The sequence below is a fragment of the Shewanella sp. CAL98-MNA-CIBAN-0140 genome (assembly GCF_040309905.1).
Lineage (GTDB): Bacteria > Pseudomonadota > Gammaproteobacteria > Enterobacterales > Shewanellaceae > Shewanella > Shewanella psychromarinicola.
Map to the genome: position 1 here is coordinate 1 of NZ_JBEOPI010000016.1, position 57,671 is coordinate 57,671.

Sequence of the window (57,671 nt, forward strand, 5' to 3'; positions counted from 1 at the left end):
AACTTAAAACGTTATCGTCAGAAGAATGGGTGGCATTTTTAAGAAGTCGTGGCATTCTTAGGCGTCCATTCGTTAGACGAATATCGTCAGAAGAATGGGTGGCATTTTTAAGAAGTCGCGTCAACTTAAAACGTTATCGTCAGAAGAATGGGTGGCATTTTTAAGAAGTCGTGGCATTCTTAGGCGTCCATTCGTTAGATGAATGGGTGGCATTCAAGGGAGCCCACATAAGATATTGTGGCGTCAATTGCTAAAGCAGCCCTAAAAAATGCTCTAAAAAAGCATAAAAGGAAATAACAAACATGTCACACCAAGACCAGATCCTTAGCGCCAAAATGGCGGCTCCGTTCTGCATATTATTAATAGTAATATTACTGTTACAGGTGGTTGGTGTGTATGTCAGCAATAATTTTTTAGCGTCGGGAGGCTTTAAAGGTTATTGGGTGTTAAGCCGATTAGTCTTTCCTTTTGTTCTGGTTTTTTTGCTGGCGATACCGTTAAAACAACTGTATTTCTCTAAACCTACAATTAATCGTGAAAACCTGCTGCTTATGGCTGTCTTTTTTGGTCTTCTGCTTTGTTTATTTATTTATCTACAATTTTTTGCCGCAGATTATTTCTCTCACTATCGCCATGGACGTTCTTTAGAGGATCTCAGAGAAGCGGGTAAGTTTCAGCGTTTTCTCATTTTTACCGCATCGACCATCATAGGCTGGGAAGTCCTCCACCGAGGATTTTTATTGGGCGGTGGCCAATATTGTTTAACCAAGCATTACAAACTTAATCCAATGGCGGCAGCGATTATAATGACCATTATCGTGTGCATCTTCGAAGTATTATTCCACATAAAAAAACCTATCTACGAAGCCATCGGCATGATCATCGCCTCGCCTTTATTATCCTATTTAACCATTAAGACTCGCAGTTTATGGCCTGCGTTAACGTTTCATTTATTGATTGAGTTAGCATTTGGCTTTTCCGCGTTCTATTACTCGGTCAATTAATCACTGATTAATCACTCCATAAATAAAATAGCCGTAATAAACATGTCATATATGGACGCTGTCGATGAGTCAGGGCAATCGTCTACTCCTCGAAGGCTGTTGGCCTTAGTTTTCTATTCAATTGCTTCACTTTTATCATTGCTTTTGATGCGACTCATGTCCCCCTAAAAAATGGCTGATGGTGATTATTTGCTTGATTGTGGTGGCAGAAAGCAGTGTTTGCCATTATCGGGGGTTAGTATACTCACTGGCGCGGGGATGATGAGCCTTTTGCAACAAGGTGGCCGTTTTTACTCATATTCACATTGAGACCCACACTCGCCATGGATAGATCCGCAGTAGTGTCATTGTTACTGATGATGCTAGGAATTATTTAAACGTGACTTTTCCACCCACCATTTTAAAGGCTGGCGCGCCGCGGACTAAAGTCTCTCGGGCAAATACCTGGCCGCATTCAGGGCAAGTGCAGGGGACTTTGGTGTTGTTTTCGACAATACGCTCCTTGAAGCATTTGATTAAGGCGCCTTTACCTCCCTTGCGATACTTAAACAGCTGGGTTTTACACTTAGCGCAGAAGATGTCGACGGTTCGGGAAGGTCCTTTCTTATTCGGTTTTGCCATATTGTAGTTTACTTTAAGCTGTGTAAGTTCTTATGCCCATCGTAATAAAAACAGCGGGATTAGGCTAAAGTTAGCTATCATTTTTTAATGACAAGATCTGCTATTGGTTTGAACTGTGATCGACTGGATCGGATCTCGGTGTTAAATAAACGGTACCAATCCCCTCAGTTAATAAAGTGCGCGGGAGTTATAATTCCGAACCAGAAGGCCACTACACTGGTTACGGTTAAGGCTGGATTCAAGAAATAAGGGCAATATAGGCATATAGATACATATTGAGCCGAGGGGAAATAGCCGATGAGGTTTACATTGCGCGCTAACCATAATATACATTCGCGCCCTATAGCCGCTGAAGCTCGCGCGGTTTATATTGAACGTTCGACATGTAAATCTCAAATTATAGAGAGGTTTTACCTTTGAGTTTTTATGAAAACAATATTCTTCCACACATTATCAATTGCGCTTGTTCTTCCAGTGTCATAATGGAACTTAGGCAAAAAGTCGTTCCTTTAGCTTATGGCAATGTGTTAGAGGTTGGTATGGGGTCTGCTGTTAACATGACTTTATATAATCCTATGAAAGTAAACATGATATGGGGGCTTGAACCTTCTCTTGGAATGCGTAAAAAAGCGCTAAAAAATCTAGCTAAATCCCCTATTCAGGTTGAGTGGCTAAGTCTCCCCGGTGAACAAATTCCGCTTGATGATCATTGTGTTGACTCAGTCGTGTTAACGTACACGCTTTGCACTATTGCTGATTGGCGTGCCGCAATGAAGCAAATACACAGAGTATTAAAGCCCGATGGTAAAATTCTTTTCTGTGAGCATGGTCAAGCTCCTGATGACTCAATTAAAAAATGGCAAAATCGTTTAAATCGTTTATGGGGTAACGCCTTTGGTGGCTGTAATTTAAATAGGCCTATGATTGAAAATATACAAAGCAGCGGGTTCACTATCGATTGGTTTGAAAGTAATTATATAAAGGGAATGCCGAAGTTTGCATCTTATATTAGCTGTGGCGTAGCGACTAAAGTTACGAGTGAACCATTTTTCTATTTTGGCACTGTCGGTTAAGCGATCGATGGTAATGGACTGTGCCATGGGGTCGATTGCTTTGCGGGTCTTTTGATGCATCCCCATAACAGGCGAAAAACTAATAAGATTAAGATGCTGTAACCCGCGTAGCTGTGAATGGTCATCCACTCATCTTCGCCCTCGGTTAAATAGGCTAGAGTAAAAAAACCAACGTGTGACCAATGGAATATGCGGATCAACACATCCCAGACGTTAATGGTGTGCAAGTTATTTAATGGCATGATGTGACGCGCCTAATTGTGGTTTAGGAGTAGGTTACTTAACCCAAACTTAAACCTCGCTTAAATTTTCAATGGGTCACTTGGTTTGAGCTGCGGTGAAATGAGTTGTTCTAGTGGTGTGGCCGATTGGCCATTGGGAGAGGATTAGCAAAATGGGTTGCTTGGTTATGGGGAGGGCGTTGTGACAACCGCATCTGCAGGGCAATTTTATAAAGCTGATCTCGATCAATACATGATCTAGCACTTGCGCTTAGTCTAAGGCCATTAACGACTATAGGAGCGTAATGTGACCTCATCGATTCAACACAATTTTGGCAAGCAGTACCATGACAGCTTGCCACAACTAGGACATAGCCTTGCCCAGTTATTGCAATTTTTTGGGGCGAAGCGGCTCTATGGTGTGGGTGGCGATTTTGTCGCCAACCTTATTAATGCACTTGAGCCGAGCCTTACTGTGCTGCCCTCAAGTAATGAGATGCACGCAGGCTTTAGCGCATGTGCTCAAGCCGAGGTAGCAGGCCTTGGTGTCTGCCTTACAACATACACAGTCGGCAGCTTACCCTGTATTTCTGCCGCGGCCCTAGCCCGCACCGAAGGCTTACCTGTTATTTTTATATCCGGTGCTCCTGGGGAGAATGAAATCGCCCAGCATTCCTTGCACCATACTGTGCATCCTCATACCGCGTGGAATACGGATCTCAATGCTGCCCTCAATGCGTTTAAAGCCCTAGGTATTCGCGCAGAGCGACTACAAGGACAGCGTCATACTGGTCAGCCTAATATTGCCGCTGAGCAATGCTTAGCATTAATGACTCATGCTTATTTACATCGCCAACCTGTGTATATCGAGATCCCCAGGGATCTGGTGCAGCAACCGACCCAAGCCTTGTCTTTACCCCCAAGTCTGGATTCTCTCCAAGGACAACACCTTAATTTGAGCGGCGCTGAACTTATCGCCGCGAACATACTCGATAAGCTGAGCAAATCTAAGGCTCCCTTACTGTTTCTTGGGGAAAAGTTGCGCCTTAATCCCGATCTATTGGCAAGATTGGTCAAGCTATGTCATCAGTTACAACTACCCTATGCCGTCACTTGGTTTGCCAAGGGTATGGTCGATGAAAGTGATCCTCTCTGTCTTGGCTGCTATAACGGCGTATTCAGCCACACCCCAGGTAAAATCTACATTGAAACCATCGCCGATTATGTGTTGGAAATAGGCACAGCTATTTTTCCATCCGACACCAACAATGCCTTTGGCAGCCAGACTCATGCCATAGACAAGCACCAGAATAAGACGATGTTAAAGGGCACTGCTCACCGGGAGCAAGACATCATCGCCGTCGTCACCCTGCTAGAGTTGGGGCTGCAGCACAGGCTAGAAGCCACAACAAAACAACCTCAACTATCACCGCAGGCTGCGCCGCAAGATGCTGTTGCCGTTATGGGAGAAAACATTGAAGCCCAGCAGAGCCTAAGCTATGCCAATTTGGCAAAGGTGATCAATGTAGCTCAAGCCACTTTGCCTCAGCCCTATGTATTTATTCCTGAAATAGGCAATGCCTTCTTCGCCAGCTTCGAGCTTAATACCTTAAACACTGAACTTGGACGCAGTTTTTTGGCCAATCCTTGGTATGCCGCCATGGGCACAAGCCTTCCCTATGCCAGAGCGGTAGCCGATGAACTCGCTTACATTGGCAGTCAAGTGCCTATTTTGGTTATCACAGGTGATGGCGGGTTTAATTTTCAGGCTAATGAGTTGATTAATTTGCAGAAACAGCATGCCAATGTCACGATACTTTACATGCGAAACAATGTGTTTCATTTAGGCAAAGCAGGCAATGCGCCCATATATCACTGCAATGCAGAAGGTTTTGATCCTAAGTTGTTGATCCAAGCTTACGGCGGGCAGGGCCATTATTGTCAGACTCAGGCACAGCTGATACAGACCCTACAACAAACAGCCACAGGCGGGCTGCATTTGATCGAAATCCCCACATCCTTAGAAACTCAATGCCAGAGTGATATCAGCCGTAAACTGAATAGCTATATTGGTTTTAAAAATGGCGACCCTGTTGCTAGCGCCCAATGGCAGGCGCTTTGCGATCAGGCATAGTGGCAGTAAAATAGCGCCAGATGAGTGGGCGGCAGGGTGACTCTGATTAGGTACAAATAATTACTGTGCCTCTGCCGCTTTAATCGTTAATCGCTCTTGATTAGATAAACGGATTTGAATCCCATCAACGGTGGTAATCCGCTTGGCTTCAATATCTTTTTTACGTACTTTGTAGCTTGTGGTCATCGCTTCAATGGGTGATGTAATCGTCACTTCAACCACGGTGTTTTCGTCATACAGACTCCAACCCCAATAGCCAGTTGAGGCTAACATCGACACTGCAATCATAGCGTAAATAATCACCCGACTAAAAAATGGCGAGCTTTGTTCCTCTGCTATTGCAGCACTGCGACTCGCTTTACTGCCCCGGCCACTGCGTAAATATACAATAGCGCCAACGATTACTAATATCGTGACTAGAATTTGTGTCAGCACTTCGTTTCCCACCAATCATTAATTAACCATGATTATACTGTGTTTTGATTATTTTAACGTTATCCAGCACACATCAAGAGTGATCATGGTGCGATAACTAATTGCTAGAGAATCGTCACAGTATAAACGCTTATTTTTGCTTCAACTCCCGTTCCTTTCTCGCTGTTGGCGATGAGAAAAATGGTGGGTATTAAGCGACTATTATGTAAAAGGCAACCACAAAAGAGCAAGCGATCCATACCTGGAATTAACCTCTTTGAATGAATATGACTTTTCATTTTTATATTAAAACACCGTTGAGATAGAGTCAGCTAGATTAAAATAGTCGATCTAAAATAGCGCCATAAATATGTTTTTCAAATGGTCGTTTGCTGATGGGCAACAAATCAAAGTCTGTCTACCAAGATATTTTTCGCTATGTTATTGGTTAAATAGATGATCGGCCTTATAGCTGACGCTTAATGACCTTATCCGCTGCTATCGTCTGAAGAAAAAAGTCACTAACAAGGTGAACAAATATTAACATTATTTACCGATGCCATCCAAATGAGCGGCTAATGCTTGAGACATCACCTCGATCTTAAAAACCATCAATGTGACTTAACTCGTGTATTTTACAAATGTTAAATATTTGGCGATTAAATTAGCTAATCATCACATCAATGTCGTGCTGACTGATTAATAATCGCCTCACTTATTTAATTGACTGCGTTTAATGTATCACCATGACTGTAAAAGAAATTATTGATGAAGAAATCACGTATCCGTCAGATTATAAAATTCTTTCAACAACAGATCTAGACAGTATCATTACCCATGTTAATGATGACTTTGTTACTGTTTGTGGCTACCAAAAAGAAGAATTAATCAACAAGCCACATAATATTGTCCGCCATCCTGATATGCCTAAAGCCGCATTTGCTGACCTCTGGGATACTATTAAGCAAGGACAAAGCTGGATGGGGCTAGTGAAGAACCGTTGCAAAAATGGCAAATACTATTGGGTTAACGCCTATGTCACCCCCATTAAACGCAACGGTACTATTTGTGAATACCAGTCGGTTAGAACTCAACCTGAAGTTGAGCTCACTGAACGTGCTCAAGCCTGTTATGATGCGGTCAATGCTGGCAAAGCAGCCAAGCCAAAGTTTGGCGCCAGTATTATCACTAAACTGCTATTGGGCTGGTTGTTTTCAGTAGGGTTATTCATGTCCTTACCTTACGCCAGTGCTTTCTTCACTATGTTAACCTTTATTATCGCCATTATATGTTTTTGTCGACCGCTTTATGTTCTTAAACAGCGTTTTGATAACATACTTATTTTGAGTAAAAAAATACATGATAATCCACTCAATCAATTTGTTTACACGGGTTATACCGATGAGCTTTCTCACATAGAATTAAGCCTACGGATGCAAAAAGCAGAAATACTTGCCGTGGTCGGACGTATCAAAGACAGTGGTGAAGAACTCCAGCAAGGTTTAGAAGAGCATCAACAACAAAATCAAGCCAATCAGAGCCAGTTGGTTGAGCAATCACAAAATTTAGAACAAGTCGTTACAGCCATTGGGCAAATGAACGCTTCTGTTACTGACATTGCCCAAAACACCAGTAACTCAACGGCAGAAATCCATCAATTAGTGGAACAAATACAGGCAACTAAGGTGGCATTAGTTAACAGTAAAACCGCCACAACTGAAATTAATAGCTTACTCGAAGAGTCGCGTGTTGCTATTTCTACCCTGAATCAACAATGCCAAAGCGTGAATCAAGCCGTCGATGTGATAGAAAGTATTGCGCAGCAAACAAACTTACTGGCGCTTAATGCGGCCATTGAAGCCGCGCGCGCTGGAGAGACGGGCAGAGGATTTGCAGTGGTCGCCGATGAAGTGCGTAACTTGGCAAGCCGCTCAGCAACGTCTGCTCTTGAAATACACGCTATTATCAATACACTCAGTCACACGACTGCAGAGGCTGTAGCGCAAATGGATCAAAGTCATTTGTTAATAGACAAGAGCATTGACTCCAGTAACATGCTTGAGCAAAGCCTGATTTCTGTCAGTGAAGTGATGAACATTATCGAGGGTAATGGAGAGCAAATTTCAGTTGCTGCTGAAGAACAAGCCACTGTCGTTAATCAAATTTATAATAATGCGATGGCATTACAAGCTGGTATCAATCAATTCGAACAAAATTGCCATAATGCTGCAATACATAGCCAAGAAATTAGTGGTCAAGGTGTTCGCCAAACAGAGTTGGTGTCACAGTTTAATTAGACGTTTTGAGCGTCAATATTAATTCGATATAGATTGAGCATAATAATCCTACCTTATACATGGCCAACGCCGTTGGCTCTGCAATATTCCTTATGTCGTTGCATACCGCCGTGTGGCATTACAATTAGCCACCTAGGTTGAGCGATTTGCAATGACTTGGGGAATGTCGACCTACTTGGCATACATCTTTTTCAAGCTATCGCCGTTTGTTTTTATTGTATCTTTGTTGTTGCTTTGCTCGTTTTTTGAGCCGTAAATCTCATTGGGATTAACTCGCTTTATCGCGACACCGTAAGCGCGTGAACATGCTTTTGCAGTCGATTTCATCGTATAAAAATCACACTATCATACAATATTCATTAACTATATTGCCTGCTATGCTCAAGTGATATTGATATAAATAACCTCTGCTCGGGTTATAGAGATAAAATAAATTATCTATTTATCTGTCATATCAAGCTCATAATTTGTTCTGTTAACGAGGTGCAATGACACGTTAATAACGCGTCAATAGCGTGCTACTGCGAGTCAGTAAAATGCAGTGAACGAGAAAATAGCTGGTTGATAACCGTTTATTATCTTGAGTTGAGGTTAAATAAATGGGGTTTATGATGAAAGTATTGAATCGCTACAGTGCACTGCCTGCAATGGACGGTGATGGTGTTAACATCAATCGTATTGCCGATTTCGATAAGCTTCGTTTTGACCCCTATTTAATGATGGATGAAATAAAGTCTGATAACGAGCAATATTTTATTGGTGGTTTTCCGCCTCATCCTCATCGCGGCATAGAAACTTTTACCTATATCCGTACAGGTGGCTTTGAGCATCGCGATCAAATGGGCAATGTTAAGCATATACGTGCCGGTGACGTGCAGTGGATGAGTACTGGCAGTGGTGTGGTGCATTCTGAAATGCCATTAGCAGATACTAAAGAAGGGCTGCATGGGTTTCAAATTTGGCTCAATATGCCAGCAAAACATAAAATGCGTCCACCTATTTATCAAGATACCAGCAAGCAGGCTAATCCGTGTATAGATAACGAACACGGCGCAAATCTTGTTGCCTTGGCGGGAAGCTGGGGCTTTAATCATGACCCTCATGAGATTAGCTCAAGTATTCAAGGTTTAGCCGGTCATGGTGCTATTGCCGATTTAACCTTAGCTGAGTATGGCCATGGCACACTTAATCTTGCAGAATACCAAACGGTGTGTGCTTATGTGTATCAAGGTGAACTTAACTATGTTGATGCACAAGGTCTGCGAGAAACGGCTAGATCAGGGCAGTTGTTGGTATTAGATCCACATGACGTCAGTCATTTTCAAACTAAATCGACAGGTGCAGGATTATTGTTGCTTGCGGGAAAACCTATTAATGAAGAGATTGTTCATATGGGGCCGTTTGTGATGAATAGTCAAGCTGAGATAGAGCAAGCAGTACACGATTATCAGCAAGGTCGTTTTGAGCAAATTTTCTAGGATTGCGCTCAATATAAGCTGAGTTATCGGTAAATATTTGTCAGCGAACGGGCAATAAAATTGCTACAATAGCTGATATCTGGCTTAGGTTTGTTTTAACACCTTTGCTAACACCAATCTTATTTATTATCTGTTCCTTCTGGCAAGATAAATCGTTCGTAAATAGCGGTAAGCATTTTTCATATAACATCATTGTATATGCTAATTTTGTTCTGCTGTTTAATGATAGTTTTGCGCGTTATTGGCTCATTTATGTAATGGTATTGGTATATTTTTTTGCAGCTTTTGCCTGCTTTTTACCTTTCGATATCAGAGGATATTTGCCTTGAGTCAGTCTACAGAACAAGTCGTTAACACGGCTTTTGCATCACTTAAATTAAAACCTGAATTGCTTGAAAACCTCCAAACTATGGGTTTTGAATCGATGACTCAGATCCAAGCCGAAAGCTTACCGCCTATTTTGGCTGGTGAAGATGTCATTGGCCAAGCGATGACAGGTTCTGGTAAAACCGCAGCCTTTGGTTTAGGGCTACTCAATAAGCTGGATGTAAAACGTTTTCGCATTCAAACTATGGTGTTATGTCCAACGCGCGAATTAGCTGACCAAGTGGCGAAAGACATTCGTACCTTGGCCCGTGGTATTCATAACGTTAAAGTATTAACACTTTGTGGCGGCGTACCTATGGGACCGCAAGTTGGTTCATTAGAGCACGGTGCGCATATTATTGTCGGTACACCGGGTCGTATTGTTGATCATTTAGATCGCAACCGTTTAGATTTAAGTAACATGAACATGCTTATTTTAGATGAAGCAGATCGCATGTTAGAAATGGGCTTCCAACAGCACATTGACCAAATCATTGCTGCCGCACCTCGTGAGCGTCAAACGTTACTGTTTAGCGCCACGTTCCCTGATCAGATCCAAGCGATTGCCGATCAAATTCTGTATAAACCGGTAATGGTTAAAGTGGAAGCTAAGCACGATAACCTAACTATCGATCAACATTTTTATCGTATCGAAGATAACCAGGGCCGTCTTGAAGCATTGCGTTTATTGTTATTAGATAAGCAGCCTGAAAGCGCAGTAGTGTTTTGTAATACCAAGCGTGAAACCCAACAAGTAGCTGACTCATTACATGAATTTGGCTTTAGTGTATTAGCATTACATGGCGATTTAGAGCAGCGCGATCGCGATCAAATGTTATTGCAGTTTGCTAACCGTAGTGCGCGTATTTTAGTGGCCACCGACGTTGCGGCGCGTGGATTGGATATTGATGAGTTAGACGCAGTATTTAATTATCATATTGCTTACGATACTGAAGTGCATATTCACCGTATAGGCCGTACTGGCCGAGCTGGCAGTTCAGGGGCCGCATATACTTTGTTTGGTGAAGAAGACGGTTACAAAATGGCGATGATAGAAGAAGCCATGAATAAAGACGTAGTCAGTGAGCCTTTACCCGCAATGAGCGTACTCAACAAGCAGCCATTAGCGGCTGCGATGATCACCATTCAGATTGAGGGGGGTAAAAAGCAAAAAATCCGTCCAGGTGATATTGTTGGGGCATTAACGGGTGGCAATGGTTTAGATTTTAACGATATTGGTAAAATCAAAGTGACTGATTTTCGCGCTTACGTTGCAGTAAAAAGCAATGTGTCTAAACAAGCGATGAATATCATCAGTAAAGGTAAGTTAAAAGGCCGTAATTACCGCGCTTGGTTTATGTGACCAATTAATGTGTTATCGGTCAATTTATAGCCGATTGATGATGCCTGAATAATAAAAAACCGGTGAACAATGTTCACCGGTTTTTTTTATGCTTTATCGCTAGTGAGCTAGTGAGCTAGTTAGCTTTTTACTTTAGCATTGGCATAAGGATTACTGCTTGTCGATGTTACTGGTGCCGTACCACTTCGACGTGGTGGACGTGAACGTTGTGGTGGTTTATTACCATTGGCTCTAGCTTCTGCCTTAGGATCAGCAGGGTTAGCGTTATTGTCGTGGCCACGTGATTGCTGGCGTGAGTCAAACTTACGCGCTGGCTTATCACCTTGAGCACCATCATTAGCATGTTGCTGAGCATGTTTACTGCGGTTCGGGTTTGGCTTTCTCGCTTGAGTGCTTTTTGAGCTGCCACTTGATTTGAGGTTAGGTTCAGGAATTGTGAACGGTGCTTCAAAACCATCAAGCTGCTTACGCTCAATGACGCGGTTAGTTAAGCGCTCAATATCATGCAGTAATTTAACTTCTTCTAAGCCAACTAATGATACCGCTTGACCTGTTGAACCTGCTCGGCCTGTACGGCCAATACGATGTACATAATCTTCAGGTACATTGGGCAAGTCAAAGTTCACAACACATGGCAGTTGATCTATGTCGATACCGCGAGCGGCAATGTCGGTTGCGACCATCACTTGTACTGCGCCAGCTTTAAAATCAGCCAAAGCCTTTGTGCGTGCGGTTTGGCTTTTATTACCATGAATCGCTGCAGCTTTAATGTGGGCGGCATCTAAACTCTTGGCCAAACGGTTGGCGCCATGTTTGGTGCGCGAAAAGACCAATACTTGCTTCCAATCATTGGTTTTAATCAGTTCGATTAGTGCCATTGATTTTCGTGTTTTATCCAATGGGTACACACATTGTGTCACCGAGGCGGCGGTAGCGTTGCGAGGCGTTACTGAAATTTCTACCGGATTGTTAACCAAACCTTTAGCCAGTTCACGAATTTCATTCGAAAAAGTCGCTGAAAACATCAGGTTTTGACGCTTAGCAGGTAACATCGATAATACTTTTTTAATGTCACGAATAAAGCCCATGTCTAGCATGCGGTCTGCTTCATCTAACACGAGAATTTCTAATTTGCTGAAGCTAAGGGCTTTTTGCTGGCATAAGTCGAGTAAACGGCCAGGGGTGGCGACTAAAATGTCGACCCCATTTCTGAGCGCAGCTAATTGTGGCACGATAGACACACCACCAAATACCACGGCTGATTTTAACGGTAAGTTGACGCCATAAGTGGCGACGCTTTCTTGTACTTGTGCTGCAAGTTCACGTGTTGGTGTTAACACGAGCGCACGGACTTGACCACGTTGCGCGCGTTCACCTTTAGACAACAATTCTAAAATTGGCAGGGTAAAACCAGCTGTTTTTCCTGTCCCAGTTTGTGCCGCTGCCATTACATCTTGGCCCGCTAAAACGGCTGGAATTGCTTGTGCTTGAATTGGAGTGGGGGTGTCGTAACCTTGTTTTTCAACCGCTTTTAAAATAGCAGCATTCAGACCAAGTGAGGAAAAACTCATAGAAAAATCTCTTTGGGCAACGCATTGTTGCTTTGAATAAAAGGTAGCCAGTAACGGCGGCCGTGAAGCTTACCTGAAAACCGCTATAAGTGCTATCAAATCCCTTAGTGGGCGATGATGTATCCTCTTGGGTTGCAATCAATAATGGGCGATTTAATCGTTCAAATACAGAGGTTATTATCCCAAATACAGCGGTTGAATGAAATCGTGTTAATCTTAAGACTTGCAACAGTGCTAAACGTCGACTTATTACATACAATAAAACGATAAGCTGTTTTCTAATGCAATATTCAGCGACTTAGCAGGGTTTTACTAAGCTGATCTCGGGTTAATATATGGGGTAAGTAAGCTAAAATCAGAACATTTCAGCTAATTTATCGCTAATTTGCCATGTGTTTTGCTAATAAAGAGGATTGACGCTTCAACAGCGACTCAATTGCAAGTCAATTCAACGCAGTTAGCAGGGGAAGGGTTGTTTGATAACCGTTATTATCCCGAGCTGAGGTTACTTAACTTAGGAGTCTCTTACTGATGAAATTAATGGCACAAACACACATAGAGAAAATGGCGTATGAGCTGCGAGATCATGCTCATGCCGTGATCAAGAATGTGTTGTTAATGTCTAATATTTCAACCTTATCACTCCAACTCGCCATGCGTGAGCTAGCGCAACATAGTCGAGTCGCTTTGCATTTTCATCCCGATCAAATTGATAACCGTGGCCTCACCGTTGTTGATGGGTTATTGCGTGATGGTGTGTATAAAAGTCAGTTTGAAACTCATGTTTCTAATGGCCACTTATCGCCAGAATTAGGCGGGTCTCGCGACCATTGGGAAAACCAATTATTTGGTCACACTTATTCTGGTATTAAGCATCGGCCTAAATATGGTGCGTTAGATTTTGGTTTATGTCCGCTAGGCCCAGCGCCTCGCTTTGGCAGTTGTTATTTTGTCACCCATCCTCAAATATTGTCGCGATGTACCTTTAGTTACCTGGACTCTTATCGATTGCCCAAAGAAAAGGGCACCATAAAGTGTTTTGATGCGATTATAGCGGCATTATTAAGTGAAAGTTTTGAACGTCAATATGCGTTGGGCATTCCAGGGCTTAAACCGAGTAAGCTAATTGAACATTTTAGTCAGCATTTAACCGATGATATCAGCCGTCGCTTTGACGCTATGCCAAGCGCTAATTTAGATCATTATATTGAAGCCCAAATTCACGGTGATGTGATGCTGGAGGAAGATGTCGCCATATTAGTCGCGGATCCGTCATTTATCGGGAGCGCCATAGGGGATTCATTAATCGCCTTGTGTAACGAATACGAAATTGAATTGCATTGGCATAAAGGGCGTCAAATTAATGTGGCGCAAGTACCGGATGATTTTCGTGGTGCTGCCATGCCTATTTTGGCACAAAGTATTGCTGAAAATGAGTTGATCAATGCAGAAATTATTGGCCGTGCGGCATACCAATTACAAAAACAACCTACTTCTTGGAGTGAGCGGGGAGCACATTCTAAAAAACGACAAGACTTAAAGTTACTCTGGCACGTGTTGGTTAAATACGGCGAGAGTACCACTCAGTAAAGAGTGTTATCGATGCTAAACTGATATTAGCCTATCGCCTCCCTCTGTGTTCTGTTCATCAATTAGCTTGGTTATACGATTCATCATGATTATGCTGAGCAATGTGATATTGGCTTGGGATAAACCAGGCTATTTTCACAAGAGGTACTTTACTGAATGCGATATGTTTCGAGAAGATATTTAAGGTAATTGATATTGTTACTAAATTTAATTATTAAATCAGGCTTTATTAGCAAAATGTGAATCAGATATCATTTACACCGTTTTAAGTGTTAACTAGATGCCAGTACTGCGATACTGCGTGATAAAAGTGGTCATCAATAACTGCGCCGGAGCTTCATGGACAAGTCGTTAGAAAAGTCATTAGCAAAATGGCTTAAAAACCAACAATCTTCTTGTGGTATTTTCCTTAAATTATCTGCGTTATGTGGGGTGTTAAATGGCATTGCCATTGTAGGACAGGCCTATTTTATTGCCCAGATTTTGCAGGGTGTCATTATTGATAACCTCGTACCTGGCGCATTAAGCAATGAATTCTATGCACTTATTAGCTTGTTATTGATACGAGCCTTGTTAGCCCAAGTGCGTGAACGGCTTAGTTTTGAGGCGGGAAAACGTTTACGCGAAGATATACGTCAAGCTGTGCTTAATAAGTTAGTGGCACTGGGTCCGGTGTTTATTAAAGGTAAACCTGCTGGAGCATGGGCAACCTTAGTGTTTGAGCAGGTTGAAGATTTACATGACTTTTATGCTAAATACTTACCGCAGATGATGTTAGCGGGGTTTATTCCTTTGCTGATCTTAGCGTGTGTGTTTCCGCTTAATTGGGCTGCAGGGATCATTTTGTTGGCCACTGCGCCTTTAATTCCAATGTTTATGATTTTAGTTGGCATGGGTGCGGCAGATGCTAACCGTAAAAATATGCAGGCGTTGTCGCGTTTAAGCGGCCACTTTATGGATCGGCTAAAAGGACTGCAAACGTTAAAGCTGTTTAATCGCGGCGCCGCGGAGTTAGTCAATATTGAACAGGCTTCAGAAGACTTTCGCTCCCGCACTATGTCGGTATTACGTTTAGCCTTTCTCAGTTCAGCGGTATTAGAGTTCTTTGCCGCAGTGTCGATTGCGGTATTGGCGGTGTATTTTGGCTTTAGTTACTTAGGTCATCTCGACTTTGGTCATTATGGCGTGCAGGTGAGTTTGTTTACCGGTATGTTTGTGTTGATTTTAGCGCCAGAATTTTATCAACCGCTTCGCGACTTAGGCACCCATTATCACGCCAAAGCTCAAGCCATTGGCGCAGCAGAAGCGCTAGTTGAGCTGCTTGATTACCAAGTCAGCACAGTGGCTATCGATTCAATACCACAAAATAATACATTCTCTGCCGATAGCATAGGTATCCAAGCCATTGGGGTTGAAGTGTTTAGTTTAGATGGTCAGCGTTTAGTTGGGCCTGTTTCATTTACGTTACCCGCAGGTGAACACTGGGCCATTGTGGGTCCAAGTGGCGCGGGAAAAACCAGTTTGCTGAATGCATTATTGGGGTTTTTACCTTATCAGGGATCATTGCTGATTAATGGTCATGAATTATCGCACCTTAATGTGGCGCAATGGCGTCAGCATCTGGCTTGGTTAGGCCAAGATCCGCAATTATTCCATGGCACCGTGAGAGAAAATGTTGCTTTGGCCAACCCGCAATTAAACGATGAGCAGATTATGGCGTTGCTTGAACAGGCCAACATCAGTGAGTTTGTGTTACAGCATCCATTAGGGCTCGATTTAATCATCAGCGATCAAAGCGCGGGTGTGTCGGTAGGCCAAGCTCAGCGTTTTGCTTTGGCTCGTGCGTTGGCACAACCGGCGAAGTTATTTTTATTAGATGAACCAACAGCCAGTTTAGATGCCCAAAGTGAGCAGTCTGTGATGGCCACGTTGCAGCGCGCAATGCAGTCGACAACGGGATTAACCGTGACCCATAAATTAGATGATTTACACACGATGAATTGTGTCTTGGTCATGGACAAAGGAAGGGTCGTACAACAAGGCCATGTTAATGATTTACAACAGGTTGATGGGTTATTAGCACAAATGCGCAATCAACAACAGAATCAACAACAGGAGGTATGCTGATGTCACAATCCGTTGACGCGAAACCGCGCAGTATCATCCAGGTATTACGCCCTTTTGTTGCTTTGTTTCGCCGCCAGTGGCTGATGATGTTAGTGGGGCTCTTGCTCACATCGACGACATTACTGACGGGCATTGGCTTATTGTCATTATCGGGCTGGTTTTTATCTGCCAGTGCAGTAGCAGGCTTAGCGGTGGTTACCGCGCAGACGTTTAACTATTTCACCCCCGCCGGAGGTGTGCGATTTTTCTCCATCGCTCGTACTGCAAGCCGTTACGGTGAGCGGTTAGCAACCCATGAAGCGACCTTTAAATTATTGACGCAACTGCGTGTTTGGGCATGGAAGAAGTTACTGCCGTTAAGCGCGGCTAACTTGCAAGGTCTGCGAAGAGGTGACTTACTCAATCGTTTGGTTGCCGATATTGATACCTTAGATCATCTCTATTTACGCTTACTCACGCCAATGGCCGCATCTTTGATGATGATTGGTGTATTGTTGGCGTTTCTCGGTTGGTTTGATAACCATTTAGCCTTGAGTTTATGCACTCTGTTATTAGCCGCTTGGTTTATCTTACCGCTAGTATTTTATTACTTAGGTAAGGCGCCTGGGCAAGTATTAATGCAGGCGCAAAGGCAATATCGAGTTGAGTTACTTGATGTTATTCAGGGGCAGGCCGAGTTAAGTTTATTTGGCGCTAATAAGCGCTATTTGGCTCAACTTGAACAAGCGCAGCACAGTTTATTTAGTCAGCAAACCACCATGGCCAATATTACCGGGCTAAGCCAAGCATTACTGATATTAATCAATGGCAGTGCGGTTGTCTCTATGCTGTATTTAGCGGGTCAAAGTGTCGGTGAGCTCTCGCCGCCAGGGCCGTTAATGGCATTAATGGTGTTCGCCACTATGGCCAGTCTTGAAATGATGATGCCGATAGCCGGTGCATTCCAACATTTATCAAGCACGGTACTTGCTGCGCGGCGGGTGACGGAAATAACCGAGCAAACACCGAGTGTGATATTTAATCCTGATAGTCACTTACAAGCCCATCACGGAGCTTTGCAGATCAGTGGCGTTCACTTTGGTTATCACGCGCACTCTCCGGTGTTACAAGGCCTTGGCTTAACCATTAAAGCCGGTGAAAAGGTGGCTATTTTAGGTCCTACTGGTTGTGGTAAATCAAGCTTATTGGGACTGATCACCCGTGACTGGGCGGCGCAGCAGGGATCCATTACGCTTGATGATCAGCCAATCAGTGACTACAGCGATGCCAATCTTCGTGCTGCGATGACTGTGGTTAGTCAACGTATTTACCTGTTTTCAGGTACTTTACGTGACAATTTAGCGTTAGCGTTGCCGTATCTGCACGGTGAGGCCAAAAAAGAACATGATCACCGTTTTATTGAAGTGTTACAGCAAGTGGGTCTGCAAACCTTGTTGCAAGGCGATAAACCATTAGATTGTTGGATCGGTGAGGGCGGCCGACAATTATCCGGTGGCGAGCAGCGCAGAATTGGCGTGGCTCGGGCATTATTGCGTGATGCTCCTTTGCTGCTGTTAGATGAACCTACTGAAGGACTCGATAAACGTACCGAGCGTGAAATCCTCAACGTCTTACTCGATTTTGCCCAGCACAAAACCCTGCTAATGATCAGCCATCGCTTGACCGCGTTAGAACAAATGGATTCGGTGTACCTTTTTCAGCAAGGACGGTTAATTCAACAATTGGCTGATTAACGTCTCTGGCTAACGATATAGAATATCAGCGGTTCGCCATTTTAATGCGACATCATTAATGGGTGTAAGTTGGTCTTTAATGAAGTGGCTTTCGGCTATTTTTGTTAATAATTATTAGTAAATCGCCGCGGAAATGACGTCGAAATGTAAAAACCTTTTTGACTTTAAAATTACACAAATTGTATCATATTGGTCAATAAATTGATCTGGTTCACACATTTGGTATTCGGTTATGTTGAAAAATTACAGTTCTCACTCGGACTGTGATCTTTGTTGTTATATTAGTAGTTGCAAACATATAATATTAGCTATCGAATATTTTTAGATGGTGAATGTGATGGCTGGTGCTAACAATCCAGTGATAACTATTAAGCGTGGACTTGATATCCCGGTTGCTGGTGAACCACTACAGCAAATAGATGACGCACCTAAAACGACCCAAGTGGCGTTAATTGGTGAAGAATATGTGGGCTTAAAGCCAACAATGTCGGTTGAAGTAGGCGATAGTGTCGTCAAAGGCCAAGTGTTATTTGAAGACAAAAAAACGCCAGGGGTGTTATTTACCGCGCCAGCAAGCGGAGTTGTTGTCGCTATTAATCGCGGAGAGCGTCGGGTACTGCAGTCGGTTGTCATTGATTGTGATGCCAAGCAAGAGCCCTGTTTCATTCTTGAGTCTATGGATATTAATACGCTATCACATCAAGCCGTTAAAGACGGTTTGGTCCGCAGTGGCTTATGGACCGCGTTGCGCACACGTCCTTTTTCTCGAGTGCCCCAGTTAGATGCAAGCCCTGCCGGTATATTTGTCACCGCCATTGACACCAATCCTCTTGCGCCCGATCCACGGGTTATTATTGCGACTCAACCACAGGCTTTTCAAGCCGGATTATTTGCCCTAACGTTTTTGACTAGCGGTCAGGTGTATCTATGCCAAGACGATGGCGCTTCGTTATTGGCCGATGCCAGCATTGAGTACGACTTATCGCAAGTCAATGTTCAGCGTTTTAACGGTGTGCACCCTGCCGGATTAGTTGGCACCCATATTCATTACCTGTTACCTGCCAGTATTGAACGCCAAGTGTGGCATGTGGGTTATCAAGACGTGATTGCCTTTGGCAAACTGTTTTTAACCGGCGAACTGTATACCAATCGTATCGTGTCATTAGCCGGCCCTAATGTGTTAACGCCACGATTAGTGCAAACTCAATTGGGTGCGAAGCTAAGCGATTTGACCCTGGATGAAATCAATCAACAAGATTCCCGTATTGTTTCTGGATCACTATTGTCAGGTCATACTGCTGTCGGCGTTTATGATTACCTTGGCCGCTTTCATAATCAAATTAGTGTGCTCACTGAAAATGGACAACAAGAGATTTTACCTTGGGTTCGCCATGATAGCCGAAAATTCTCAATGACCGGCATCATGATGTCAGGCTTTAGTCGCACCAAAAAACTGTTCGACTTTACGACCCAAGCTGGTGGTTCTCCACGGGCCATGATGGCATTTGGTCAACTTGATCGTGTGATGCCATTAGATATTCTGCCCACGCTTTTAGTGCGCGACTTAGTGGTACGCGATACCGATGAGGCACAGTTATTAGGGGCATTAGAACTAGATGAAGAAGATTTAGCACTATGTACTTTTGTGTGCCCTGGGAAATATGACTTCGGTAAAGAATTACGTGCTTGCCTAGATATTATCGAGAGGGAAGGTTAATGAGTCAGCAACAGAAAAAACCCAGCACCCAAGACAGTTACTACGCCCATGGTAACTCAATGCGGAGTTATCTACGGTCTTTGTGGATAGCCAATGGCCGCAGCACTAAAGGTGATGTGCATATTCGTGATGCTATTGATGTTAAGCGCACCATGCACATTGTCGGCATGTGTTTATTTCCTGCCATGTTATTGGGTATGTACAATATTGGTCTTCAGGCGCAAATGGCCATTATTGCCGGGGCAACCCAGCCTGATGTATGGCAATTAGCCTTGTATAACGCGATGTTTGGCTCGCTGACTGAAAGTGCAGGCTTGATCAGTTTATTCGCTTATGGTGCCAGTTTTTATGTGCCGTTTTACTTAACGGCGCTGATAGTAAACTTGGTATGGGAAGTGGTGTTTGCCAAAGTGCGTCGCCAAGAATTACATGAAGGCTTTTTTATCACGGCCTTATTGTTCTCGTTAATTTTACCCATTTCTACACCATTATGGATTGTGGCCTTAGGCATCAGTTTTGGGGTAGTGGTTGCAAAAGAACTGTTTGGCGGCATGGGCTACAACTTCTTAAATCCTGCGCTAGCGGGTTATGCGTTTATTTACTTTGCTTATCCAACCGAAGTGGTGGCGTTAGGACAGTTTGTTGCGGTTGATGGCTTTTCTGGTGCAACCACATTAACCCTTACCGTGGCTAAAAAATTAAGCTTTGTCGATGTGAGTTGGTTTAGCGTGGTGAGTGATCCGAGCTGGTGGAATGCCTTTTTAGGCTTTACCCCAGGTGCTGTGGGTGAAACCAGTACCTTAGCCATTCTTATCGGTGGCGGTATTTTACTCCTAACTCGCGTAGCTGATTGGCGTGTGGTAGCCGGCGTTATGCTGGGAATGATCATTACCGTCTTGTTGTTCAACTATTTTGGTTCTAGCAGAAATCCCATGTCGGCAATGCCGTGGACATGGCACTTAGTGACCGGTGGTTTTGCATTGGGAATGATGTTTATGGCCACAGACCCGGTGACGGCATCCTATACCCGTAAGGCCAAGTTTGTTTTTGGATTTATGATTGGCTTTATGACCATTATTATTCGTTTACTCAATACCAAAATGCCAGAGGGTATTATGTTGGCTATTTTGTTTACTAATTTATGGGCACCGTTATTCGACTACTTAGTCGCTCGCGCTAATATTAAACGGAGACTAAAACGTCATGGCCTTTAAGAAAGATACCGTCGCTGGAACCATGGTTTTTATTATCATTTTAAGCTTAGTTTGTTCGTTTATGATCACGGGTACTGTCGAGATTTTAAAAGAGCGCAAATTAGCCAAGAAGCGTGAAGAAGTGCAGCAGTATGTGTTAAAGGCTGCTGACATCGACATCAGCCAAGGTGACTTTAGCGAGTTGTTTACTCAGCGAGTTCAACCGAAAATGGTTAACTTGGCGACAGGTAAAGTGACTGAAAAAGCTAACTTACTTGATTTTGACGAACGCATGGCGGCCATTAACCCTGAAACGTCTACTAAACCTAAAAAAGACATCGCCAAGATTAAAACCATGGCGACCGATATTCGCATTTTTGAGGTGTACGACACCAAGGGTCAACTTGCCAGTATTGTTATGCCTATTTACGGCAAAGGTTTGTGGTCGATTATTTACGGTTACATGGCGATAAAACCTGACTTAAACACCATTGAGAACATCGTGTTTTATGAGCATGGCGAAACCCCAGGTATTGCTGACTTTATTACTGACCCACAATGGTTAGCCTTGTGGCAAGGCAAAACGCTATTTGATGCCAAAGGTAACATTGCCATTAAAGTGATTAAGGGCGGTGCAAAAGACGGTGACATTCACGGCATCGATGGTGTCAGTGGCGCGACTCGTTCGGGTGTCGGTATCCAACGTTTAGTCGAGTTTTGGTTTGGCGTAGAGGGATACCAAACTTATCTACACACGTTAGCCGCTGCAGAGGATAAGTAAATGAGTAATACCACTTCAACTCGCGAGATCCTGACATCTCCTATTTTTGCCAATAATCCAGTGGCAATGCAGGTATTAGGTGTGTGTTCGGCCTTAGCGGTCAGTAATTCGATGCAAACCGCATTTGTGATGACACTCGCGGTGACGTTTGTGTTGGTGTTTTCGAACTTGATTATTTCAAGCATTCGCCACTTTATTCCCAACAGTGTGCGCATTATTGCGCAAATGACCGTGATTGCGTCCTTGGTGATTATTGTCGACATGGTGCTACAAGATGTGGCGTATGAGCTATCGAAACAGTTATCTGTGTTTGTGAGTTTGATCATCACTAACTGTATCATTATGGGCCGCGCCGAAGCCTTTGCGATGAAACATCCTCCTCACCTAGCCGTGTTCGATGCCTTAGGCAATGCCTTGGGTTATGGGGTGATTTTAATGGGCGTGGCGTTTATTCGTGAACTACTGGGTCGTGGCAGTTTGTTTGGTCATTCAATCTTAACCACTGTCGAAAATGGCGGCTGGTATTTGGCGAATGAGATGTTCACATTGCCACCCAGTGCCTTTTTTATCATTGGCGTGATGATTTGGGTCATTAAAATCATTCAGCGCAAGCGCGGATAAGGAAACAGCATGGAACACTATATTAATTTATTTATCCAAGCGGCGTTTATCGACAATATGGCGCTGTCATTTTTCTTAGGTATGTGCACCTTTTTAGCCGTATCAAAAAAGGTCTCAACTGCATTTGGCTTAGGGATCGCAGTGATTGTGGTGATGATGCTGGCAGTGCCACTCAATCAAATTATCTACGTCAATATCTTAGCGCCAGGCGCATTAGCGTGGGCGGGGTTTGCTGAACTTAATTTAAGCTATTTACAGTTGATTACCTTTATCGGGGTGATAGCCGCGTTAGTGCAAATTTTAGAAATGTTTTTAGACCGTTATATTCCGACCTTATATCAGTCATTAGGGATCTTCTTACCGCTATTAACGGTCAATTGCGCCATTTTTGCCGGAGTTATCTTTATGGCTAACCGTGACTATAACTTTACTGAGTCAGTGGTCTTTGCTGCGGGTTCTGCTGTGGGTTGGGCGATGGCCATCGTGTTATTAGCAGGATTGCGTGAACGGATGAAGTTTCATGCTATTCCTGATGGATTACAAGGCATTGGGATCACATTTATTACCACCGGCTTAATGGCTCTGGGCTTTATGTCATTTGCGGGCATTACGTTATAACGCATTAAAGAAAAGGGTTATTTAATGGAAATGGCAATAGGTATTGGCATGTTTACCATAGTGGTAAGTTTGCTAGTGGTGGTGATTTTAGTCGCCAAACGAAAATTGGTGAACACCGGTGATGTGACGATTAGCATTAATGGTGATGCCAGTAAAAGCGTGCAAACCCCTGCGGGTGATAAATTATTGGCTGCATTGTCTGGGCAACAGATATTTATTCCATCAGCCTGTGGCGGTGGTGGTACTTGTGGTCAATGCCGCGTAAAAGTGAAAGCCGGTGGCGGTGATATTTTAGCGACTGAGCTGGATCATATCTCGAAAAAAGAAGCCAAAGACGGCTCTCGTTTGGCGTGTCAAGTCGCCGTGCGAACCGACATGGATCTTGAGATTGATGAAGAAATTTTTGGGGTTAAAAAATGGCAATGTGAGGTTATTTCAAATAATAACCAAGCGACCTTTATTAAAGAACTGTTATTAAAAATTCCCGAAGGCGAAGACGTGTTATTTAAGGCTGGAGGTTACATTCAAATTGAAGCGCCTGCCCATCAAGTCCGTTATGCTGATTTTGATATTCCGGACGAATACCGTGATGACTGGGTTAAGTATGGTTTATTTGATTTAGTCTCTACGGTGGATGAAGACGTATTACGTGCTTATTCGATGGCCAATTATCCTGATGAAAAAGGCAGTATACTGCTTAATGTACGTATCGCTACCCCGCCTAAAGCCGGTTTACCACCAGGGAAAATGTCGTCGTATATATTTAGCTTAAAAGCCGGTGATAAGGTGACTATTTCGGGTCCATTTGGCGAGTTTTTTGTCAAAGAAACCGATGCTGAAATGGTGTTTATTGGTGGTGGTGCTGGCATGGCGCCAATGCGGTCGCATATTTTTAATCAGCTAAAAAGTGTTAACACTAAGCGTAAAATGAGCTTTTGGTATGGGGCTCGTTCAACTCGCGAAGTGTTTTATCAACAAGATTTTGATCAACTTGCCGCTGAAAATGACAATTTTACTTGGAATGTGGCCTTGTCGGATCCATTGCCAGAAGATAATTGGACCGGATACACAGGCTTTATCCATAACGTGCTGTACGAGAATTACCTAAAACAGCATAAAGCGCCGGAAGATTGTGAGTATTATATGTGTGGCCCGCCGCTGATGAATTCATCGGTTATTGCTATGCTAGAAAGCTTAGGGGTTGAGTCGGAGAATATTTTACTCGATGACTTTGGTGACTAACGTCTTGCTGTGCAGTACTCACTAAGCCGATAAAAAAATCCCCAATACTGTCAATGACGGTTTGGGGATTTTTTTAGCAGAGAACTTTTAGCAGAGAACTTTTAGTAAAGAACTTTGAGCAAAGAACGTTAAACGGGTAAAGAGGGATTAACGTTCAGAAAACGCTAAATAACGCATCACTTCGGCTTTATTAAAACTAAGCACATTACCGTGTTGTTCAGTGAACAGTAAATTTTCGCGAGCATAACGCTTAATTGTAGTAGGGCTTTTGTCGAGTATTTCACAGACTTCATTTAAGGTTAAATCGTTAGCATCACTCATCTCGTTCTCCTTACTTAATCGTTACAGTTATACTTTTATGTCGTTAGCATTAAACAACACATTGGTATTAACTTGTCACAAACATGCATTATTGTCGAGCGTACTCTTATGAATAATGACAGCGATGCATCATGGCATTAGTGATAATTTGAGTGGTGGGAGCGACTTGAGGCTTCAGAGCGACTTGGTACATCGACTCCGCGACCATTTGTGCATCAATGGGCTGATATTGACGCAGCGGGCCGATAAACAAAAACGATAATCCCCCCAAAATGGTTTGGCCAATATCTTCCAGAAGACGTCTATTATCTCGAGGCCCTAATAATAAACTGGGTTGAAAAATATTCATTACTGGTAAGGACAACGCCTTAAGCGCTTGTTCAACCTCGCCTTTTATCCGGTTATAAAACACGCTTGATTTAGCATCCGCACCCAGTGAGGTCACTACCATAAATTTAAGCGAAGGATTTGCTTGGGTTTGACACAGTTTAGCAAAGGCCAGTACGGCTAATTTATCAACCTGAATAAAGGCCTCTTCGCTACCAGCTTGCTTGATAGTGGTACCTAAACAGCAAAAGGCATGATCCACTTTGTCTGCCAATGTAAGTTCATGAAGTTCGTCAAGCTGGCTGTCAATAAACTGTACTTTTTCGGCGCCAAATTGATGTTCGACTAAATTAGGTTCCGAACGGCCAATGACCAATACTTTACTATACTGTTCACTTTCAATGATGCGAGCCAGTAAGGTATTACCCACTAACCCCGTCGCACCTATTATTACTGCAATCATATGATCCTTTAGAAAGCTAAACTGACTCGCATAGACTCTAATCTGTCGCTCCAACGGTTTCAATAAGAATATTTTAATAGTCATTATTATCCTGTTTGTTAGCGTAGTATTTTTGCAGAAATATTAGTGTTTTTGCAGAAATATTAGTGTTATTCCAAAAAACTAGCGTTATCGCAACAAACATGAGTGTAAGCTCAACATAACAGTAACAAGTAAGCGTAATCATTAGGATGCATTATGACCCAAACGCATTTACCTCTGACCGATTTTATTGAATATTCACCCGATGAAATGCTCAAACGGGCACAAGATAATTACCAGCAGGTTAAACGGCGTCATTCTATTAGGGCGTTTTCTGACCGTGCAGTCCCGCAAGCCATTATTGAACAGTGCATTTTAGCGGCGGGCACGGCACCTAATGGGGCCAACCATCAGCCGTGGCATTTTGTGGCAATTAACAGTCCGCAAATAAAAGCGCAAATTCGTCAACAAGCTGAGGCATTAGAGCAAGCGTTTTATGCCGGTCGTGCCGGCGAGGAATGGTTAGCGGCATTGAAACCTTTAGGGACTAACGCCGATAAACCGTATTTAGAACATGCGCCTTGGCTAATTGCTGTGTTCAGTAAAAAACGCACCGAAGCGGCGGGTGAACAAAAGAGTAATTATTATGTCCATGAATCAGTGGGGATTGCGACGGGATTTTTAATCCAAGCATTGCATCACGCAGGCCTTGGTACTTTAACGCACACCCCAAAACCGATGAGCTTTTTAAGTAAAGTGTGTGGGCGCGACAATGATAATGAACGCCCCTATATGCTTATTATTGCTGGGTATCCTGCAGATGATGCGACCATCCCACAACATGCACTGGAAAAGAAGTCGCTCAGTGAAATGTGTGATTTTATATAATGACGATTCCTGCCGGGCTAGTGCGGTGAAGGTTTGGGTGTCAATATGCCTCTTCATGCTAAGTTCCCCCCATACTGCTCGGATCATTATGTTCTCAATAAACGCCATCAAAACTGCGTTGGTAGTGGCAATGTTTTTGCGCTTTGCGGTGTGGCTTTTCAAATCAACATCGATAATCGTGTCACCACATTGATAAATTGGCATGGTATTAGGTGTAACAAATCAAACGAGTGGTAAATGATGAGCCAATAAAAAAGCGTCTAAAGACGCTTTTATGACCAATACGGCCGCTCGATTAACTAACTTCAGTCATATAACGAGGGTGTATCTTCGGTGGGACGCGTTTTAAAGCGACGATGCAGCCACATATATTGTGGTTTGTTGCGGCTAATCAGTTGTTCAATTATCTGGTTGCCTCGGATGGCGTCATCAGTTTCATTGTCGCCGGGAAAGTTATCTAAAGGCGCCATGATCTCGAGGGTATAGCCGTTATCATCAGCATTACGTTCAACAAAAAAAGGCACAACATTGGCTTTGCCTAATCTCGCCAGAGAGGTTGCACCGGTAATGGTGGCTGCATCCGGTACCCCAAAGAAAGGAATAAACACCGCGCTTGAGCGGCCAAAGTCTTGGTCCGCTGTGTACCAAATCACGTCAGGGCTGCGTAAACTGCGGATCATTTGGCGCACGTCACGCTTAGGCACTAAGCCTTTATTTGAGCGTAAGCGACCTTTTACTTGTAAGTATTCCATTACCGGATTGTTGTGTGGACGATATACCCCAATACCAGGGGCAAATTGACCAAATATACGCGCGCCCATTTCAAGTGGTAGGCAATGCACCGCAAATAAAATCACCCCTTTGCCACTGTCCAAGCTTTGACTAACATGTTCAGTGCCTTTAATCGTCATGTGTTGCTGGACGCGATCGTTTGACCACCACCAGGCGTTAATGGTATCAAATAAGGCTTTGCCGGTTTCTTCAAAGGTCCGCTTAAGCAGTTGTTGTTTGTCTGTATCACTCATATCTGGAAAGCATAAATCGATGTTACGCCTTGCGGTATGGGTTCGACCACTGGCTATTTTCATCACTAATCGGCCAAGTGCACTGCCAATATTCATTTGCCACGGTAAGGGTAATAACAAGGTCAAGCGCATTAACCCGACGCCAAACCACATTAGCCAATGTTTAGGATGATATAAATCAGAAGAAAATTCGGCTTTCTCGACCACAGATAACTCGTCTAGTTCATAAAAATTATTTGTTATTCTACCTCATATTTTGCTGAAAATTAGGTACAATCATGGTTAAATTTTACAAGACAGCGAATACACCATGAAGGTTTCTCTCCCCGCTTTTGAAAATGCGCGCGTTTTAGTGATTGGCGATGTGATGTTAGATCGCTATTGGGTAGGCCCTACGGGACGCATTTCACCCGAAGCCCCGGTACCTGTTGTTAAAATTAATCAAATCGAAGATAGACCCGGCGGTGCCGCCAACGTGGCATTAAACATTGCTACATTAGGTGGGCATGTCCACCTAGCGGGTATTGTAGGTCAAGATGAAACCGCGCAAGCATTAACCCAAGGGGTGAAAGTGTTTGGCGTTGAGCCACAGTGGTTAACGGTCGCCGACAAGCCAACGATTACTAAATTACGCGTTTTGTCGCGCAATCAGCAATTGATCCGCTTAGATTTTGAAGAACCGTTTGATAAAGCCACTAGCCAAGCGTTATTCGCTCAAAGCGAAGCCATTTTAGACAATGTTGATGTATTGGTATTGTCAGATTATGCCAAAGGCGCCATTGATGAACCTAAGGATTTTATTGCTAAAGCGCGAGCCAAAGGGGTAAAAGTATTAGTTGATCCTAAGGGGCATGATTTTGCCCGTTATCATGGTGCGTCATTAATTACGCCAAATATGAGTGAGTTTGAGGCGGTTGTCGGTACGGTGACCAGCGAAAATGATTTAATCGAAAAAGCCCTAAAACTGATTAAATTGCATGATTTTGATGCCATTTTAGTGACTCGTTCAGAAAAAGGCATGACCTTAGTATCGCAAGATCAACCTGAACTGCACATTCCAACGGTTGCCCGTGAAGTTCACGATGTAACGGGTGCCGGTGATACCGTGATCTCAGCCTTAGCGACATCCATTGCTGCGGGCGCGACGTTAGCGCAAGCTTGTGCGATTGCCAATACCGCAGCAGGCGTGGTTGTGGGTAAACTCGGTACCTCGACGGTCAGCCGCATCGAATTAATTCAGGCATTAGCCCTTAACCATGGCGAGTCTGGCTTTGGGGTGATGACAGAAGATCAATTAGCTTATGCGATGGATCAGGCACGTTTACGCGGTGAACGTATTGTGATGACCAATGGTTGTTTTGATATTCTACACGCGGGTCATGTGAGTTATTTACAGCAAGCCAAAGCGTTAGGTCATCGCCTCATTGTTGCTGTGAATGATGATGACTCGGTTACACGGTTAAAAGGCCCTGGACGTCCAGTCAACACGGTTGATCGTCGTATGGCGGTGTTAGCGGGCCTAGCAGCGGTTGATTGGGTGGTTCCATTCTCTGAAGACACGCCGCAACGGATTATTACGCGCTTATTACCCGATTCTTTAGTTAAAGGTGGTGATTATAAGGTGGAAGATATTGCCGGTGGTGCTGAAGTGATAGCCGCGGGCGGTAAGGTCGAAGTGCTTGGATTTGAAGATGGTGTGTCAACCACGGCCATTATTCAAAATATTATGTCACAAAAATAATCGATGCTTAGATACTGGCAGCGATCATTACTGACGTTATTAAGCTATAGCCTCGCTTGCGCAGCGTTATTAGCAAGTCAGCTTGTCAATGCCAACCCGTTTATGAGTCAATCAGTGGCCATCGTTCCGGTCATAGCGACTCAGGCTATTGTTGAAGATAATGTGGCGAATGATGATATTCGCCACGCTTATTACACCCCTATTGCAACTAAACAAGCACTGGTGTGCCCAGTGTCTACTCTGGTGCGATGTGTTGCGTTACTGCCTACCTCATTACAACATCAAGCGGCTTTTTCTGTTGCTAATATTCGCCGTGCAATTGGGCGTAAAAGTGCCATGGTGCTGGTCGCTAAAGATGACATCATTGCAGGGGTGATTATTATTAATCCCGCTAAAGAGGTGACAGAACAGAGTGGCGCGATTGGGTTAACAACTTATCAGTTGCCGTTAGCCGAACAAACACAGTTAACCTTGTGGCACGAGATAGGCCATTTATATAACATTGCACTGCAAGACAGCATTTTACCTTCCTCTTTGACTAAATATCAGCATGAATGGCTAGCCGATTTGTATTTATTATGGCGTATTGCGCAACATTATCACCAGCTCGATCTGGCGTGGCAACAGTTCCATCGGCGTAATCTAGCGCTCATTAACGACAGTGGTAATTTGTCCCATTGGAGTTCTCCCCAGTTACAGGTTGTACTCAGTCATTATGATGCCCAACAATTACAGCATTTTACTCGGTATGAGGATTTTTTAACCGCGGTTTATCCATTAATGCCGACGTGGTCGACGCGTGACATGGGAGAGTTTTCTAGCTTAGTCCAGCGTACTTTTGGTGCAGTTCAGTCTTTGCCTGAGTACATGTTTTGGCGTCAACCTAAGTTAATTGAAGTGTTGTCGCCGACCTTAGAACAGTTGATGGGCAAGGCAGAAACGCAGCAGTGGCTGAAAAAGCAATTTTCAACAATAAAATAAGCGATAAACTTTTATTCGCGATTGTTTTTACCGTATGAAGGTCATTTAGCCGTGTTCTGTTATTACCTTTGATTTTAAAGGGGTAAATAAATCGTTATCGCGATAATATTCTGTTTTATCCTGTAGATCTGTACATTGTACGGTTAAATATGTTGCCATTTTGCTAAATCACAGCAGAATTTTCTAGTTCGGTCTGGTAAGCTCTTGCATCAAAATAATTAGAGAGATCAAGTTTATGGCCAAGCGTTCTAGAGTTGAAACTGAGTTAACCGTTAACCAAATTTTAGATGAAGCCTTCAAACAAATCCTCACAATTGGTTTTGAGGCGATGTCGTACACAACATTATCTGCAGCCACTGGTGTTAGCCGCACGGGGATCAGTCATCACTTTCCGCGAAAAACAGAATTTCTAGTGCGTTTAGATCAACGTATTGGGGCGTTTTTTATTGAAGGATTAGACTTTACTTCGATAACAGCATTAGAGCAATCATGGCGCGAGGTGATGCGCCACCCTGAACGTAAAGCAGTATTACAACTGTTTTTCTGTTTATGTGCCAGTACTGACGAAAACATGAAAACCTTCAAGTCGCTTGATATCGTCAGAGAGGCTGCTGTTAGCCATTTTGCTGAGGTTGGATGCCAATGTGTTGAACAACTTATCGGCAATAGTGCATTGGTACTATTGCAAGATGGGCAACTACACCAAGAGCAAGTAACGCACTAAATCGTACGTATCCGTTAAGTGTTACCCTGTTAGTCACAAATCGGTGTTCAAATTGGCATTATGATCAATAGGATATCGAAGATACCATTCCGTGTCGGTATTTGAGCATTCAACATGCTGGATCGAGCTGATATCGTTACGGAATGATATTTCGTGAGCGACAAAAAATCGCCCACAATGCATGGTTACGCCCGCTTTCTGCTTTCGTATCGGTCGCACATTTGCTGCGCTTTTTCTTCATCAAATTCGCGCAAACCGCTTAATACTAATGTTTTGACTCCGCTACCTATCACTTTGCCTTGGCTTTGAAGTTCAAAGGTGAGGGTGACATCACCACGCTTACCATCAATAGCTAAGTCTTGTTTAATAAGGTGTAAACTGATGGTGCTGAAATCAAAATGGTCCAAATGAAATGACATGCTTTCATAAATCACTAATGGACGATCAGGATTAATCATCATCTTGTATTGCTTCATCATAGGCACAAGTACGTGAATAAAATTCAATCCTGAAAAAGCGACATAGCTTTTAATGAATGCCGCCGTTTGCACATCACATTGGCACTCGTCACCCTGTCGTTCAATATGCAGATATTCTTTGCCTTTGGTGTCGCAAAGGCTGAATTTATCGGCCACGTTTTTATCCACGTTTAACTCCACGCGATCACCGACCATACCAGCAAACTTAAACTGCATATTTTGGCTTAAACCGTATTCGGTCAACACTAGAGCAAACAATAAATCGCCAGGAACACAGAAGCGTTTAGCTCCTACATCATGAATGGGGTTGAAGTCTTCGGCGACTTTTTTAGCAAAATCACTAGCCTGTTGAGCCGAAATAAACACACTTTGATCTAGCTTGGTAAAATAAGGTGATAAAAACATAAAAAATAATTCTTATTGGTCAGTAGTAAGTTGTATCACAAGGCATTGTTGTTAATCATGGTCAATAACAATTTAGGCTTATGCGAGACAAGGTTAGTAATAAAATCCATTAATGAGCGAGAGTTTACGGTATAACGCGAAATAAACCCACCTGATAACGATAAACAGCAAATGCTGAAGATAAATACAAGGTGTCTTTAGGGTACTGATTGTCTGTCGCCGGTGTCACCACAGGCCACATAGGTCGAACATACTCTCTGTATTACAAGGGTATATCGAGATTACTCGGTCCATTTAATTGAGGTTTTGTTATGAAGGACTGTTTAATTTAGTGGCAGCATATCCTGAAAATGAATTTAAAGTGATATAAATTGTATTTTTATTGATATTCACAGCAGGTTTTTAGTGTCATTAACCTCACCCTCACGGACGCAAACCTAACCTGATCGGTAAATCGTTATACACAATAGGGTTCATTATTTCGCTCATCTTCCTGCCAATAGCCCCTTTTTGTTACAAGACCTTGGTAGAGTCTGAGTGTTATTTTAAGGATTATTTTAGGTATGGCTTGGGGGATCGTTTTAGGCATTTCAATCTTATTACCAAAATAAGAAGTTATGTTTACCGTGTTTTTTAATACTGTACATGGCTTTATCGGCTTGTTCGCAAACATTAGTAAACTCATCTAACTCATCAAACAAGCTGATCCCAATGCTGAGTCCTACTTTAATGGTTTCACCCTCTAAATCGATAGGCTCTTGATAGTGTGATAGCAGGGTTCTGGCCAATACAGTTAATCGTTCCACGTTACTATAATAGGCTAAAATAACAAATTCATCGCCACCAAAACGTGCCACGTGATGACGGGGAGCTTGATGATTGTGTGTGGTGTCTGCCGCGCTAAGGAGTTGATCGCATACTTGGCAAATATCATTAGCAATATGGATTAATAGCGTATCGCCATATCGATGTCCTAAGTGATCATTAATAATCTTAAAGCCGTCAAGATCGATAAAATACAGGGCACCATGATGTGTACTATGGGTGTTTTTTTCCTGTTCAAATGCATCAATGAGTGCATTTCGATTGAGTAAATTGGTGAGCGGATCGCGAAGAGCCAGTCTAGCTAAGTCTTGTTCGTAACGCTTCTCTTGGGTGACATCAATATGAGTGCCCATAATTCGAAGCGGTTCACCATTAATATCATATTCAATAATGCGGCCACGGTCTGACACCCATGCAACACTGCCATCTTTGTGCACCATGCGGTGTACGGCTTGATAGATTTCAGCTTGACCCGCTACATGGCTTTCAAAGGCTTGTATAACCCAGTCTTTGTCTTCAGGGTGAAGATTGTTTTTCCAGCTGTTGATATGGGCGGGTAATTCTTCGCGGGTAAAACCAAGCAGGTGGCCCCACTGTTGATTAAAGATAGTCAAATTGCCTGTGGGAATATGTTGCTCCCACAAGCATAGGCCAGTGCCATCAAGTGCAGCATCAAGCTGCTCGTTTACCCGTTTATTTAATAGGGTAAGCCGACTGTTTTCATACTCTAGTTGCTTTAAGCGCTGCTGGTGTTGCTTCAGCTCAAACTGCAATTGAGAAATGATGTCCTGCTGTGTCATTGACAACCGATAATCCTGTAGAGTCCAATAGGCCTAGTTTAGCGGGTTATTAAACAAAAAAATACCAGCATTATCTGCTGGTATTTCGAACGCCATAAAGTCGATTTATAAGGCTTTAAGGATGGCTTCTACACTGTCCTTGGCATCGCCAAACAGCATTTGAGTATTGTCTTTAAAGAACAATGGATTTTGTACACCGGCATAACCTGTGTTCATTGAACGTTTAAAGCCAATCACATTTTGAGCTTTCCATACTTCTAACACTGGCATGCCCGCGATAGGGCTGCTTGGATCTTCCATTGCTGCAGGGTTAACCGTATCGTTAGCACCAATGACGAGCACAGTATCAGTATTGCTAAAGTCTTCGTTGATTTCGTCCATTTCGAGCACGATATCGTAAGGTACTTTAGCTTCTGCTAATAGTACGTTCATGTGGCCAGGTAAACGCCCCGCAACAGGGTGAATACCAAAGCGGACTTTTATACCCAGAGCCCGCAGCTTTTTGGTTATTTCAGCGACAGGATATTGAGCTTGCGCTACCGCCATGCCATAACCTGGGGTGATGACAACGGAGTCTGATGCTTTTAGCATGTCAGCTACGTCTTCAGCCGTTGTTTCACGGTATTCACCGACGGTGTCATCGCCACTGGCCGCCACACTATCATTGCCAAAACCACCGGCAATAACAGAAATAAACGAGCGGTTCATTGCTTTACACATAATGTAAGACAGGATCGCACCCGACGAGCCCACAAGCGCACCAACGACAATCAGTAAGTCATTAGATAACATGAAACCTGCCGCTGCCGCTGCCCAGCCTGAATATGAGTTCAGCATGGACACGACCACTGGCATATCGGCACCACCAATCGATGCCACTAAATGCCAGCCAAATGCTAATGCAATTAAGGTCATCAGGATCAGTGGTGTCACTGCTCCGCCGGCTTGTACGAACATCAGCATTAATATAAACGAGGCCACAACGGCCAATAAGTTTAATTTATGGCGATGCGGTAGCATAAGTGCTTTCGATGAAACCAATCCACGTAGCTTAGCAAATGCCACAATCGAACCCGTAAAAGTGACAGCACCAATAAAGACGCCTAAAAACACTTCGACTAAATGAATGTTAAGCATTGCACCAGTCAAGTGTTCAGTTTGTTGGGCTTTACTTGCTTCTGCAAAGGCCGCTTTTGCCGTTTCTAGCGTGGTGTTGAGGTCTTGCCCCATTACCACGACAAATTCAGACACTTGGTGTGGTTGAATATCAATAAAGCTATTAAAGCCCACTAATACTGCAGCTAAACCCACAAAGCTGTGCAAAATAGCTACCAGCTCAGGCATTTCCGTCATTTCGACTTTCAATGCTAAGCGAATACCAATTGATCCACCGATAACCATGGCGAGAATAATCCATTCTACGCCGTTTGTAGCAGGATTGAGGATGGTGGCAATGAGTGCAATCGCCATCCCGATAATGCCAAATAAATTACCATTTTTAGCCGTTTCTTGTTTTGATAACCCAGCTAAGCTGAGAATAAAAAACACGGCAGCAATGATATAAGATGCTGTAACCAGTCCTTGAGCCACGATATTACCCCTTAATCTTTACGGAACATCTTCAGCATGCGCTGAGTGACGGTAAACCCGCCAAAGATGTTGATACTGGCGATAAGCACCGCGAAAAATGCAAGCGCAGTGACTAATGCTGAACCTTGACCTATTTGCAATAATGCACCAACCACAATAATGCCTGAAATCGCATTAGTGACCGACATTAACGGCGTATGCAACGAGTGCGACACATTCCACACCACGTAATAACCCACCACACAGGCTAGGATAAAGACGGTGAAGTGCGACAGAAACTCAGCCGGTGCAACCGAGGCGACGGCGGCAAAGCCGGCAATACCTAAAGCACCTAAAATATACTTAAGTTTTGAAGGTGCCTTTTCAACTTTGGCCGCTTTGGGTTCAGTGCTGGCCGCCGGTTTCTGTGGCGCAGCAGATACTGAGATTGCCGGTGGTGGGAAGGTGATTTCGCCGCCACGAGTGACGGTCATATTGCGCATAACAACATCATCAAAATCGAGCACGGCATTACCGTCTTTTTCTTTACACATTAACTTCATCAAGTTGACTAAGTTAGTGCCATAAAGTTGTGACGATTGCGCCGGTAAACGACCCGGTAAGTCGGTATAACCTAATACCTTAACGCCGTTGTCGGTAATAAAACGCTCACCCTTTACTGTGTATTCACAGTTGCCGCCTGTAGCGGCGGCTAAATCGACAATCACTGAGCCCGGTTTCATGGTATCTACCATGTCTTTGGTGATCAGTTTTGGCGCAGGGCGTCCTGGAATTAATGCGGTGGTGATGATGATGTCGACTTCTTTGGCTTGCTCGGCAAATAGCGCCATTTCAGCCGCAATAAATTCTTCTGACATGGTTTTAGCATAGCCGTCAGATGAGCCACCTTCTTTATTTTCAAACTCAAGCTTTAAGAAGCTACCGCCCATTGACTCAATTTGCTCTGCCACTTCAAGACGGGTGTCAAATGCGCGGACTATGGCTCCTAGAGAGCCTGCAGTACCAATAGCGGCAAGCCCTGCTACACCAGCACCAATAATCAGTACTTTGGCTGGTGGTACTTTGCCTGCTGCGGTTATTTGCCCGGTAAAGAAACGACCAAATTCATGTGCGGCTTCAATGACCGCGCGATAACCACCAATGTTTGCCATAGATGACAGTGCATCGAGTGATTGGGCGCGTGAAATACGCGGCACCATGTCCATGGCCATCACAGTAATATTGTTAGTTGATAGTTTTTCAACGAGTTCAGGGTTTTGTGCTGGCCAAATAAAACTGACCAGGGTTGTGCCTGGCTTCATTTGTGCGATTTCATCATCGGACGGTGCATTTACTTTAAAAATAAAGTCAGCTTGATACACGCTGTCAACAATATCTGCCCCTGCTGCTTCAAATGCTGCATTATCGAAGCTAGATTTCACACCTGCTTGTGCTTCAATTGCCACACTAAAGCCGAGCTTTTTAAGCTGTATCACGGTTGCTGGAGTCGCCGCGACTCGAGTCTCACCTTCGATACTTTCTCTCGGTATTCCAATCTGCATGACTGTTTCCTGATGGTTAATAAAAAGACCGTCTATTGCGGTTCCCCATCAATAGACCATTCCGTTTGAGTATTACTTCCTCATATGGGCTCTTTGCCAATAGAAAAAGTGCACCATATGACCATAGAAGTCGGGTAAACTCATTAGTCGATAGTATTACGCTGACATAGTTACATTGTATTTGCACGTCGTTTTACTCAGAAAACAATCAAGCTGATAATTATTCATCACTTAATTGGCCTTCTAGCTTGCGACATTAGGCATGTTTTGTGACTAATTACTTGGTTTTAAATTGAGGTAATTTAAAACCTTTTAACGCCACCCCACTTTTGTAACGTAAAAAAAGCCCTTTGCATATTCCTAAATGGAATAAAAAATCATCTTTTATTCTTTTTTTGTTTTGGTACTCAGTAGTAAGCTAACCACATTATACTGTTATAAGGCCGTCTTATGTTGTTAAAAGAACTTTCCGCTTTAGCATCACCTTTGTCTCAAGGACAAGTCGATAAGCTAAAACAACTCACATCAGAATTATCTTCTGTTCAACTCGCCTGGGTCAGTGGTTACTTAGCAGCGAGTGCTAACCAAGGTCAAAGCGGTGTCGAGACCACAACAGAGACAAGCGCCGCCCCAACAGTTACCATTTTATATGGTAGCCAAACTGGCAATGGACGTGGCGTAGCCAAAGAACTCGCAGCCAAAGCGCAGGCGCAAGGTTATGCGGTTAATTTAGCTTCTATGGGCGAATATAATGTCCGCCAACTCAAACAAGAAACAATCTTGTTATTGCTCGTCAGTACCCATGGTGAAGGCGAAGCACCTGATGATGCGATTGAACTGCACAAGTTTTTAACCTCAAAGCGGGCACCAAAATTGGATAATCTACATTATTCTGTTTTAGCGTTAGGAGATTCAAGCTATGAGTTTTTTTGCCAAACCGGTAAAGACTTTGATGCGCGTCTAAGTGCATTAGGGGCAACATCATTATTACCCTTAGTTGAATGTGATGTTGACTATGAAGATATTTCACAACAATGGCAAGACAGTGTTGTTGAGGCCGTTAAGCCTTATATTCAAGCGTCAAGCGCGAGTGTGGTGTCAATTGGTACCGCATCTGTTGCTGGTGAAAGTGAATATACCAAGCAAAACCCCTATACAGCAGAAGTACTGGTAAGCCAAAAAATTACCGGTCGAGATTCTGATCGTGATGTACGCCATGTTGAAATTGATTTAGGCGAGTCAGGATTAACTTATCAAGTGGGTGACGCATTAGGGGTGTGGTTTAGCAATAACCAAGCGCTGGTCGATGAAGTGATCGCCGCGCTTGGTTTAGCACCAGACGACAATGTGACTGTGGCGAAAGAGTCACTATCATTAAAAGCGGCGTTAACCGACAAGAAAGAACTCACTCAGTTATACCCAGGCCTAGTGAAAACATGGGCTGAGTTGAGCGGCAATGCAGAACTTGCGGCTATTGGTGAAGATAAAGAGCAAACCAGACAATTTATTCTACAGCACCAATTAGCCGATTTAGTGGCTGTATATCCAGCGAAAGTCAGCGCGACGCAGTTAGTTGGTATGTTACGTCCGCTAACACCACGGCTATACTCCATTGCCTCTAGCCAAGCAGAAGTTGAAGCTGAAGTGCACTTAACCGTGGCGTTGGTTGAAGATGAACGTCAAGGCCAGGCTCGTTTTGGCGGCGCATCGCATTTCTTAGCGTCAGCACAAGAAGGTCAACAGATTAACGTGTACGTTGAGCAGAATAACCATTTTCGTTTACCAGAAAATCCACAAACGCCTGTCATCATGGTGGGTCCTGGTACCGGTGTTGCGCCATTCCGCGCCTTTATGCAGCAACGCGCTGTCGACGGTGTGTCGGGTGACAGCTGGCTATTCTTTGGTAACCCGCATTTTGAACAAGATTTCTTATACCAAGTTGAGTGGCAGCAATATCTTAAAAACGGCGGTTTGTCGCGTTTAGATGTGGCTTTCTCACGGGATCAAGCTGATAAAGTGTATGTTCAGCACCGCATTGCAGAACAAGCTGAAGCGTTATGGCAGTGGTTACAAAAGGGCGCCCATGTGTATATCTGTGGTGATGCCGAGCGTATGGCAAAAGACGTCCATCAAGCATTAGTAAACATCGCGGTTGAACAAGGTGGCTTAAGCTTTGATGACGCAGAAGCTTACTTTGAAACACTGCGTAGCGAAAAACGTTACCAAAAAGATGTGTATTAACTCAGCCCACTGTTAGTAAATTATAAATATTTAGCAGTCTATTAGCGCGAGTGAATTGAACAGAATTAAGAGAGGCCAAGGCCATGAGTGAGCAAAAGTTAGCAGTAAACGAATACTTAAAAGACGACAGTGATTATTTGCGCGGTGACATCCAAGAAGGGTTAGATACCCAAGTCACTGGATCGTTTAGCGAGGGCGATCAACAGCTGATTAAATTCCACGGTTTTTATCAGCAAGATGACCGTGACTTACGTAACGAGCGTAAAGAGCAAAAATTAGAACCTCTGCATAGCTTTATGTTACGTGCACGCGTGCCGGGTGGTATTTGTACCCCAGAGCAGTGGTTAGCCGTGGATAAAATATCATCGACACTCACCACCTCAAACAGTATTCGCTTAACCACCCGCCAAACGTTTCAGTATCACGGCATTCCCAAGCGTAATCTAAAAACCTTGATCCAAGGACTTGATCGCGCCGCATTAGATTCTATTGCTGCCTGTGGTGACGTAAACCGCAATGTGATGTGTAATCCAAATCCGGTTGAGTCTAGGTTACATGCGCAAGCCTATGCCGTCGCTAAGCACTTATCTGATCATTTATTACCACACACTCGCGCGTATGCTGAGATTTGGTTAGATGAAGAAAAGCTATTAGGCACAGAAACCGTAGAGCCTGTTTATGGCAAAACCTATTTGCCGCGTAAATTTAAAATGGCTGTTGCCGTTCCGCCCCATAACGACGTAGACGTGTATACCAATGACCTTGGTTTTATCGCGGTAGCACAAGCCGGTGAGTTAGTGGGCTTTAACTTGGTGGCGGGTGGCGGTATGGGCTCTACCCACGGTGAAGTTGAAACTTTCCCACGTTTAGCCGATGATTTGGGCTTTATTAACACGGACGACGTCACCAAGTTTGCCGAAGCGGTAATGACCGTTCAACGAGACTGGGGTAACCGTGAAGTGCGTAAACGTGCCCGTTTAAAGTACACCATTGTTGACCATGGTCTTGACGCATTTAAAGCTGAAGTTGAAAAACGTGCTGGAGTGAAATTTGAACCAAAGCGTGATGTGATCATTGGTGATCGCGGCGATCGTTATGGTTGGGTTGAAGGTATCGACAACAAATGGCACTTAACGCTATTTATAGAAAGTGGCCGTATTAAAGATTTACCCGGTCAAACCTTACAAACAGGTTTACGTGAAATTGCCAACATCCATAAAGGCGATTTCCGCATGACCTCAAATCAGAACATGATTATTGCCGGTGTTGCAGCAGAAGATAAAGCCGACATTGAAGGCCTAGCCCGTAAGCATGGTTTATTAGGCCAAGTGTTAAGTGGCACTCGCGGCCATTCAATTGCCTGTGTGGCGTTACCCACGTGCCCATTAGCAATGGCCGAAGCTGAGCGTTATTTCCCTGAGTTTATCGATCACATCGATGCGCTACAGGCTAAACACGGTATTAGCGAGCAATCAATAGTAGTGCGTATGACAGGTTGTCCCAACGGGTGTGCGCGTCCATTTGCCGCCGAAATTGGTTTAGTGGGTAAAGCACCGGGTCGTTACAATTTGTATTTAGGCGCTAGCTTTGAAGGTACGCGTTTAAATAAAATGCATAAAGAAAACATTCAAGAAGCCGAAATTTTAGCGGAATTGGATACCTTGTTTGGCCGCTACGCCACCGAACGTGATGCTGGCGAAACCTTTGGTAACTTCACTGTGCGTATCGGCGTGGTGAAGGCGGTTATTGACGCCGCTAAGGATTTTCATGGGTAATGAAGTGGTAACGACTGCATCAACTGATGCCGGCGTCGATCATGGTGTCACTCCCGCTCAATTGCAGGCGTTGTTATTAGCGCCTCTTGCAGAGCAAACCGCTGCGCTGGAAACGATTAATCAGTTTTTAGCCGGGTTAACGGCGCAGCAACGAGTGGCTTGGGGTCTAGCATATTTACCAGGCGAGCATGCAGTGTCGTCTAGCTTTGGTATTCAAGGCGCGGTGATGTTACACATGGTGACTCAAGCGCAAAGCGATATTCCGGTGATTTTAACCGACACGGGTTATTTGTTCCCCGAGACCTATCAATTTATTGATCAGTTAACCGAGCGTTTAAACCTGAATCTTAAAGTGTATCAAGCGGGTCAAACCCAAGCGTGGCAAGAAGCGCGTTTTGGTAAGCTGTGGGAGCAGGGGATTGATGGCTTAGAAAAGTATAACCGCATCAATAAAGTTGAGCCTATGCAGCGTGCATTAGCTGAATTGAATATTGGTACTTGGTTTGCTGGCTTACGTCGCAGTCAGTCTAGTACCCGTGAAGCTTTGCCTATTTTAGCCATTAGCGGCAAACGTTTTAAATTGTTACCCATCATTGAGTGGAGCAACAAAGACGTGCACATGTACTTAACTGAACATGACTTGCCATATCACCCATTATGGGAACAAGGTTATGTGTCGGTAGGTGATACTCACTCAAGCAAACCACTTGAGTTAGGTATGTCTGAAGAAGAAACCCGTTTTAATGGCTTACAACGAGAATGCGGTTTGCACTTCGATATCTAAGATGAGTGATAGCGTCATTGAGTCTTGTGTTTGTATGAGTCATCCGTAAGGTTGATTTATTCAAACGATTGATGGACTGGTTTGAGCGAAAACGGACTATATTTTATGTAAACTTTTATGCAATTGCGGCGATAATAGTCTACGTTTAATGATTCCTGTAGATGGTTTTTTGTAGACGTTTTGGGATTGTTTTTGCAGTCCACGTACCTTCAAAAGCTTCGCTCGCGTCCTCGAGCACATTGATTGACTTGTTAGCGTATAAGTAATCGATTCGGTTGTTCCCGATAACTCAGCGGTTTGAGTTATCGGGAGATCAGATGTTTGAATTATTTCCTGCTTAATGCTTGTTGATTTTCACTTTTATCTCGTCAAATTCCCTCTCAAAACTCGTTAGATAATAAGCTGTCTTTTTGGCGTATTGGTTTTTTACAGGTGCGGTTTTCAGGATAAATATCCCCCAAAAGGTAACATCTAATGCGCTTATTAATATTTAATGCTAAATTAATCCGCAGTTTATCGGTGTAATCGATAATACTTATCCCAAAAAGATAATAAATGTTTAAACGCTAACTCATTTCAAGGAAGAGTTAACAATAATATAAATTGGAGTTTATAGATGAATAAAATGGCAATTGCTGCTGTGGTATTGGCTGTTGGTGCTGGTGGATATTTTCTGTCGCAACAAGGGACGTCAGTGGTTAAAAACGACCCAATGTTGGACTATATCCCTGCTGATACATTAGCGTTTTCTGGGCAGTTAGTGCCATTTCCATTAAAGGATTATTTGTATAGCATTGCCGGTAATTATCAAGCTTATGATAAGGATAAAATGTTGTCGCTCGATGATAGCTCATCAGCTCAAGAGCGCTTTTTTGTCAGTTTATATAAGCAATACATGACTGTGTTGCCTAACCCTGAGACCTTGCTATCAACATACGGTTTAGCGGATTCAATTAAGAGTTATTTTTATACTTTAGGCGCATTGCCGGTAATGAAAATTGAGATCAGCAATCCTGCAGCATTCTGGGCGGAATTAGATCGCGCCGAGCAGGAAAGCGGCTTAACTCACACCATGGGCAAGTCGGGTAATGTTGAATATCGTGGTTATGCATTAACCGATGTTGATGAAAAAGAACACGCTGAGGTTGTATTTTCCGTTAAAGATGGCTGGTTAACGGTGACCTTGAATACGTCATTAAACACCCCTCAATTACTTGAAACCGCGTTGGGTGAGAAGAAAGTTGAGCACCCTATTAGCGAAACGACCCTGTTGCAAGACATTGCCAATACTCATGGTTTTATGCAAAACAGTATTAGCTTTATTAACCATGTTGAATTGGTCAAAGGGTTAACGTCGACAGACGGCAATATGCTGGCCAAGCAAATGACCAAAATGATTGAAATACAGGGTGAAGATCCATTTGCGGAGTTAAAGACGCCAACTTGCCAGAGTGAGTTTTCGGCGATTGCGGCCAATTGGCCACGCAGTGTGATGGGACTCAACTCATACTCAATTACCCGCGAAGAAAGCACTATCGATGCGGCCGTGGTGATTGAAAGTAACAATCAAGTGATTTTGTCTGCCTTAAATAAAATGCGTGGTTTTGTACCATCATTTGCCAGTAACGGTCATGACAATATCTTATCAGTTGCGTTTGGGCTTGATGTGAAGCAATTAGCTCCAGCATTGAATGAAGTATGGAAAGATTTACAAACACCGCAATATCAATGTACTGCACTGGCTCAAATGCAATCAGAGTTAAGTGAGCTCAATCCAGCGATGCTTGGCATGATGGCTGGTATGGCGAATGGTGTTAAAGGCATTAGTGTGACGCTAGCAGATTACCAGTTGACCGAGAAAAATGGCCAGCCTAGCTTTGAAAAGCTAGATGCATTGATAAGCGTTTCGGCTGATAAGCCGATGATGTTAGTGGATATGATGAGGCCATTTTATCCACCGCTGGCAAATGTGGACTTAAAAGATAATGGTGATCCGGTCGACATTACCCCCATGTTAATGTTACCGCCTGAATTAGGTGTTAGCGCTAAATTAGCCATCAAAGGTAATCATTTAGTGGCTTATACTGGCGATAGAGGTACAGAGTTAGCTGATTTGATGTTTAAGCAAACTCTTGAGTCTAATGGGTTTGTTAACTTATCTGTTGATTATCAGAAAATGTTTGCCCCATTAGTCGATATGGTAGAAATGAGTGGCGAACCGATGCCAGAAGAGTTGCTGATGTTAAAAGACTACAATATGCGTTTACAGATGTCGGTAGACTTTACCGATAAAGGCTTAGTGATTGGCTCTATAGTAAACAGCAAAGCCAGTGCTAAGTAGCTTCTGTTAACCGCTTTTATTAAGGCTGTTTCGCTAAAGCGACGTAAACCACAAGATGGTTAACGAAACTAAAAAGGTGACCCAATGGTCACCTTTTTTTATGTGGCACACATGCCACTTTAGTGTTGATCACTTGCGGATTTAATCGACGTTAATCGCGTATGTTATAGAATGTCATTTAACGCAATACCAATACCAACACGCTGATTATGATGATTATAGTCAATTAAGCTTTCACCATAACCATTAAAGTACTGAGTATAAATACGTAATGTACCAATAATCGGATAACTCCAAGTCAATTCGACAGCGCCGCGATTGGTATCGCGTAAGTTGTTACGCAGTAGCATGGTAAAACGATGCTCATTTAAGCCGTAAACTCCGGTTAATTCAAAGTTGCCCATATAGCGGTTGATATCAGGGTTATCATCACCTTTAGCAACATTAATGTTTTCTTTTTCATCTTCTGGTAGACGCCACCACACTCTAAGCCCCAGTGCGAATGGACCACGGTCAAATACCGCACTGCCATAAATTCGGTTCCAGCTGCGTGACAATTGATTGGTCTGGCCATTAGACTGGTGTACCGCGCCAATGCCTAAAAATGAGTTAGTAAAACCGCCAATTTTCCAATCATTATTAAATAACATAAACACTTCAGGTTCGTGGTTAGTTTCACGAAACGGAGACGACGCATCTTCGTTATAAACCTGCCAATAAGATTGATTGGTGTAGGCAAAGAACAAATGGCCATTATCACCAAAAACGTTATACATAATTGGAAATTTAAAACTGATTTGAAACTTTGCTTCTAAGTTATCAATGGTGAAGTCTTCATCTGGATATTTACTCTCAAATGGCAATGCGTTAGTGCGGGTTTGGTAAGTCACTGGTAGAAGGTAATTGGCCTTGTGCGGGGTGATCACAAACGGCTTTTCAGATGTGGCGAGTTCTCCTTTTACGCGCTCGTCGACTAATGAAACTTCTGCAATGGCGATCGTACTATAGCCAAGTAACAACAGCGAGAGTCCAACATATTGAGTGATTTTTATCATTGCAGTATCCATAAGCATAATTATTGGTTTAATTTTAATATCATTCTTAGAAACAGTATTTTTCGATAGTCATTGTTATCAATTGTCAGAGATTTGTCGAATTAAGTTAACATTTTTTCATTCTAGCCCTTAATTCAACCCGTATTAGCCTGTCAAATGGAGTAAACGACCAACAAACCGCTTTATATGCTATTTAGTTATAAAAACTAACTATAAACTATTGTATATGGAATATGGAAAACGCTATATTTGTATATGGTCAAATATCTTAAGGTTAATGTGATGGAATTAGTATCGATGCCGGGGCAACAAGCCAAAGGCAAAGTGTGGTTAGTCGGCGCAGGTCCTGGCGACGTTGAGCTGCTAACACTAAAAGCCTATCGCATCCTAAAGAATGCCGATGCAGTGTTATATGACGCATTAGTCAGCCAAGATATTTTAGATTTAATCCCCAGTCATGCTGAAAAAATTGCCGTGGGTAAGCGCGCAGGTAAACACAGCGCAGCCCAAGATGAAATTAATCAGTTGTTGGTGACCAAAGCATTCACCCGTAGAAATGTAGTGCGCTTAAAAGGTGGCGATCCGTTTATTTTTGGCAGGGGCGGCGAAGAGTTACAAATCTTAGTCGCAGCGGGTATTGCTTTTGAAGTAGTTCCTGGCATTACCGCCGCCAGCGGTACGTCGGCTTATGCTGGTATTCCGCTAACGCATCGTGATTATGCTCAAGGTGTCACCTTTATTACCGGTCACTGCCAGTTAGCGAGTCGCCCTATGGATTGGCACGGTTATGCTAATTCCAACAATACCTTAGTGGTCTATATGGGCATATTAAACGCCAATATTATCAGTGAAGGTTTGATCAATGCTGGTCGTAGTGCTGAGACGCCCGTGGCAATCGTGTCTAACGCAACCACCTCATCACAACAGCGGTTTATGGGTAAGTTAGGTGAACTGGCTCAACTAGCCGCAGATCCTGCTTTGCAGATGCCTGCGCTGATGATTATCGGTGAAGTTGTTGAATTAGCGGAGAGCTTGAATTGGTTTGATCCCGTCACTGCGCAACAAAAAACAGATTTAGACACAGTCGCTAAAGCGCTGTAGTCGATTAATTTAACCCGCTGCGATGCAGCAATATTAGCTAATGGAGAATCATCATGGCAGGCCGTTCGTTAAGCCATTTACAACAACTGGAAGCAGAGAGCATCCAGATCATCCGTGAAGTTGCAGCTGAGTTTGGTAACCCTGTGATGCTTTATTCTATTGGTAAAGACTCATCTGTTATGCTGCATCTTGCGCGCAAAGCATTTTACCCAGGCAAAATTCCATTCCCATTATTGCATGTCAATACGGGGTGGAAATTCAAAGAGATGATCGCTTTTCGTGATGCGCAAGCTAAAGCATTTGGTTTTGAGCTACTGACTCACACTAACCAAGAAGGCGTTGAACAAGGTGTTGGTCCATTTACCCATGGTAGTGCTAAACATACCGACATCATGAAAACCCAAGCGCTAAAGCAAGCCTTAAATCAATATGGATTTGATGCCGCTTTTGGTGGCGCACGTCGAGATGAAGAGAAATCCCGTGCCAAAGAGCGGGTGTATTCGTTCCGTGATAAGCACCACCGCTGGGATCCTAAAAACCAACGTCCAGAATTATGGCGCACCTATAACGGCGCGGTAAATAAAGGCGAAAGCATTCGGGTGTTCCCATTATCTAACTGGACTGAGCTTGATATTTGGCAGTATATCTACCAAGAGAATATCGAAATCGTACCGTTATATTTTGCCGCCCCTCGCACCGTGGTGAACAAAGGCGGCCAGCTGATCTTAAAAGACGATGATCGTATGCCAATCGAAGCCGGCGATGTTGAATCGGTTGAGCGGGTTCGTTTTAGAACCTTAGGTTGTTATCCACTAACGGCGGCGATGCCATCAGAAGCCGATAGCTTAGAAAAAATTATTGAAGAGATGCTGTTAACTCGCTCAAGTGAACGTCAAGGTCGCTTAATTGATTCAGACCAAAGTGCTTCAATGGAGGAGAAAAAGCGTCAAGGCTATTTCTAAGTAATTGAATATGGTTGTTTTATCGACCCAGCATGCGAACGAATTTGAGTGAGAAAGATTATGGACCAAGCAACAAAGAATACCGACCGTATGGCCGCAGAGATCCAGCTGCACGGCGTAAAAGAATATTTAGCATTACAACAAAATAAAGGCTTATTGCGTTTTTTAACCTGTGGCAGTGTCGATGATGGTAAAAGTACCCTTATTGGGCGTTTATTGCATGACAGCGCGCAAATTTATGAAGATCAGCTCGCAAGCTTAAAAAGTGATAGCGCTAAAATGGGCACCACTGGCGAAGCCATTGACCTTGCGTTATTGGTAGATGGTTTACAAGCTGAGCGTGAGCAGGGCATTACTATCGATGTGGCTTATCGTTATTTTTCCAGTGAAAAACGTAAGTTTATTATTGCTGATACCCCTGGCCATGAACAATACACGCGTAACATGGCAACGGGTGCGTCAAACTGCGATTTAGCGGTCATTTTGGTTGATGCGCGTTATGGGGTGCAAACCCAAACTAAACGCCATGCATTTATTGCCTCATTATTAGGTTTACGTCACTTTGTCGTAGCCGTGAATAAGATGGACTTGGTTGGCTTTGATCAAACGGTGTTTGACCAAATCCAAGCTGATTTTACTGATTTTGTGAAAGGTGTTTGTGATACAGAAAATGGCGGTGATTTAGATATTCACTATGTGCCCTTGTCGGCCTTAAATGGTGATAACGTGGTCAACCCTAGTACTCAATGTGATTGGTATCAAGGTGGCACATTACTTGAGCTGCTTGAAACTATCGATACACAGCGTGAACTGAGCGAGCTACCGGTACGTTTTCCGGTGCAGTACGTATTACGACCTAACTTAGATTTTCGTGGTTTCTCTGGCACGTTAGCGTCAGGCATCATTAAAGTGGGTGACGAATTAGTCGCATTGCCATCGGGCAAGCGCAGTAAAATTGAACGTATTGTCACCTTTGACGGTGATTTACCCGAAGCCGTAGCAGGTCAAGCAATCACCATTACCCTTGAAGATGAGATTGATATTTCACGTGGTGATTTATTGGCTCACCCGGCGACCGCGCCAGAAATGGCTAACCACATAGTAGCGGACCTAGTGTGGATGGATGAAAAGCCATTACAAATCGGTCAGTTATATGATGTGAAAGTGGCGGGTAAGAAAACCCAAGCGGTGGTAAGCGCAATTGAATACATTACCGATGTCAATACGCTTGAGCGCAGTGCAGCAAGCACATTAAGCCTAAATACCATCGCTCGGGTTAAGTTAGATTTAACCGAATCGGTTGTGTTAGATGCCTATAGCTTAGTACGTGATACCGGTGGAATGATTTTAATTGATCGTTTGTCCAATGCCACTGTTGCTGCCGCTATGGTCGTCAGTGGTCATCAAGGTGACAAGCAAACCAACACTGAGTTTAGTGCATTCGAAGTCGAATTTAATGCGTTAGTGCGTAAGCATTATCCGCATTGGAATGCGCGCGATATCAGCGTACTTGGAAAATAATTAATGAGCGAAATATGGTTGTTAGCGATTATCTTGTTAGCGCTGGTCGGTGGGCTTCTTGCTGGGCTTGCAAAACCGGCCGCCATGTTTTTTTTCGCTTCGTTAATTTGTTATATCCTTGGGCTAGTTGACTTAAATGTAGCACTTGGCAGCTTTACTAATAACGGACTGATCACTTTAGTGCTGTTAGTACTGGCGGCCACAGCACTTGAGAAAACCTCATTACTGGGCAAATTAAGCCAAGTCATTGGCAAAGGCTCGTTATTTTCCACATTAGCGAAGTTAGGTATATCGACAGCCTTATTATCATCGTTTACCAATAATACTGCGGTCGTCGCCTCGTTAATCGGTGTGGTGCGCCGTAATCAAGCACATGCGCCTTCTAAGTTGTTATTGCCATTAAACTACGCGGCAATTTTGGGCGGTACATTAACCCTAATTGGCACCTCTACGAGTCTAATTGTTAACTCTTTTGTTGAAAATGCGGGCCTTGAGCCGCTCGGTTTTTTTGAGTTTTCACAAGTCGGCGCATTAGTGGTCATAAGTGGTTTAGTTGTGTTAACCATCATGGCTAACTTTTTACCCGATAGACGTGAAGAATCCGAAGATGAGTCTTTACCTTATCTATTGGAAGCTCATGTGGCCAAAACTTCTACCCTAGTGGGTAAGAGCGTGATAGATAACCGTTTGCGGGCACTTAAAAAACTGTATTTAGTTGAGTTAGAGCGCAGTGGGATCCGTATCTGTCCAGTGCCGCCGCAAATGGTGCTGCAAGCCGATGACGTTTTACGTTTTAGCGGTGCGGTTGAGTCGGTTGAGCTGTTACATCAGTTTGACGGTTTAGAATGGTTTGGTAAGCAGCACGCAAAAGGTCAAAATCTGGTTGAAGCCGTGCTAGCGCCATCATCAAGTTTAGTAGGGACAAGCTTAAAAGATTCGCGCTTTCGTGAAGTCTTTGATGCTGCCGTGATGGCTATTCGTCGAGGTCATCTGCCGTTAAAAGGTGGACTAGGCGATGTGGTGTTACAACCCGGTGACGTATTACTGCTCACCCCAGGCGACCGTTTTTCTAAATGTCCTAATTTAACCACCGACTTTGCGGCTATCAGTGGCTTAGAGTTAAGTGTCCGTTTAGATGAAAAACGCGGTAGCTGGGTGCTTGTTGGGTTTGCATTAACCATTTTGGCGAGCATTTTCGATGTATTACCATTAGCCAAAGGCTTAGTTTTATTGTTACTCAGCTATGTGGCTATTGGTGCGATAACCTTAAGTGAGCTTAAACGTCGCTTTCCGTTAGAACTGGTGGTGATCGTAGGAAGTGCCTTAGGGTTAGCTAACTTAATGGTCACAACCGGCCTAGCAGACATCATGGCGCAAGCGTTGTTAAGTGTGTTTAATGGTTATGGTGTGTTTGCCGCCTTTGTTGGGATTTATCTGATTACCTTAATTGTTACCGAGTTAATTACCAACAACGCCGCCGCCGCACTTGCATTTCCGGTAGCTTACGCGGTTGCCACCAGCTTTGGCGCGGATCCACGTCCGTTTATTATGGCGGTGGTATTTGGGGCCAGTGCGAGCTTTATATCGCCTTACGGCTATCAAACTAACCTAATGGTATTTAATGCCGGTAATTATAAATTAAGCGACTTTGTTCGCTTAGGTTTACCGTTATCAATAGTGTATTCCTTAGTGGTTATTTTTTCGATCCCGTATTTTTTCCCGTTTTAACAAAGAATTTTAGTGTGGTGTAATAACCACTCGATAGGAGTAGTGATGAGCAATATTGTTTGGCATCAACATGCCATTGACCAAGCTGCCCGTGGCGCCCAAAAAGGCCAAAACCCAGTATTATTATGGTTTACCGGGCTATCAGGCTCAGGTAAATCAACCCTTGCAGGTGCATTAGAGCGGGCGTTATTTGAATACGGTTTTCATACCTATTTACTTGATGGTGATAATGTTCGTCATGGTCTGTGTAAAGATTTAGGCTTTAGCCTTGAAGATCGCGATGAAAATTTACGTCGTGTCGGTGAAGTGGCTAAATTGATGGTTGATTCAGGCTTAGTGGTGTTGTCGGCGTTTATTTCACCGACCCGCGAAGAACGTGATCGCGTCAGGGCGTTATTCCCACAAGGACAATTTGTTGAAGTACATGTGTCTACGCCATTGAGCGTGTGCGAATCACGCGACACCAAAGGCTTGTATGCCAAAGCTCGAAAGGGAGAGATTAGCAACTTTACTGGCATTTCATCACCTTACGAAGTGCCAGGATCTGCGGAGTTAACCATAGATACCAGCAAAGGTGATCTCGATACTCAGGTGAATGGTTTACTGGCTTACTTAAAAGCGATTGAAGTGCTTAATCCACCGAGAGAAATCGCTGGCGCAGGGATTTAAACGGCACTAAATCGACAATTAAATCGAGAATAATAAAAGGGCTGATGTGCTATATAACATCAGCCCTTTTAGTTTTATGTCATCGCAACTATAACCGTTATGAAGTTACTGAGTGATAGACTTTCATTTAGAGAAATTTCTCAGCACATTATATAAGGTGTATTGGTTAGTTTAACTAGCTATTTGGGGTAGATTAAACTTTACCTAATCTAAGATACAATATCGTTCTAAAGGAGTTAATTAAAATAAGGATATTACATGTCTGCTTATGCCAATCGTGCGATCAATGATTATCAAAGAAAGAAAAAGCTTGCTAAAGCACTTTCTGAAAATGAATACCAACTGGTACAAATGAACTCGGCTGAGTTTATCGAACTTTATATTAGTCATAAACAAAAACAAGGTATGACTAGGGCTGATGCTATTGAGGATCTGGGTATAGTTATTTCCCAGTCCTCGCTTATTGGTAAGCAATTTTGGGATAAGCATAATGCTAAAATAAAAACTGGTAGTGGATTGATCCCCTTGATGACAGATATAGTCGCCCTGAGTGCTCTGGCTATTGAGATGAAACGAGGTGGGAGTGCCTTTAGTGCTTTTAAGACCGTGACCTATTCAGGTCAACCTTACGTTGTTTTTCAAGGGTATGCTCGTTTAAGGAGAGATTTAACCGGCAGTCGTTATTTGGCTAACAATCCCAAAGTTATTTCATTGGGGATTGGTAAATTGGGTGCTTTAAAATCTATTACTCAGGGTAGTATTCTTACCATACTGATTTCTGGTGCATTTTACTCTTTAGAGCAAATGATGAATGATACCAAAACTTGGCGTCATTTTGTTGGTGGAATGGCCGTTGATATTGCAGTTGTCTCTGCTAGTTCATTGATTACATGGTCATTTATAGTTGGTTTTGGTTTGGCTACTACGCTAACAATTGGTTCAATGGTAGTAATTGTAGTTGTCGGTGCAGTTCTTGCTTTCGTGACTAATTTATTTATTGATACTAATTATTGGTCAGATAAAATAAGCCAATCATTGTTATTGGCTGAAAAAAATCTTATTAGCAATGGGGATAAATTTAGCGCTGAGACTAATCGTTTAATCGATGATTATGACAATGACCCTATACGCTTTTTACATAAACTATTTAATATTCCTTATTTTCATGGAAGCCTAAAATGAGTGATAATTCAGATATTATTCACGATGAATATAGTGATAAAAAGAGGTATAAATTCTTAGCCATATTCTTAATTTTTTTATGTTGCCTGGGTATTTATGGTACTTTTTTAGGATTCATAGAAGAATACGGTATATTAAAACAGATTCATGAAAAGGCTATTTATATCGGGCATAGAAGCTTTGCTATTGGTGCGTTTTGGGTGGTGCCATTTTTGATTGTATCTTGTTATTTACTGTACCTAAGATTAGTGAATAAACTGACTATTCAAGTGCAGATGTGGCTTGTTAAAACAGCCGGATTTGGATTGGTTGCTTGGTTTTTGACTTGTAGTGTTTATGGTTTTTGGCTTGATTCACACCTCAGAATAAATGGTTATACTCATTGTTATTGGTATGATTCTCCAGCTCGAGGCAGTCCAACGATTTGGGTTGAATCAGAGCGTTTTTGCCAGAAGAGAGCTTCAAATACTCGGATTGAATTATTTAACTATTTTGACCAGCAAGATGCATTAAATCGTAAACCAACAGATAAAGAGTTAAATGCAGAGATAAAAAATATTGTTGAAAATAGTATTTTTTATAAATATCAGAATGATCTGCTTTAGTATTGTATATAAATGGTAATCTAAATTTGATGTAGTGATTATCAAATTTAAAATAAATTACTTAAAAGCTGAGCTTAATGTTCAGCTTTTAAGTAACTTAATATTTAAATTTACACCAATACTTGTTTGAGGACTCTTTGCCAGTTTCCACCCATAAAACGATCGCGATCGGTCGATTTGAAACGAGCTTTTTTCAAGGCATCGTCGATGCGGCTCATGCGGTCGATACTGTTGAGCTCTGGAATCACTACATGCTTGGGTTCAACGTCAAAACCTAATACATTTTTGTCTTCTAAGCTGTGCCACCATTCTAAGTATTCTTTTATCCCTTCGCTGTTATCGTTATTTAACCCTAACAGGTTTTCTTGGCCACGAAGTGGGAAATCATTGGCGATGGCTACGCAATCAAAGCCGCCCACTTTGGCAATATAACCGAGTTGCCTGATGTAGTCTTCAATTGTGGGTGTCGGCTGGTTAGTCAGCCAAAAGCTCATCATAAATACCCCAAATACGCCGCCGCTATCGCCAATAGCGCGGATCACTTCATCGGGTGAGCAACGGGCATTGTTTACAATAGCGCGCGCAGCACCATGGCTTTGCACAATAGGAGACCGACTGGCTTTTGCTGTATCAAGGGCTGTTTGGGCGCTGGAGTGACTCACATCGATCAGGATATTTTTACGATTTAACTCTTCTATTAGTGATTGCCCTGCGGTGGTTAACGGGGGATTTAAACTCTTTAAGCCGTTATTATCTAATGCGCCACCCGCATAGCGATTACCATAATGGTGGGTTAGCTGCAGCACGCGTAAACCCTGCTGATGCAAACTGTCTAACAGTGGCCACTCATTGTTTGCTCCGTCATCTTCCACACAGTCGGCGCCTTGAATTTGAAAAAATACCGCAGTTTGTTGCTGTGCTCTTGCCTTGTTAATGTCTGCCCCCGTTTGCCCTTGCAGATACACGTCTGGATTGGCAATGACCGAGTTAGCCGCTTGCTTAATACTATTGATGCAGGCTTGATAAGTGCGTTTATAATTTATGGTGCCATCAGCTTGCTCAATCTTATCAATCGCTGAAATATCGGCAATAAAGGCATCGAGCTTTGAGGCTTTAACATCATTGATGTCGGTGGGTAAAAACGATAAACCATCGATGTACAAACGACGTGATTCAACTGCCCATGCTGGAAGCGAGCTTAAAGGGCTTAATAATGTGGCTGCTCCAAGGCCTTTTAAGATATGACGGCGAGCTTGGTTACAGACTTTTTGAGTCATTATTATTCCTTAGTGTTGGACAGTGTTTCAGGTACTAACATCATGTGTATAGGCAACGATGGCTTGCGCTAACGCAGTTAAACCATTGGTACGAGATGGACTTAGTTGGCCACTTAATCCAAGGCGGTCAAAATACTGTTTCACATCAAATTGGTGTATTTGCTCAGTGGTTTTACCTTGGCAGTTGGCCAGTAATAATCCAATTAAGCCTTTTACAATACGAGCATCACTATCGGCTAGATAAAAATGTTGCCCATTTAAGCGGTGATGATAGAGCCATGCTTGGCTTTCGCAGCCTTTTACTTGTGCATCCGCGTGCTTAAATTCTGCAGCCAATGGCGGTATTAACTTACCGAGTAGCATAATCTGGCGATACTTATCTTGCCAGTTATTGGCTTGTTCAATGAGGTTAACCGCTTCAATTAACTCATCCGATAAAGGCAAAAATAACAGCGGTGAAGGTGTGGCGCTTGGGTTTAACATGGTAATTCAATTAACCTCAGCGGTAGATAAAAAATGCATTTGGATCATCGTGTTGTGCTTTGGAACTATAACAATAACTCTTTTACGGCATTAAGTGCATGAATAAATTGATCAACATCTTGCTTATTAGTATAGATGCCAATCGATGCACGGCAACACCCGCCTAAATTAAGGCTAGCCATTAATGGCATGGCACAGTGATGACCACAGCGTACAGCAATCGCTTGTTGATCCAGTAAAATTCCCACATCTTGGTGGTGTTCACCCTTAATATTAAAGGCCACCGCAGCAATATTGGTCGCGTTTTTGTCGTTGGCAATGCCATACAATTCAATATCGCCAAGCTGTTGCAACTGCTGTTGTAAATACTGGATCAATTGTTGTTCGTGGACCCATAATTGCTCGCGGGGCAATTGTTGTAAAAAACGGATAGCAGCCCCGAGACCAATAACTTCTGCGATAGCGGGGGTGCCAGCTTCAAGGCGATTAGGTAATGGCCCATATTCAGTATACGCAAAACTGACGGTTTTGATCATCTCGCCGCCAGTGAGCATTGGCGTTAGTTGGTCTAATTGTTGATATCGACCATATAAAATTCCCACGCCTGTTGGCCCGTACATTTTATGGCCCGAAAACACATAAAAGTCACAATCAATTTTTTGCACATCAACGGATAAATGGGCTATGGCCTGGGCACCGTCCACTAAGGTTAACGCGCCAACGGCTTTGGCTTTTGCAACCAGTTCTTCGACGCAATTGACTGTCCCTAATGCATTTGACACATGACATATGGCAACCATTTTAGGCTTAAGCGTTAATAATCGGTCAAAAGCGGCCATATCCAGTTGCGCGTCTGCTGTCAGTGGGATGGGGGTTATCACCGCGCCAGTACGTTTTGCCAGTTCTTGCCAAGGCACAATATTGGCGTGGTGAGCCGCGGTATCAACTAGGATGACATCATTGGGTTTGAGTTGCGAGGTGAGTCCATAGGCCACCATATTGATCGATTCAGTGGTGCCATGGGTAAAAATAATCTCGTCTTGACGTTGGGCATTTATAAATTCAGCCACTTGTTGACGAACCGCTTCATATTGCTGAGTCGCCCGGGCTGACAGTTGATGGGCCGCTCGGTGCACATTGGCATTATTGAGTTGGTAGTACTCGGTCATTGCGTCAATCACAGCTTGTGGCTTTTGGCTGGTCGCTGCGGTGTCTAAGTAGCACAAAGGATAATCGCCAATGGTCTGTTTTAGCGCTGGAAATTGATCGCGTATCGCTTGATGATCAAATAAAACGGCAGACGGTGTTGACGATGCAGGCTTCATAAAATAAGGGTTTCTATACTGAAAAGAAAAGGCATCAAGATCTTCATTGATCTTGATGCCCATTGCAAGGGTTTGTGGCAATTAGCGTATTTGTTAAGCGGTTATGTCATTTGCCTAGGGACAAGGAAAACGATATAGCGCCGACAATTGATTAATTCTTAGCATCAGCTCGGCAGATAAACTGACTTTGTGGCTGTCGATATTTTGTTTTAGCTGATGTAAATCAGTGGCGCCAATAATGTTAGAGGCGACGAATTTGCGGCTATTAACAAACGCTAAGGCCATTTCGGTCGGAGATAAACTAAACTCACGGGCTAAATCGATATAAGCCTGAGTTGCTTCAAGGGCCATTGGCGTACTGTTATAGCGGGCAAAGCGTTTAAATACGGTTAAGCGTGCGCCTTCTGGCCACTGATTATTTTCATATTTACCGGTTAACGCGCCAAAGGCTAACGGCGAATAAGCTAATAACGGCACATCTTCACGATAGCCGATTTCAGACATGGCGATTTCGTAGCTGCGATTAAGCAAGTTGTACGGATTTTGCACGCTAATAATGCGCGGCAAATCGTGCTGTTCGGCTAATTTTAGGTATTTCATAAATCCCCAAGGGGTTTCATTAGAAATACCGATATAACGCACTTTACCTTGTTTAATAATTTCGGCTAAGGCTTCAAGGGTGTCTAAAATAGGGGTGTAATGTTCTTCGTCGTCATGCTCATACATCATTTCGCCGAAAAAGTTGGTGTTTCTATCGGGCCAATGCACTTGATACAAATCGATAGTGTCGATTTGTAAGCGTGATAATGAGTCGTCAACGGCTTGATGGATATTACGCCAATCGAGCGCCATATCGCTGCGTATGTAATCACCTTTACCACCAGGCGCGGCGATTTTAGTCGCAATAACTAAATTATCGCGGTTGCCTTGGGCTTTGAGGTAGTTACCTAAAATTCGTTCGGTGTCGCCCTGAGTTTCAGCTTTGGGTGGCACAGGGTACATTTCAGCGGTATCAATAAAGTTAACGCCTTGACCAATAGCATAATCGAGTTGAGCAAAAGCTTCGGCTTGGGAATTTTGTTCACCCCAAGTCATGGTGCCGAGGCAAATTTTACTGACCTCAAGGCTAGAATGCGCGATACGTTGGTATTCCATTATCATCCTCCTATGGAATGTGCTTGATCTGAGGCTAGCAAGCTTTTGCATCCTTGCAAAGCGCTATAAGACAGTACAAAGAAAGAGTGAGCAAAAAACGTGCAAATACGTTTGTTTAATGCCTATTTAGCGTTATTACAGTGTTTTTGTCATGGCGATTTCACAGGCGTCGTGACCTGTTTCACCTAAATGCTGGCATCGAACGAAACCTAATTTTTCATATAAGGCCAGTGCTTCAACTAATATAGCGGTGGTTTCGAGGTACATCGACTGGTAGCCTTGCTGTTTGGCATACTCAACACATAGTGCCGATAATCTTTTCGCCAAACCTTGGCCACGTATTGTGTTAGCAAAATACATTTTCTGTAATTCACACACACCATCATTGGCTGGTAATGGGGCAACACCTGCGCCGCCAACGACTTTGCCTTGGTATTCTATTACCCAGTATTGTGAGCCTTGCGCTTGATATACCTCACTTAAACAGTCAAGCGTCTTATCGGCAACGCTAAACCCTCTATCCGCAGTTAAGCCATATTCTGCTGACACTTCACGGATCATCGTCGCCAATGCAGCATTGTCTTGAGCTTGTAGTGGGCGGATTATTGCCCCGTTGTCTAAGGTGAATGGCATTGTGGTTGGTCTAGTCATTAAATAATTCCGCATTGATAAAAGGAGCCATTGCCAGCACTAATGCTTGGGTATAAATGCTTTCACGGCTGGCTAAACCTTGGGTGAGCAAACCAATCGCGCCACCTTTTTGTTTAATGTTGTTGGTGTTAAAGACTCTGTCCATCACTTTGCCCAGTTCTTCACCTGCTTGTAAAGCGTTAAAAATGGTTTGCGGTAGCGGTAAGTTGGCGCTGCGACCGACAGATAATGTGTCGTTATGGATAATGGCCATATAAGCAAAAGTGGCGGGGCCGTGCTCAAAAGGATCTACACCGCCTTCCATCGCCACATAAAAGTCAGCCTGTTGATTTGCCGTTTTTGCATTGGCTTGGCAAAACTTGGCGCGGTTAATGGCCCCCAGTTTAGTTTCTGCTTCGCTCATGGGTTGCTCTGCCACTAATGATGGCGCATGCATGCCGCGACAATGGATTTGAACATCAGGGAAATATTGTCCAATGGCGTGTTGTGCTGCACTTATTTTAACCGGGTTGGTTGAACCC

Annotated in this window: 48 protein-coding genes (1 of these 48 running past the window's edge); 30 read left to right on the forward strand and 18 right to left on the reverse strand. The window is 43.4% G+C overall.

Going from position 1 to position 57,671, the window contains the following annotated elements; genetic code table 11:
* Window positions 1–302 precede the first annotated feature (302 nt).
* Window positions 303–1,004 carry a CPBP family glutamic-type intramembrane protease gene (locus AAEY93_RS09935; protein ID WP_124013490.1) on the forward strand — a complete coding sequence of 234 codons (702 nt, stop codon included), beginning with the start codon at window positions 303–305 and terminating at the stop codon, window positions 1,002–1,004.
* Window positions 1,005–1,373: 369 nt separating this feature from the next.
* Here AAEY93_RS09935 and AAEY93_RS09940 read toward each other — a convergent pair whose 3' ends face one another.
* Window positions 1,374–1,625: a hypothetical protein gene (locus AAEY93_RS09940; RefSeq protein WP_124013491.1), complete on the reverse strand. Its 252-nt coding sequence runs from the start codon at window positions 1,623–1,625 to the stop codon at window positions 1,374–1,376.
* 416 nt (window positions 1,626–2,041) lie between these two features.
* On the opposite strand from AAEY93_RS09940, the gene AAEY93_RS09945 reads away from it, so the two are divergent.
* Window positions 2,042–2,698 (forward strand): class I SAM-dependent methyltransferase, encoded by a 657-nt coding sequence (locus AAEY93_RS09945; protein WP_164839403.1) that lies wholly within the window; start codon window positions 2,042–2,044, stop codon window positions 2,696–2,698.
* On the opposite strand, the gene AAEY93_RS09955 is transcribed toward AAEY93_RS09945, so the two are convergent.
* Window positions 2,695–2,940, reverse strand: a complete 246-nt coding sequence (locus tag AAEY93_RS09955) for a cytochrome b/b6 domain-containing protein (protein ID WP_502959553.1) — start codon at window positions 2,938–2,940, stop codon at window positions 2,695–2,697. The genes AAEY93_RS09945 and AAEY93_RS09955 overlap by 4 nt on opposite strands.
* Window positions 2,941–3,226: 286 nt before the next feature.
* On the opposite strand from AAEY93_RS09955, the gene AAEY93_RS09960 reads away from it, so the two are divergent.
* A complete protein-coding gene (locus AAEY93_RS09960; RefSeq protein ID WP_351076558.1) occupies window positions 3,227–5,053 on the forward strand; it encodes a thiamine pyrophosphate-binding protein in 1,827 nt (608 codons plus the stop codon).
* Between the two features lie 60 nt (window positions 5,054–5,113).
* Here AAEY93_RS09960 and AAEY93_RS09965 read toward each other — a convergent pair whose 3' ends face one another.
* On the reverse strand, window positions 5,114–5,488 hold the full coding sequence (locus AAEY93_RS09965) for a hypothetical protein (protein WP_101034746.1): 375 nt from the start codon (window positions 5,486–5,488) through the stop codon (window positions 5,114–5,116).
* A gap of 725 nt (window positions 5,489–6,213) precedes the next feature.
* Here AAEY93_RS09965 and AAEY93_RS09970 point away from each other — a divergent pair.
* The 3 genes from AAEY93_RS09970 (at window position 6,214) to dbpA (ending at window position 10,971) form a co-directional block, all read left to right on the forward strand.
* Window positions 6,214–7,764 (forward strand): methyl-accepting chemotaxis protein, encoded by a 1,551-nt coding sequence (locus AAEY93_RS09970; protein WP_124013494.1) that lies wholly within the window; start codon window positions 6,214–6,216, stop codon window positions 7,762–7,764.
* Between the two features lie 611 nt (window positions 7,765–8,375).
* Complete coding sequence (locus AAEY93_RS09975; RefSeq protein WP_351076699.1) at window positions 8,376–9,242, forward strand: pirin family protein; 867 nt, start codon at window positions 8,376–8,378, stop codon at window positions 9,240–9,242.
* A 325-nt stretch (window positions 9,243–9,567) separates the two neighbouring features.
* Entirely contained in the window at window positions 9,568–10,971 is a 1,404-nt protein-coding gene (dbpA, locus tag AAEY93_RS09980; protein ID WP_351076563.1) for an ATP-dependent RNA helicase DbpA, read from the forward strand.
* A 119-nt stretch (window positions 10,972–11,090) separates the two neighbouring features.
* On the opposite strand, the gene AAEY93_RS09985 is transcribed toward dbpA, so the two are convergent.
* Window positions 11,091–12,542, reverse strand: coding sequence for a DEAD/DEAH box helicase (locus tag AAEY93_RS09985; protein ID WP_335688353.1), 1,452 nt, complete (start codon window positions 12,540–12,542; stop codon window positions 11,091–11,093).
* Between the two features lie 531 nt (window positions 12,543–13,073).
* Between AAEY93_RS09985 and AAEY93_RS09990 the strand changes: the two genes are divergently transcribed.
* The 9 genes from AAEY93_RS09990 (at window position 13,074) to nqrF (ending at window position 24,164) form a co-directional block, all read left to right on the forward strand.
* On the forward strand, window positions 13,074–14,132 hold the full coding sequence (locus AAEY93_RS09990) for a DUF3626 domain-containing protein (protein WP_351076567.1): 1,059 nt from the start codon (window positions 13,074–13,076) through the stop codon (window positions 14,130–14,132).
* A 339-nt stretch (window positions 14,133–14,471) separates the two neighbouring features.
* Window positions 14,472–16,259: a heme ABC transporter permease/ATP-binding protein CydD gene (gene cydD, locus AAEY93_RS09995; protein ID WP_351076570.1), complete on the forward strand. Its 1,788-nt coding sequence runs from the start codon at window positions 14,472–14,474 to the stop codon at window positions 16,257–16,259.
* Between the two features lie 35 nt (window positions 16,260–16,294).
* Window positions 16,295–17,992 carry a heme ABC transporter ATP-binding protein/permease CydC gene (cydC, locus tag AAEY93_RS10000; protein WP_351076702.1) on the forward strand — a complete coding sequence of 566 codons (1,698 nt, stop codon included), beginning with the start codon at window positions 16,295–16,297 and terminating at the stop codon, window positions 17,990–17,992.
* Window positions 17,993–18,329: 337 nt separating this feature from the next.
* Window positions 18,330–19,709, forward strand: a complete 1,380-nt coding sequence (locus AAEY93_RS10005) for a Na(+)-translocating NADH-quinone reductase subunit A (protein ID WP_351076572.1) — start codon at window positions 18,330–18,332, stop codon at window positions 19,707–19,709.
* Window positions 19,709–20,923, forward strand: coding sequence for an NADH:ubiquinone reductase (Na(+)-transporting) subunit B (locus AAEY93_RS10010; protein WP_335688346.1), 1,215 nt, complete (start codon window positions 19,709–19,711; stop codon window positions 20,921–20,923). The genes AAEY93_RS10005 and AAEY93_RS10010 overlap by 1 nt, the downstream gene beginning before the upstream one ends.
* Window positions 20,913–21,683 carry a Na(+)-translocating NADH-quinone reductase subunit C gene (locus AAEY93_RS10015; RefSeq protein WP_101032815.1) on the forward strand — a complete coding sequence of 257 codons (771 nt, stop codon included), beginning with the start codon at window positions 20,913–20,915 and terminating at the stop codon, window positions 21,681–21,683. Before AAEY93_RS10010 ends, AAEY93_RS10015 begins: the two co-directional genes overlap by 11 nt.
* Window positions 21,684–22,304, forward strand: a complete 621-nt coding sequence (locus AAEY93_RS10020; RefSeq protein ID WP_101032814.1) for an NADH:ubiquinone reductase (Na(+)-transporting) subunit D — start codon at window positions 21,684–21,686, stop codon at window positions 22,302–22,304.
* 9 nt (window positions 22,305–22,313) lie between these two features.
* Window positions 22,314–22,922 (forward strand): NADH:ubiquinone reductase (Na(+)-transporting) subunit E, encoded by a 609-nt coding sequence (gene nqrE, locus AAEY93_RS10025; RefSeq protein WP_101032813.1) that lies wholly within the window; start codon window positions 22,314–22,316, stop codon window positions 22,920–22,922.
* A gap of 24 nt (window positions 22,923–22,946) precedes the next feature.
* A complete protein-coding gene (gene nqrF / locus AAEY93_RS10030; protein ID WP_124013497.1) occupies window positions 22,947–24,164 on the forward strand; it encodes an NADH:ubiquinone reductase (Na(+)-transporting) subunit F in 1,218 nt (405 codons plus the stop codon).
* A gap of 147 nt (window positions 24,165–24,311) precedes the next feature.
* Here the strand turns inward: nqrF and AAEY93_RS10035 are convergent, their stop codons facing one another.
* Both AAEY93_RS10035 and AAEY93_RS10040 read right to left on the reverse strand, forming a co-directional pair.
* Window positions 24,312–24,485: a helix-turn-helix domain-containing protein gene (locus AAEY93_RS10035; RefSeq protein WP_101032811.1), complete on the reverse strand. Its 174-nt coding sequence runs from the start codon at window positions 24,483–24,485 to the stop codon at window positions 24,312–24,314.
* Between the two features lie 106 nt (window positions 24,486–24,591).
* Window positions 24,592–25,275, reverse strand: coding sequence for a Rossmann-fold NAD(P)-binding domain-containing protein (locus AAEY93_RS10040; RefSeq protein ID WP_157822212.1), 684 nt, complete (start codon window positions 25,273–25,275; stop codon window positions 24,592–24,594).
* Window positions 25,276–25,512: 237 nt separating this feature from the next.
* Here AAEY93_RS10040 and AAEY93_RS10045 point away from each other — a divergent pair, with 237 nt between their 5' ends.
* Complete coding sequence (locus AAEY93_RS10045) at window positions 25,513–26,184, forward strand: nitroreductase family protein (protein ID WP_124013499.1); 672 nt, start codon at window positions 25,513–25,515, stop codon at window positions 26,182–26,184.
* A 305-nt stretch (window positions 26,185–26,489) separates the two neighbouring features.
* On the opposite strand, the gene lpxL is transcribed toward AAEY93_RS10045, so the two are convergent.
* The gene (lpxL, locus tag AAEY93_RS10050) at window positions 26,490–27,416 is read right to left on the reverse strand and encodes an LpxL/LpxP family Kdo(2)-lipid IV(A) lauroyl/palmitoleoyl acyltransferase (protein WP_124013500.1); all 927 of its coding nucleotides are present in this window, start codon (window positions 27,414–27,416) and stop codon (window positions 26,490–26,492) included.
* A 103-nt stretch (window positions 27,417–27,519) separates the two neighbouring features.
* Between lpxL and hldE the strand changes: the two genes are divergently transcribed.
* The 3 genes from hldE (at window position 27,520) to AAEY93_RS10065 (ending at window position 30,655) form a co-directional block, all read left to right on the forward strand.
* Window positions 27,520–28,950, forward strand: coding sequence for a bifunctional D-glycero-beta-D-manno-heptose-7-phosphate kinase/D-glycero-beta-D-manno-heptose 1-phosphate adenylyltransferase HldE (hldE, locus tag AAEY93_RS10055; RefSeq protein WP_124013501.1), 1,431 nt, complete (start codon window positions 27,520–27,522; stop codon window positions 28,948–28,950).
* A 3-nt stretch (window positions 28,951–28,953) separates the two neighbouring features.
* Window positions 28,954–29,931: a hypothetical protein gene (locus AAEY93_RS10060; protein ID WP_351076583.1), complete on the forward strand. Its 978-nt coding sequence runs from the start codon at window positions 28,954–28,956 to the stop codon at window positions 29,929–29,931.
* A 235-nt stretch (window positions 29,932–30,166) separates the two neighbouring features.
* Window positions 30,167–30,655 (forward strand): TetR/AcrR family transcriptional regulator, encoded by a 489-nt coding sequence (locus AAEY93_RS10065; protein ID WP_351076586.1) that lies wholly within the window; start codon window positions 30,167–30,169, stop codon window positions 30,653–30,655.
* Between the two features lie 185 nt (window positions 30,656–30,840).
* Here AAEY93_RS10065 and AAEY93_RS10070 read toward each other — a convergent pair whose 3' ends face one another.
* The 4 genes from AAEY93_RS10070 to AAEY93_RS10085 form a co-directional block, all read right to left on the reverse strand.
* A complete protein-coding gene (locus tag AAEY93_RS10070) occupies window positions 30,841–31,539 on the reverse strand; it encodes a DUF3581 domain-containing protein (RefSeq protein ID WP_101032805.1) in 699 nt (232 codons plus the stop codon).
* Window positions 31,540–32,138: 599 nt separating this feature from the next.
* Window positions 32,139–33,164, reverse strand: coding sequence for a diguanylate cyclase domain-containing protein (locus AAEY93_RS10075; RefSeq protein ID WP_351076589.1), 1,026 nt, complete (start codon window positions 33,162–33,164; stop codon window positions 32,139–32,141).
* 105 nt (window positions 33,165–33,269) lie between these two features.
* The gene (gene pntB, locus AAEY93_RS10080) at window positions 33,270–34,754 is read right to left on the reverse strand and encodes a Re/Si-specific NAD(P)(+) transhydrogenase subunit beta (protein WP_124013504.1); all 1,485 of its coding nucleotides are present in this window, start codon (window positions 34,752–34,754) and stop codon (window positions 33,270–33,272) included.
* Window positions 34,755–34,765: 11 nt separating this feature from the next.
* Entirely contained in the window at window positions 34,766–36,295 is a 1,530-nt protein-coding gene (locus tag AAEY93_RS10085) for a Re/Si-specific NAD(P)(+) transhydrogenase subunit alpha (RefSeq protein WP_351076593.1), read from the reverse strand.
* A 450-nt stretch (window positions 36,296–36,745) separates the two neighbouring features.
* On the opposite strand from AAEY93_RS10085, the gene AAEY93_RS10090 reads away from it, so the two are divergent.
* From AAEY93_RS10090 to AAEY93_RS10105, 4 genes are all read left to right on the forward strand, one after another.
* Entirely contained in the window at window positions 36,746–38,536 is a 1,791-nt protein-coding gene (locus AAEY93_RS10090) for an assimilatory sulfite reductase (NADPH) flavoprotein subunit (protein WP_351076596.1), read from the forward strand.
* 83 nt (window positions 38,537–38,619) lie between these two features.
* A complete protein-coding gene (gene cysI, locus AAEY93_RS10095; RefSeq protein ID WP_335688328.1) occupies window positions 38,620–40,311 on the forward strand; it encodes an assimilatory sulfite reductase (NADPH) hemoprotein subunit in 1,692 nt (563 codons plus the stop codon).
* The gene (locus tag AAEY93_RS10100) at window positions 40,304–41,095 is read left to right on the forward strand and encodes a phosphoadenylyl-sulfate reductase (protein WP_351076600.1); all 792 of its coding nucleotides are present in this window, start codon (window positions 40,304–40,306) and stop codon (window positions 41,093–41,095) included. Before cysI ends, AAEY93_RS10100 begins: the two co-directional genes overlap by 8 nt.
* A 616-nt stretch (window positions 41,096–41,711) precedes the next feature.
* Window positions 41,712–43,436, forward strand: a complete 1,725-nt coding sequence (locus AAEY93_RS10105; RefSeq protein ID WP_335688326.1) for a hypothetical protein — start codon at window positions 41,712–41,714, stop codon at window positions 43,434–43,436.
* A gap of 164 nt (window positions 43,437–43,600) precedes the next feature.
* Here AAEY93_RS10105 and AAEY93_RS10110 read toward each other — a convergent pair whose 3' ends face one another.
* Window positions 43,601–44,491, reverse strand: a complete 891-nt coding sequence (locus tag AAEY93_RS10110; RefSeq protein ID WP_124013509.1) for a phospholipase A — start codon at window positions 44,489–44,491, stop codon at window positions 43,601–43,603.
* Between the two features lie 282 nt (window positions 44,492–44,773).
* Between AAEY93_RS10110 and cobA the strand changes: the two genes are divergently transcribed.
* The 7 genes from cobA to AAEY93_RS10145 all read left to right on the forward strand — a co-directional run bounded on the left by cobA (window position 44,774) and on the right by AAEY93_RS10145 (window position 52,259).
* Window positions 44,774–45,592, forward strand: a complete 819-nt coding sequence (cobA, locus tag AAEY93_RS10115; protein WP_124013510.1) for a uroporphyrinogen-III C-methyltransferase — start codon at window positions 44,774–44,776, stop codon at window positions 45,590–45,592.
* A gap of 53 nt (window positions 45,593–45,645) precedes the next feature.
* On the forward strand, window positions 45,646–46,554 hold the full coding sequence (gene cysD, locus AAEY93_RS10120; RefSeq protein ID WP_335688322.1) for a sulfate adenylyltransferase subunit CysD: 909 nt from the start codon (window positions 45,646–45,648) through the stop codon (window positions 46,552–46,554).
* A 60-nt stretch (window positions 46,555–46,614) separates the two neighbouring features.
* Window positions 46,615–48,075 (forward strand): sulfate adenylyltransferase subunit CysN, encoded by a 1,461-nt coding sequence (cysN, locus tag AAEY93_RS10125; protein WP_351076606.1) that lies wholly within the window; start codon window positions 46,615–46,617, stop codon window positions 48,073–48,075.
* Window positions 48,076–48,078: 3 nt separating this feature from the next.
* Window positions 48,079–49,803, forward strand: coding sequence for an SLC13 family permease (locus tag AAEY93_RS10130; protein WP_351076609.1), 1,725 nt, complete (start codon window positions 48,079–48,081; stop codon window positions 49,801–49,803).
* Between the two features lie 45 nt (window positions 49,804–49,848).
* Window positions 49,849–50,472 (forward strand): adenylyl-sulfate kinase, encoded by a 624-nt coding sequence (cysC, locus tag AAEY93_RS10135; protein ID WP_351076612.1) that lies wholly within the window; start codon window positions 49,849–49,851, stop codon window positions 50,470–50,472.
* Window positions 50,473–50,730: 258 nt separating this feature from the next.
* Entirely contained in the window at window positions 50,731–51,654 is a 924-nt protein-coding gene (locus AAEY93_RS10140; RefSeq protein WP_351076615.1) for a hypothetical protein, read from the forward strand.
* Entirely contained in the window at window positions 51,651–52,259 is a 609-nt protein-coding gene (locus AAEY93_RS10145) for a DUF1240 domain-containing protein (protein ID WP_351076618.1), read from the forward strand. Before AAEY93_RS10140 ends, AAEY93_RS10145 begins: the two co-directional genes overlap by 4 nt.
* 110 nt (window positions 52,260–52,369) lie before the next feature.
* Here AAEY93_RS10145 and AAEY93_RS10150 read toward each other — a convergent pair whose 3' ends face one another.
* From AAEY93_RS10150 to yjjX, 6 genes are all read right to left on the reverse strand, one after another.
* Window positions 52,370–53,536, reverse strand: coding sequence for a membrane dipeptidase (locus AAEY93_RS10150; protein ID WP_351076621.1), 1,167 nt, complete (start codon window positions 53,534–53,536; stop codon window positions 52,370–52,372).
* A gap of 27 nt (window positions 53,537–53,563) precedes the next feature.
* The gene (locus tag AAEY93_RS10155) at window positions 53,564–54,019 is read right to left on the reverse strand and encodes a SufE family protein (protein WP_351076623.1); all 456 of its coding nucleotides are present in this window, start codon (window positions 54,017–54,019) and stop codon (window positions 53,564–53,566) included.
* Between the two features lie 65 nt (window positions 54,020–54,084).
* Window positions 54,085–55,344, reverse strand: a complete 1,260-nt coding sequence (locus AAEY93_RS10160; RefSeq protein ID WP_351076626.1) for an aminotransferase class V-fold PLP-dependent enzyme — start codon at window positions 55,342–55,344, stop codon at window positions 54,085–54,087.
* A gap of 114 nt (window positions 55,345–55,458) precedes the next feature.
* A complete protein-coding gene (locus AAEY93_RS10165) occupies window positions 55,459–56,499 on the reverse strand; it encodes an NADP(H)-dependent aldo-keto reductase (protein ID WP_351076629.1) in 1,041 nt (346 codons plus the stop codon).
* A 135-nt stretch (window positions 56,500–56,634) separates the two neighbouring features.
* Complete coding sequence (locus tag AAEY93_RS10170; RefSeq protein ID WP_124013515.1) at window positions 56,635–57,150, reverse strand: GNAT family N-acetyltransferase; 516 nt, start codon at window positions 57,148–57,150, stop codon at window positions 56,635–56,637.
* Window positions 57,143–57,671, reverse strand: partial view of an inosine/xanthosine triphosphatase gene (gene yjjX, locus AAEY93_RS10175; protein ID WP_124013516.1) — the 3' portion only. Its footprint extends 44 nt past the window's final position; only the last 529 of its 573 coding nucleotides appear in the window; the start codon falls outside the window, past its right edge; the stop codon is at window positions 57,143–57,145. Before yjjX ends, AAEY93_RS10170 begins: the two co-directional genes overlap by 8 nt.

What these genes read in the sequence shown, in the direction of transcription:
- AAEY93_RS10130 (WP_351076609.1), top strand. Translation starts at nt 48,079, where the DNA reads ATGAGCGAAATATGGTTGTTAGCGATTATCTTGTTAGCGCTGGTCGGT.
- AAEY93_RS10160 (WP_351076626.1), bottom strand. Translation starts at nt 55,344, where the DNA reads ATGAAGCCTGCATCGTCAACACCGTCTGCCGTTTTATTTGATCATCAA.
- AAEY93_RS10060 (WP_351076583.1), top strand. Translation starts at nt 28,954, where the DNA reads ATGCTTAGATACTGGCAGCGATCATTACTGACGTTATTAAGCTATAGC.
- AAEY93_RS10085 (WP_351076593.1), bottom strand. Translation starts at nt 36,295, where the DNA reads ATGCAGATTGGAATACCGAGAGAAAGTATCGAAGGTGAGACTCGAGTC.
- AAEY93_RS10110 (WP_124013509.1), bottom strand. Translation starts at nt 44,491, where the DNA reads ATGATAAAAATCACTCAATATGTTGGACTCTCGCTGTTGTTACTTGGC.
- AAEY93_RS10010 (WP_335688346.1), top strand. Translation starts at nt 19,709, where the DNA reads ATGAGTCAGCAACAGAAAAAACCCAGCACCCAAGACAGTTACTACGCC.
- AAEY93_RS10040 (WP_157822212.1), bottom strand. Translation starts at nt 25,275, where the DNA reads ATGATTGCAGTAATAATAGGTGCGACGGGGTTAGTGGGTAATACCTTA.
- cysI (WP_335688328.1), top strand. Translation starts at nt 38,620, where the DNA reads ATGAGTGAGCAAAAGTTAGCAGTAAACGAATACTTAAAAGACGACAGT.
- AAEY93_RS10140 (WP_351076615.1), top strand. Translation starts at nt 50,731, where the DNA reads ATGTCTGCTTATGCCAATCGTGCGATCAATGATTATCAAAGAAAGAAA.
- AAEY93_RS09990 (WP_351076567.1), top strand. Translation starts at nt 13,074, where the DNA reads ATGAAATTAATGGCACAAACACACATAGAGAAAATGGCGTATGAGCTG.
- AAEY93_RS09970 (WP_124013494.1), top strand. Translation starts at nt 6,214, where the DNA reads ATGACTGTAAAAGAAATTATTGATGAAGAAATCACGTATCCGTCAGAT.
- AAEY93_RS09975 (WP_351076699.1), top strand. Translation starts at nt 8,376, where the DNA reads ATGAAAGTATTGAATCGCTACAGTGCACTGCCTGCAATGGACGGTGAT.
- hldE (WP_124013501.1), top strand. Translation starts at nt 27,520, where the DNA reads ATGAAGGTTTCTCTCCCCGCTTTTGAAAATGCGCGCGTTTTAGTGATT.
- AAEY93_RS10165 (WP_351076629.1), bottom strand. Translation starts at nt 56,499, where the DNA reads ATGGAATACCAACGTATCGCGCATTCTAGCCTTGAGGTCAGTAAAATT.
- AAEY93_RS10100 (WP_351076600.1), top strand. Translation starts at nt 40,304, where the DNA reads ATGGGTAATGAAGTGGTAACGACTGCATCAACTGATGCCGGCGTCGAT.
- nqrF (WP_124013497.1), top strand. Translation starts at nt 22,947, where the DNA reads ATGGAAATGGCAATAGGTATTGGCATGTTTACCATAGTGGTAAGTTTG.
- AAEY93_RS09940 (WP_124013491.1), bottom strand. Translation starts at nt 1,625, where the DNA reads ATGGCAAAACCGAATAAGAAAGGACCTTCCCGAACCGTCGACATCTTC.
- cydD (WP_351076570.1), top strand. Translation starts at nt 14,472, where the DNA reads ATGGACAAGTCGTTAGAAAAGTCATTAGCAAAATGGCTTAAAAACCAA.
- AAEY93_RS10170 (WP_124013515.1), bottom strand. Translation starts at nt 57,150, where the DNA reads ATGACTAGACCAACCACAATGCCATTCACCTTAGACAACGGGGCAATA.
- cysD (WP_335688322.1), top strand. Translation starts at nt 45,646, where the DNA reads ATGGCAGGCCGTTCGTTAAGCCATTTACAACAACTGGAAGCAGAGAGC.
- AAEY93_RS10105 (WP_335688326.1), top strand. Translation starts at nt 41,712, where the DNA reads ATGAATAAAATGGCAATTGCTGCTGTGGTATTGGCTGTTGGTGCTGGT.
- AAEY93_RS09985 (WP_335688353.1), bottom strand. Translation starts at nt 12,542, where the DNA reads ATGAGTTTTTCCTCACTTGGTCTGAATGCTGCTATTTTAAAAGCGGTT.
- AAEY93_RS10015 (WP_101032815.1), top strand. Translation starts at nt 20,913, where the DNA reads ATGGCCTTTAAGAAAGATACCGTCGCTGGAACCATGGTTTTTATTATC.
- AAEY93_RS10070 (WP_101032805.1), bottom strand. Translation starts at nt 31,539, where the DNA reads ATGTTTTTATCACCTTATTTTACCAAGCTAGATCAAAGTGTGTTTATT.
- AAEY93_RS09955 (WP_502959553.1), bottom strand. Translation starts at nt 2,940, where the DNA reads ATGCCATTAAATAACTTGCACACCATTAACGTCTGGGATGTGTTGATC.
- AAEY93_RS09935 (WP_124013490.1), top strand. Translation starts at nt 303, where the DNA reads ATGTCACACCAAGACCAGATCCTTAGCGCCAAAATGGCGGCTCCGTTC.
- AAEY93_RS10035 (WP_101032811.1), bottom strand. Translation starts at nt 24,485, where the DNA reads ATGAGTGATGCTAACGATTTAACCTTAAATGAAGTCTGTGAAATACTC.
- nqrE (WP_101032813.1), top strand. Translation starts at nt 22,314, where the DNA reads ATGGAACACTATATTAATTTATTTATCCAAGCGGCGTTTATCGACAAT.
- AAEY93_RS10075 (WP_351076589.1), bottom strand. Translation starts at nt 33,164, where the DNA reads ATGACACAGCAGGACATCATTTCTCAATTGCAGTTTGAGCTGAAGCAA.
- AAEY93_RS10045 (WP_124013499.1), top strand. Translation starts at nt 25,513, where the DNA reads ATGACCCAAACGCATTTACCTCTGACCGATTTTATTGAATATTCACCC.
- cysN (WP_351076606.1), top strand. Translation starts at nt 46,615, where the DNA reads ATGGACCAAGCAACAAAGAATACCGACCGTATGGCCGCAGAGATCCAG.
- cobA (WP_124013510.1), top strand. Translation starts at nt 44,774, where the DNA reads ATGGAATTAGTATCGATGCCGGGGCAACAAGCCAAAGGCAAAGTGTGG.
- AAEY93_RS10020 (WP_101032814.1), top strand. Translation starts at nt 21,684, where the DNA reads ATGAGTAATACCACTTCAACTCGCGAGATCCTGACATCTCCTATTTTT.
- AAEY93_RS10145 (WP_351076618.1), top strand. Translation starts at nt 51,651, where the DNA reads ATGAGTGATAATTCAGATATTATTCACGATGAATATAGTGATAAAAAG.
- AAEY93_RS10005 (WP_351076572.1), top strand. Translation starts at nt 18,330, where the DNA reads ATGGCTGGTGCTAACAATCCAGTGATAACTATTAAGCGTGGACTTGAT.
- AAEY93_RS10155 (WP_351076623.1), bottom strand. Translation starts at nt 54,019, where the DNA reads ATGTTAAACCCAAGCGCCACACCTTCACCGCTGTTATTTTTGCCTTTA.
- AAEY93_RS10065 (WP_351076586.1), top strand. Translation starts at nt 30,167, where the DNA reads ATGGCCAAGCGTTCTAGAGTTGAAACTGAGTTAACCGTTAACCAAATT.
- cysC (WP_351076612.1), top strand. Translation starts at nt 49,849, where the DNA reads ATGAGCAATATTGTTTGGCATCAACATGCCATTGACCAAGCTGCCCGT.
- AAEY93_RS10150 (WP_351076621.1), bottom strand. Translation starts at nt 53,536, where the DNA reads ATGACTCAAAAAGTCTGTAACCAAGCTCGCCGTCATATCTTAAAAGGC.
- AAEY93_RS10090 (WP_351076596.1), top strand. Translation starts at nt 36,746, where the DNA reads ATGTTGTTAAAAGAACTTTCCGCTTTAGCATCACCTTTGTCTCAAGGA.